The following is a 57,671-nucleotide window of genomic DNA, read 5'->3' on the forward strand; positions in this document are numbered from 1 at the left end:
GCGCAGAACGGGCCGCTAGCACACCAGATCACGTCTTGCCCACTACGGGCCCCGAGTCGTCAGGGGCGGGCGCGGCGGGGCAACCGCCCCTGACGACTCGGGGCCCGTAGTGGGCAAGACGTGATCTGGTGTGCTAGCGGCCCGTTCTGCGCAACGGCTCGAATTCGCGTAGAGCTTGCGGTTGCTTGCCGGTGGTAATCTGCTCGGCCAACAGCCGACCGGTCACCGGTCCGTGCGCCAGTCCCCACATGCCGTGTCCGCCGGCCACGAAGACGCCCGGTGACACCGCACCGATGACCGGACGGCCGTCGGCGGCGATCGGTCGCGCGCCCACCCACACGTTGCTGCGTTCGGCCCATCGCACGCCACCCAGCAGCGGACCGGCCGAGGCCACAATGGCCGCCACCCGTTGGTGGCATGACCGGGGCGTGCGGGTGGCGAAATTCCATGGTGCCCGAAACGCGCATCGCGCCGTGATGCGGCGTAGCCGCGACTCGCACGCTCGGCAGGTAGATGGGCCAGGGCATCGGGCGCTCGACCGGCACGGTGAACGAGTAACCGCGACCGGCCCGCACCGGTACGCCCAGCCGGCGGCCGGCCAGTTGCGGCAACTGTGCGCCGGTAGCGATCACGGCGGCCTCGGTAATCAGCGGTGTGCCGCGGCGCGGCCGCACCGCAATACCGTTGGCCGCGTTGGCAATTTCGGCTACTTCCAGCGTGCGCAGCGTCGCCCCGCGGTTCACCACCGCGCGACCCAGAGCCGCCACGAAGCGGGCCGGGTCGATGAAACGCTGTCCGTTGACGCTGAGCCCGACCCGGACCGCCCGGGACGCCAGCGGCACTTGCTCCCGCAGCGCCGCACCCGTCAATACGGTGATATCCGTTGTCTGGCCGGCCTTTCCGAGTTCCTGCAGGTCTTCCCGGAATTGTTGTGCCGCTGCGGTGGAGTCGAATACCGCGGTGATGGGTGCATCGGTCACCGGTGCGTCGACCCCGTTGGCGATGAGGACGTCGAAAGCTTCGATGCAGTCCTCGTTGAGGATTGCGTTGGCCCGCAGCGCGCGCCGCCACGATGATCGCCGGCAGTGACCGGCGAACCGCACCAGGAACATCCCCAGGCCCATGTCTGCGGTCAACGGAATGTGCAGTGGTGCCGTCGAGTCGATCAGCGAACGTAATCCGTAGCGCAGCACTGCCGGCGAGTTGAGCGGCAGCGCCAATCCCGGCGCAATCCACCCGGCGTTGCCGCCGGAAGCGCCGGCGCCCACGCCGTCGCGATCCACCACCGTGACATCGACGCCCCGCTCCTGAAGGAACCATGCCGTCGACAATCCGACGATCCCGGCACCGACGACAACCACCGAACGAGGCCCACCGTCCATCCGCTCGACGCCGGCCATCACACACCTCCATGTACTGAACTCTTGCTTGGTATTTCCCACGCTCCCCGAATGGGCGCCGCGGCGCTTGGCGTAGCCGGCCAATCACCCGAGGAGCCATGGTGGTTCTGCGACAACACCCCTCAACGAGGTGCGGCCCTCGGACCGACACCGCGACAGCTCCTTGCGGACGGCCGCGATCGGCCGGCGGGTGCGCGGTCGACAACCGCCCAGACGCCGGCCAGCACAACGGCTGTCACGGCGGAAATCATCAGCCACGCCGACAATCCGGCTGCCACCGCATCGTCCAGCGCAGTCCTGACTGGCAGGCCGACGTGGTAACTGTTCTCATCAACCCAGATGTCAACGGAATCACCGGCTTTCACGCCCCGCGGCGCATCCACCGGACCGCCGTGCTCGACTCCCCCGACAACCCAGCGGGCCGGCACGCTGACCGTCTGCGGATCGGCAAGCTCTCGATGGGCGGCCCTGTCACTGGTGACCACCGCGGTGACCGACTGACGGGTTTGCGCCTGCTCGGCGTAGAAGCGGCTACGGGATTCGTGCTCTTTGGTGCCCACAGCGACAACGATCGGCAGGCCGGCCAGCACCACCACCGCGACCCAAATCGCAAGCAGCACCTGGAATCCGCGGGCGGTAGGCATGCGGGATAGCCACGCCACAAGCGGGTGCGGCCGGCGCAGGGTGTAGATGTCCATCGAGGCGTCGTCGCCTGATGTGCGGCCGGTGAGCCGGCGCCGGTCGGAACACGGGGTGGTCATCGGACATTCCTATCGACGGGTTTGGCCGGAGGTTGACAACCTCCAGGGTGGCGTCGCCAGGCGCCGCACTGTTTGCCGAAGTCCGACAACCCGGCCGTCGCGCGTTGTCGGGTTGCTACAGCGGCTCGTCCGCGTCGGTGGCCGCGAGCTCGATCGTCATAGCCAGCCGCTTCTTGGCGTCGTCCAGCGACAAAGTGGTGATCTCGGCCATCTTCCGCAGCCGGTAACGCACGGTGTTCTCGTGCACCCCCAGACGCTCACCGGCCCGCGCCGGGTCGCCCTGCTCCTCCAGCCAGGCCCGCAGCGTGGGCGCGTACTCGGTGGCGTTGGCAAGGTCGTGGCGGCGCAGCTCGGCCACCGGCCCACGGTCCGGCAACCGCCCGGACCTGGCCGCGGTGCGCAGTCGTTGCAGCAGGATGTCGTCCCAGGTCTGGTCGTATGCCGGTGGGGCGGCGCTGCCCGCGGACAGCTGGTGCAGCGCCAGACACTCGTCGGCCTCTTGGCGCGCCGCGACGAGGTCGGCCACCTCCGCCGGTCCGCTGATGCCGGCCCACACCCGCATTCGCTCGGGCAGGGCCGCCCGTACATCGCTGACCCAGCGCCGCGCCGTTGCCGGCTGATCGCCGGGCAGCACGGTGTAGACGGTGTTGCCCGCCAACGCGCTGCGGCCCGGCCGTGACCAACCGAACCCCGTGGTGGCCCGCTCGAAAGCCAACAGCAGCGCGGCATCACGGTCGGCACCGACGAACGCCCGCAACGCAATCACCCGCAGCGGACCGCGTGGCAATCCCAGCCTGCTGGCGACGGTGGCGGCGTCAATGGTGCCCTCCAGCAGCTGAATCACCAGTTCGGATTCGACCTGGCGCTCCAAGTCGGCGCTGGCCCGCGACCGCAGCAGATGCAGGGCCACGGTATGCGCGCCGTCGGTCAACGCGGTGCGCTCGGCGCCGCTCAGCGGAGCCGAGCACGCCACCCATACCGATCCCAGGATTTCGCGTCCGCAACGGACAGCGACCACCATGCGCCCGGTCAGGCCGTGGTCGTGGTCCGCGGCAACGTAGAGCGGATCGTCGGACGTGGCCAGGTGAGCCATAACTCCGTGCTCGTCGAGCCACCGGCGCAGTTGCTCCGGTGTCTGGCGACCCAGGATCGTCGCCACCCGCGCCGGGTCGGCGTGGTGCTGCAACCGTGAGTAGGCCAGGACCCGCAGTAGCCGATCTTCGATGGTCACGGCTCCGCCGGTGGCCTCGGCCAGGCTGTCGGCCAGCGCGAACAAGTCGGTGGGACCACGACCGGATTCCGTCTCGCGCCCCTCCAGCACCAGCCCGTAGACCACCGCGGCGACCTCGCTCCAGGACACCGACGGGTCCAGCACCATGACCGCGCCCGCCTCGACGTCACCCTCCAATGTCATGGGCTGTTCGCCGTCACGGGTCAACACCACCACAGCCCGGGCCGACGCCGCCCATTGAACCGCTTCGCCGACGGGCTCGCGCCGATCGCCAGCAACACATCTCCGACCACCGGACGGGCCGCGGCTGCTTCGTGGATCACCACACTGCGCAGTTCCGTCGACCTGGGCAACGACGACCACCGTAGCCGGACCCCGTAACCACCCAACACATTCACCAAGCGGTCCAACGTGATCACGAGCCGCCCCTAAATCCGGACTGTTCACCCAGCGTAATTCGGAATCGAGCGGATCCCGAAAATGGCCTGCACATAGGATTTCGGCCATGGCGGCCGACCAACAGGAACAGACATACGACCAGACATTCGACCAGACATACGACGTAGTGGTGCTCGGGGCGGGTCCGGTGGGCCAGAATGTCGCGGACCGCACCCGGGCGGCCGGCCTGGACGTCGCGGTGGTCGAACGTGAGCTCGTTGGGGGCGAGTGTTCGTATTGGGCCTGCGTGCCCAGCAAGTCGCTGCTGCGTCCGGTCCGCGCGGTCTCTGACGCGCGCCGGGTCGAGGGGGCGCGCGAGGCGGTCACCGGCTCGATAGACCCGGCCGGTGTCTTCGGCCGCCGCGACCGCTACGTGAACGACTGGGACGACACCGGCCAGGTCGACTGGGTGGCCGGTATCGGAGCGACGCTGGTCCGTGGGCATGGACGGTTGGACGGTCCGCGACGAGTTGTGGTCACGACACCCAGCGGCAGGGAGGTGGTGCTGGCCGTCCGGCACGCGGTCGTCATCTGCACCGGAAGCCGGACCGCGATCCCCGACTTGCCCGGCCTAGCCGAAGCTCGACCCTGGACCAACCGCGAAGCCAACGACAGTAGCGATGTCCCGAACCGGCTCGCCGTTGTCGGGGCCGGCGGCGTCGGTGTCGAAATGGCAACGGCCTGGCAAGGATTGGGCTCGAAGGTGACCTTACTGGCCAGAGGCTCGCGCCTACTGCCGCGGATGGAGCCTTTTGTGGGAGAGCTGGTCGGCCGCGGTCTAGCGGAGGCTGGTGTGGACGTGCGCACGGGTGTGACAGTCCGCGAACTCAGCCGGGCATACCCCTACTGCCCGCTGGCGCTCGCGTTGACCGACGGCACCGAGCTCGAGGTCGACGAAATCCTTTTTGCCACCGGCCGAAAGCCCCTCACCGACCATATCGGCTTGGAAACAGTCGGATTAACCCCCGGCAGCTGGCTCGATGTCGACGACACCTGCTGCGTGCGCGCCGTCGACGATGGTTGGCTCTACGCGGCCGGCGACGTCAATCACCGTGCGCTGCTGACCCATCAGGGAAAATACCAAGCGCGCATTGCCGGTGCGGCCATCGGCGCCCGTGCCGCGGGCACGCCGCTGGACACCGCGCCGTGGGGCGTTCATGCGACCACCGCAGACCATCACGCCGTGCCGCAGGCCCTCTTCACCGACCCCGAAGTCGCCGCGGTCGGCCTCACGGAGGAACAGGCGGTGCAGGCCGGGCACCGGGTCAAGGCCATCGACGTCGAAATCGGGGACGTCGTCATGGGAGCAAAGCTCTATGCCGACGGGTACACGGGCCGGGTACGCATGGTGGTTGACGTCGATCGCGGCCACCTGCTCGGCGTGACCATGGTCGGCCCGGGTGTCACCGAGCTGCTGCACTCGGCCACCATCGCCGTCGCCGCCCAGGTGCCCATCGACCGGTTGTGGCACGCCGTGCCGTGCTTCCCGACCGTCAGCGAATTATGGCTGCGGCTTCTCGAGGCCTACCGCGATTCGTTTTTCGTGGTCGTTTAGCAGCCCGGTGAGTCAGCCGTCCGGCTCGTCGTCGCTGTCGATGATCCGCCGGTTACCCAACGTGCTGTCGACCCAGCGCAGCATCGGAAGCTGTGGGAATTGCGGAAATTCCCAGCGACGCGCGGGCAGGTCGGTGACGTCGCCCAGAGATCGGACCACTGCCTGGGTCAGGCCCATGATGGCCGCCATCACCGGCAGCAGCGGCTGCAGCGGCTTGGCCGCCGAGCGGACCGTACTGATCCGGCGGGCCAGGATCAGGCGCTCGATGCTGTGATACAGCCAAGCGCCGACGCCCAGCGCATAAATCGACAGCGCCGAGGCGACAATGGCCCAGCCGTAGGCAGCGCAGATCACCGCGCCCAGCACCACCGCCGCGGCCATCCAGGCGGCGATCACGACACGCAATTCGAGTCTGCTCATGAACACGATCCTTGGTTTTCCGGCAGGCGTTCCGCATCTCCAGGCACCGCCCGGCGGACCGCGTGAGCGGCGGCGCGGATCTGCGGCGTCACCAGCATGACTTGTCCCAGCACTCCGTTGACGAAGCCGGGCGACTCGTCGGTGGACAGTTCCTTAGCCAGCTCGACGGCCTCGTCGACGGCTACCGGTTCGGGGACGTCGTCGGCATGCAGCAATTCCCACACCGAGACCCGCAGAATGGCGCGATCCACCGCGGGCAGCCGATCCAGCGTCCAGCCCTGCAGATGTGCGGCGATCAGGTCGTCGATGTGGGCGGCATCCTCACTGACGCCGCGCGCCACCGCGGCCGTGTAGGGATGCAACGGCGCGACTTCCGGCTTGGCTGCCGCCAGTGCGGTGCGGGACTCGACCACCTCGACCGGGCTCATGCCCCGCGCCTCGGCCTCGAACAACAGGTCCACCGCGCGTTTGCGGGCCTGATGGCGTCCTTTAACCGGCTTGCCCGGTTTTCCCTCGGGCATGCTCAGGCGTTGACCCTGCCCAGGTAGCTGCCGTCGCGCGAATCGACCTTCAGCTTGTCCCCGGTGTTGATGAACAGCGGCACCTGGATCTGGGCGCCGGTCTCCAGCGTTGCCGGTTTGGTGCCGGCGCTGGACCGGTCGCCCTGCAGGCCCGGCTCGGTGTGGGTGACTTCGAGTTCGACGGTTACCGGCAGCTCGATGTACAGCGGTGCCCCGTTGTGGAAGGCCACCTGCACCGGCATGCCCTCCAGCAGAAACCGCGCGGCGTCGCCGACCAGGGACTCCGGCAGCGGGTGCTGCTCGTAGTCCTGGCTGTCCATGAACACGAAGTCCGAGCCGTCGCGGTACAGGTAGGTGGTGTCGCGGCGGTCCACGGTGGCGGTCTCCACCTTCACCCCGGCGTTGTAGGTCTTGTCGACGACCTTGCCCGACAGCACGTTCTTCAGCTTGGTGCGCACGAACGCCGGTCCCTTGCCCGGCTTGACGTGCTGAAACTCGACGATCTGCCACAGCTGCCCATCGATCGCCAGGACAAGTCCGTTCTTGAAGTCAGCGGTGGTCGCCACGGTCTGCTAAATCTCCTACAAAATGGCCAGTTCCTTGGGGAACCGGGTCAACAACTCCGGGGTCTGTCCGGCGCTTTCTGAGGCGCCTGGCGTCTTAGAGGGCACTACCAATGTGTCCTCAATGCGGACACCGCCGCGGCCGGGTAGATAGACGCCGGGCTCCACGGTCACCACGGAGCCCGCAAGTAGTGTACCGGCGGATGTCGCCCCGATGCCCGGCGCTTCGTGTATCTGCAGGCCAACGCCGTGTCCCAGACCGTGGCCGAAATTGTCGCCGTAGCCCGCGTCGGTGATCAACTGGCGCGCGGCGGCGTCGACCTCACGCAGCTCGGCACCCGGGCGCAACGCGTCGCGACCGGCCTGCTGCGCCTGGGAGACCAGCTGGTAGAGCTCCAGCTGCCAGTCGGCCGCCTTGCCCAGCACGAAGGTGCGGGTCATGTCGGAGTGATAGCCGGCGACCAGCGCGCCGAAGTCGATCTTGACGAAGTCACCCGTGGCCAGCACCGCGTCGGTGGGCCGGTGGTGCGGGATGGCCGAATTCGGTCCGGCCGCCACGATCGTCTCGAACGACACCGCGTCGGCGCCGTGATCGAACATCAGCCCTTCCAGGTCGCGGGCCACCTCCCGCTCGGTGCGTCCCGGGCGCAGACCGCCGCGCCGCACCAGGTCGGTCAGCGCGGCGTCGGCCGCTTCGCAGGCCAGCCGCAGCAATGCGAGCTCACCGGCATCCTTGACCTCCCGCAGCGTCTCCACTGTCCCGGAAGCCCGGACCAGCTCGGTGCCGGTGTCCTGCAGGCCGGCCGTCAGGGCATCCAAACCGTCCACCGTGACCACATGGCTCTCGAAACCCAGCCTGCCGACGCCGCATTCGGCCGCCCGGCAGCTCAGGTGACGGCCGAGCGCCCGCTCGATGACCACCTCGAGGTCGGGGGCCTGCTGGGCGGCCTGAGTACGGTACCTGCCGTCGGTGGCCAACACCGCTTCGCGTTCGTCGGCGAACACCAGCAACGCGCCGTTGGAGCCGCTGAAACCGGATAGATATCGGACATTTACCAGGTCGGTGACCAGCATCGCATCCAGTCCGGCGGCACCGATTTTAGCTTTCAGGTCGTGTCGACGCTGGGAATGTGTCACGACCGTTGACGCTACAGCTACGCTGAACTCCCATGACTAACTGGATGCTGCGCGGACTGGTGTTCGCCGCCGCGATGGTCGTTCTACGTCTTTTTCAGGGGGCGCTGATCAACGCCTGGCAGACTCAGGCCGGATTGATCAGCCTGGTGCTTCTGGCGTTGTACATCATCGCCGTCGTGGTATGGGGACTCACCGACGGAAACGCCGACGCCAAGGCCAATCCCGACCCCGACCGCCGCGAAGACCTGGCCATGACCTGGCTGCTGGCCGGCCTGGCAGCCGGGGTCCTCAGCGGTGCGGTGACCTGGCTCATCGCCGTTTTCTACAACGGCGTCTACACCGGCGGGCTGATCAACGAACTGACGACGTTTGCGGCCTTCACCGCGCTCATCGTGTTCCTGTTCGCGATCACCGGGGTGGCCGTCGCCCGCTGGCGTATCGACCGCAACGCTCCCCCACCCCCCGCGCACGACGGATCCAGGGGTCGTGGCGACACCGACGTATTCTCCGCGGTGCGCGCCGACGAGACACCGACCGGGGAGATCCAGGCCCCCCGGGCGGAGGCGCAGGCCACCGCACCCACCGCCGTTGCCACCGTCGAACGCGAAGCACCCACCGAGACGATCGCCACCGCAGAGCATGAGTCTCCGACCGAGGTGATCCGCACCGGCGAGTCCGAGGCCCCCACCGAGACGATCCCCACCAGCGACTCCGAGGCACGCACCGAGGCGATCCGCCTGGAAAACGACGAGACCAACCCCGTTCCCAAGCCCGATCACAAGCCCAAGCAGGATTAGCGTTCGGCGGTGTTCGCCAGGTAGCGCAGGGCGAGCAGGTAGCCCTGGACACCAAGGCCGACGATCACTCCGGTGGCGACCGGGCTGAGGTAGGAGTGCCGCCGGAACTCCTCGCGGGCATGGACATTGGAGATATGCACCTCGATCAGGGGTGCGCTCAATTCCGCGCAGGCGTCGCGCAACGCCACCGAGGTGTGTGTCAGCCCGCCGGCGTTGAGAATCACCGGTTCCGCGGCGTCGGCGGCCCGATGAATCCATTCCAACAGTTGAGCTTCGCTATCGCTTTGCCGCACAACGGCTTTGAGTCCGAGTTCGGCGGCTTCCCGCTCGATCAGAGCCGCCAGTTCAGCGTGGGTGGTGCTGCCGTAGACGGCGGGCTCGCGTTGGCCCAGCCGGCCCAGGTTCGGGCCGTTGATCACGTTCACCGTCACACTCATGCGGCACAGACTCCGGCGTAGGCGGTCACCAGCAGTCCCGGGTCCGGCGCCACCAACCGCCCCGGCCTGGCCAGTCCGTCCAGGACCACGAACCGAAGCACGCCGGCCCGAGTTTTCTTGTCGCCCGACATGATCTCCAGCAACTGCGGCAGCGCGTCCGGGTCGTAGCTGACCGGCAGGCCCAGCGACGACAGGATCGTGCGATGGCGCTGCGCGGTGGTCTCATCCAGCCGTCCGGCAAGTCTGGCGAGCTCGGCCGCGAACACCAACCCGACCGACACCGCGGCGCCATGCCGCCACCGATAGCGCTCGCGCCGCTCGATCGCGTGGCCCAAAGTGTGGCCGTAGTTGAGGATTTCGCGCAGCTCGGATTCCTTCTCGTCGGCGGCCACGACCTCGGCCTTGACGACGACCGCCCGGCGGATCAGCTCCGGCAGCACATCGCCTTTCGGGTTCAGGGCAGCCTCTGGGTCGGCTTCGATGAGATCCAGGATCACCGGGTCGGCGATGAACCCGGCCTTGACGACTTCGGCCATCCCGCAGGCGATTTCGTTGTGCGGCAAGGTCTGCAGCGTCGCCAGGTCGGCGAGCACGGCGAGCGGCTGGTGAAACGCCCCGACCAGGTTCTTGCCCGCATCGGTGTTGATGCCCGTCTTGCCGCCGATGGCCGCGTCGACCATGCCCAGCAGCGTGGTGGGCAGGTGCACGATCGACACACCGCGCAACCAGGTGGCCGCCGCGAAGCCGGCGACGTCGGTGGCGGCTCCCCCGCCGAGGCTGACCAGAGCGTCTTTACGGCCGAGTCCGATGCGGCCCAACACTTCCCAGATGAATCCGACGACGGGCAGGTCCTTGCCGGCCTCGGCGTCGGGTATTTCGATGCGGTGTGCGTCGATGCCCTTGACGGCCAGGCGGTTGCGGATGGTCTCGGCGGTGTCGGCCAGCACGGGTTGATGCAGGATGGCGACCTTGTGCCGGCCGGCCAGCAACTCGTCCAGTTGTGTCAGCACGCCGGTGCCGATCACCACCGGGTAGGGCGGGTCGACGGCGACGTGCACCGTTGCGGGCGCGCCGGTTTCGGTCATGTGGCCGCCTGACTGGGTGTCTGACTGGGCGTCGGCAGCTGCGACATGATGTAGCGCACCACCGCCCCGGGGTTGCGACGGTCGGTGTCGACCCGGATGGTGGCGACGCGCCGGTACAGCGGCACCCGGTTGGCCATCAGCGACCGGTACCGCTCGGCCCGGTCGGGCCCGGCCAGCAGCGGCCGCACGGTGTTGCCGCCGGTGCGCCGCACCCCTTCGGCGGCGCTGATCTCCAGGTAGACGACGGTGTGGCCGGCCAGGGCCGCGCACACGCCCGGGCTGGTGACCGCGCCGCCGCCCAGCGACAACACCCCGTCGTGGTCGGCCAATGCCGCGCGCACCACGTCTTCCTCGATACGCCGGAACTCCTGCTCCCCGTCGGTGGCGAAGATGTCGGCGATGCTGCGCCCGGTCTGCTGCTCGATGGCCGCGTCGGTGTCGAGCAGACCGACCCCGAGGGCTTTGGCCAGCCGCCGGCCGATGGTGGACTTGCCGGATCCCGGCAGTCCCACGAGTACCGCAATTGGTGCCATCTGATTGCCTACCCCGGCTATCCCGACACCCGAGCGGCCGGTGTTTGGCGGTCGGCGACGGCGCGCTGGTAGGCCTCGATGTTGCGGCGGGTTTCGGTCAGCGAATCGCCGCCGAATTTCTCCAGGGCCGCGCGCGCCAGCACCAGCGCCACCATCGCCTCGGCCACCACTCCGGCGGCCGGTACCGCGCACACGTCGGAGCGCTGGTGGATGGCGACGGCCTCGTCGCCGGTGGCCAGGTCGACGGTGGCCAGCGCCCGCGGCACGGTGGAGATGGGCTTCATCGCGGCGCGCACCCGCAGCGGCTGGCCGTTGGTCATCCCGCCTTCGAGCCCACCGGCCCGGTTGGTGGAGCGGACCACACCGTCGGACCCGGGGTACATCTCGTCGTGGGCGCTGCTGCCGCGACGGCGCGCGGTCTCGAACCCGTCACCGATCTCCACACCCTTGATCGCCTGTATGCCCATCACGGCGGCGGCAAGTTGGCTGTCCAGTCGGTTGTCGCCGCTGGTGAACGATCCCATCCCCACCGGCAGGCCCAGCGCCACGACCTCCACCACGCCGCCCAGGGTATCGCCGTCTTTCTTGGCTGCTTCGATCTCGGCGATCATGGCTTGCTCGGCCGCCTTGCCGAACGCGCGGACCGGGCTGGCATCGATCGCGGCCAGGTCTTCGGCCCGGGGCGGCGGGCCGTCGTAAGGCGCCGACGGGCCGATCGAAATCACATGGGACAACACGTCGACACCCAGCGCCTGTTTGAGGAACTGCCGCGCGACGGTTCCGGCGGCCACGCGGGCGGCGGTCTCGCGGGCGCTGGCACGCTCGAGCACCGGACGAGCGTCGTCGAACCCGTACTTGAGCATGCCGGCGTAGTCGGCGTGGCCGGGACGGGGACGGGTGAGCGGCGCGTTGCGGGCCGCATCCTGCAGTTGTGCCGGGTCGACCGGATCGGCGGCCATCACGGTTTCCCACTTCGGCCATTCGGTGTTGCCGATCTCGATGGCGATGGGCCCGCCCAGCGTGCTGCCGTGGCGCACGCCGGACAACACGGTCACCGCGTCCCGTTCGAAGGTCATCCGCGCGCCGCGGCCGTAGCCCAACCGGCGGCGGGCCAGCTGATCGGCGATCTCGGTCGAGGTGACGTCCACTCCGGCGACCATGCCATCGACCACGGCCACCAACGCCCGGCCATGGGACTCGCCCGCGGTGATCCAGCGCAACACCCGAACATCTTCCCATGTGGACGCCCTGTGCTCGCTGACCGGCTGGAGGCCGTATGTCGCCGACAAGCGCCACCCGTGTTGTGCGCACCTGCCGTGCCGACGCCTTGTCCGTCGGTTCCGACGACTAGCGGACTGCGCCGGGCGATGCGGTCACCAGCCCGACCTCGAGGCAGCCGGCCAACAAACGATGGTCATAGGTCACAAACGCGCTCAGCTCCCGCTTGATCTGCGTGGCCGCTGCGAGGTGAATCGCGTCGAGCGAGCGCAGGGTGGCCGGGCCGATCGTTTCGGCGAGATTCATCACCGGCGCGGTGAGCGGAAGAATGTCGAGCCCGTCCAGAAGGTAGCGTGCACGTTCGACGTGGGCCGGGTCCCCGTACCGGGCAACGACTCTCATCAACTCGACCCGTCCGAGCGCGCTCGTCGCCGCGAATTCGCCCTGTTCTCGTTGCGAAGTCAGCCAGCTGCGCAGATCGGCCGTCTCCGGTTCAGCGATGAGCAATTTGGTCAGAGCCGACGTGTCCAGGTAAATCACTGCTCGTCGCGCATCTCGTCGAGAACATCGGAGAGAGTGCGCTTGCGATCCGGCGCCGGTGTTGCTGTCACCTCGAAAAGGTTCTGCGGGCGTGGGGCCGCAATCACGGCGCCTGATTCGATCAGGGCTTCGCGAGAACGCTCTGCCGCCCGCACCGGAACAAGTCGGGCGACGAGCCGCCCGTTATTGGTGATGCCGAGTTCCTCGCCAGCTTCAACCCGGGCGAGATACCGCGATGCGTGCTGCCGGAGCTCTCGGACGCCAATCACTTCCACGGCTACCTATGGTAGCACTCAATGTGCTACATCGCGGTCGGGCGCACGCAACCCCGGCTCACATCACCACCAGTGCCAGTGCGCCGGCGGTGGCCAGACACATCGACGGGCCGTGCGGCAAGGTGGCGGCGCTGTCGGCGCCGCCGATAATCCGGGCAACCAGGCCGCACACCGCCGTGAGCAGCGGCGCCGCCAGCGCCGCCAGAAACCACACGTCGGCACCGAAGCAGCCGGTCAACCCGCCCACGCCGACCGCCAGCTTGATGTCACCGGCGCCCATCGCCGCCGGAGTGACCAGGTGCACCAGCAGGTACACCCCGGCCAACGCGGCCGCGCCGGCCAGCGCCGGCACGCCTCGGCCCGCAACCAGCGCGCCGAGCAGGATCACCGCGGCCCCGGGCACGGTCAACGCGTTAGGTAACCGCCGCTCCCGGACGTCGTAGCCGCACAGCACTGCCATCCACAGCGCAACCGCCGCCGCCAGCGTGCCCATCCACATCTCGGGGCACGCTAACCCAGTTCCGCCAATGCGCAAGTCATCGCCTCACGGGGCGCGGGCATCCCGGTGAATTGCTCCACCTGAGCGAACGCCTGATGCAGCAGCATCTGCAGCCCGCTGATGGCCCGGCCGCCGGCAGCCGTCACCGCGGCGGCCAGCGGTGTGGGCCACGGGTGATAGATGGCGTCCAGCAGCACGGGGATGCCGGCCAACGTCTGCGAGTACCGCCCTGCCACGTCGGCCGGCAATGTATTGACCAGCACGTGCGCGGCGGCGACCTGGTCGGGCAATCCGGCATCGTCGAGGGCGCAGAACCGGCTCGTCACGCCGGCCCGCGTTCCCAGGTCGACCAATCGGGCCGCTTTCCCCGGATTGCGCGCCACCACGGTGATGCCGGTGACGCCGAGTTGGGCCAGCCCGACGACCGCGGCCGGAGCGGTGCCGCCGGACCCCAGCACCACCGCGTCTCCGGAAGCCGCGCCGAGAGCGCCGGTCACCCCGTCGATGTCGGTGTTGTCGGCCCGCCACCCTCGCGGCGTGCGCACCAGCGTGTTGGCCGAACCAACCTGCTCAGCGCGGGCGGTTCGCTCTTCGGCGAACCGCAGGGCGGCGAACTTGCCCGGCATGGTCACCGATACGCCCACCCACTCCGGGCCGAACCCGCCGACGACGACGGGCAATTGCTCGGCCGTGCACTCGATGCGCTCATAGGTCCAGTCGTCCAGGCCCAGCGCCCGATAGGCGGCCAGATGCAATTGCGGGGACTTCGAATGCGCGATCGGCTTGCCGAGAACCCCGGCCTTCCTGGCTTTTCTAGCGGGTGCTGTCGAGGACACCGTTGTGTTTAGCCAGCTCGATGTTGGCCAGATGCTGCTGATAATCCCGGGTGAACAGCGTCGTGCCCTGAGAGTCGATGGTGACGAAATACAGCCAGTCCCCGGGCGCCGGATGTTCGGCCGCGTGCAGCGCGTCCACTCCGGGCGAGCAGATCGCGGTCGCCGGCAGCCCCTCGGCCATGTAGGTGTTCCACGGCGTGCGCAGCGCGCGGTCGGCGTCGCTGGTGGCCACTTCCCGGCGATCCAGCGAGTAATTCACGGTGGAGTCGAACTCCAGCGTGCGGTGTTCGTGCAGGCGGTTGTAGATGACCTGCGCCACCTTCGGGAAATCCTGGACGCTGGATTCCTGCTGCACCAGCGACGCCACCACCAGGATGTCGTAGGGTGACAGGCCCAGCGACGTGGCGGTGTCCACCAAACCCGCCTTGGCGTATTCCACGGCGCCCGCGCTGATCAGCGACGACAAGATGGCGCCCGCCGAGGCCGACGGATCGACATTGAAGGTGCCCGGCGCAATGAGCCCCTCGATGCGTCGATGGTCATCGCCAAGCTCGATCACCGGCTCAACCGCCCACGGCGGCACCGAGAGCATCGCCGGAGTGTTCTTGGTTGCCGCGGCGCGCAGGTCGGCCACCGCAACGCAGTGTTTGTTCCCGTCAAGATCCACACACGTCGCCCGCGAGATCAACGTGAGGATTCCGGGCGTCACCACGTTGGTCTTCATGTCGGTGGTGTCGTCGAGCTGACGTCCCTCCGGGATGACCAGCCTGCCCACCCGGCTCTTCGGGTCGGCCAGCCGGGCAACCGCGTTGGCCGCCGGAATCTCGGTGCGCATCCGGTAATAGCCGGGCTGAATCGACGAAATCGCCTCGTTGCCGTGCGCGGCGTCGACGAACGCCCGAACCGTTTTCACCACGCCGTGCTTGTACAGCGTCTCCCCGACCGCCGTGGTCGAGTCGCCCGCCTCGATCTGAATCACCAGGTCGTGCTTGCCGGATCCGGTGTAGTCGTTACCGGCACCCAGCATCAGGTGCCAGAGCTTGCCGCCGAAAACCACGGCCGTCACCACGACCGCGACCAGCAGGGTGAAGGCCAATCCGCCCAGGATGCGCCGCCGTCGTCTGCGGCTGTGGCTGCGCTTGCGCCGGTCTGCTCTGCTCATCCGGTGCCGGTGCGGCCCCACCGCCACCGGCTCGGCCCGCTGACGATCGACGTCCTCAGCCATCGGCCACGTTCCCGGTTACCGGTCCGGGCGCGGTACTGCGGCGTTGATCCAGCCACGCCTGCAGGATTGCCACGGCAGCGGCCTGGTCGATCACCGCACGTTGTTCTTTGGCCCGGAGGCCCGCCTGGCGCAGTGATCGCTGGGCGCTCACCGTGGTCAGCCGCTCGTCGGCAAGCCGCACCGGTGTCGGGACGATGCGCTGTGCCAGCGCATCGGCCAGATCGATCGCATCCTGGGCGGCCGGGCCGATGCGGTCGGCCAGCGTGCGCGGCAGTCCGACCACCACCTCGACGGCCCGCAGTTCGGTGGCCAGCGAAACCAGCCGGCGCAGGTGCTTGCCGGAGCGGTCGCGGCGCACTGTTTCCACGGGAGTGGCCAAGATGCCGTCGGGGTCGCTGCACGCCACGCCGATCCGCACGCTTCCCACATCAATGCCGAGGCGTCGTCCCGGTCCGGGGTCTGAGTCGCCGGGCCGGTCGGGCTGGCGCTGAAGTGGGGCGCTCACTCAACCGACCCGCGCTATCGCGGCGCGGACCGCGTCGAGCGCGGCGTCGATGCCGGCCGGTTTCTTTCCGGAGCCCTGGGCCAGGTCGGCCTTGCCGCCGCCGCGGCCGTCGACGGCCACCGCCAGCTGTTTGATCAGCTCGTTGGCGCGGATCCCCAGGTCCTGGGCGGCCGGATTGGCCGCGACGGCATAGGGCACGCTGTCGTTCTCGCCTTCGGCGATCAGCGCGATCACCGCCGGATCACTGCCCAGCCGGCCGCGGATATCGTCTACCAGGGAACGCAAATCGGCCGATGTGATGCCGCCCGACATGCGCTGTGCCACCACCCGGACGTTACCGATGCGTTCGGCGCCGGCGGCGGCGTTGACCGCAGCCGCCCGCGCATTCGCCAGCCGGACGCGTTCCAGCTCCTTCTCGGCGGCCTTGAGCCGATCCACCAGGTTGGCCACCCGCGTGGGGACTTCGTCGGAGGGCACCTTCAGCGACGAAGCGAGCCCCGCCATCAGGGCGCGCTCCTTGGCCAGGTGACGGAAGGAGTCCAGCCCGACGTAGGCCTCCACCCGGCGCACCCCGGAGCCGATCGACGATTCGCCCAAAATGGTCACCGGCCCGATCTGCGCCGAGCTCTCCACGTGGGTGCCCCCGCACAGCTCCAGCGAGAACGGCCCACCGATTTCGACGACCCGGACTTCGTCGGGGTAGCTTTCGCCGAAGAGCGCCATCGCACCCATCGCCTTGGCTTTGTCGAGGTGCTCTGTGAAGGTGTGCACTTCGAAATCGGCCTGCACCGCTTCGTTGGTTACCTCTTCGATTTGGGTCCGCTGGTCTTCGGTGAGCGGCCCCTGCCAGTTGAAATCGAACCGCAGATAGCCCGGTCGGTTCAGCGAGCCGGCCTGAACCGCGTTGGGCCCCAGTACTTGCCGCAATGCGGCGTGCACCATGTGGGTCCCCGAGTGACCTTGCGTGGCGCCTCTGCGCCAGCCCGAGTCCACCGCGGCGATAACGGTGTCGCCCTCGACGAATTCTCCGGACTCGACGTTGATCCGGTGCACCCAAAGGGTTTTGGCGATCTTCTGCACGTCGGTGACCGCCGCTCGGGCGCTGGCGCCCGATCCGGTTCCACTGATGGTTCCCTCGTCAGCGATCTGTCCGCCGGACTCGGCGTACAGCGGGGTGCGGTCCAAGACCAATTCCACCCGGTCTGCGTCCACAGCGTCACCGTGGGCCACCACCGGAACCCGTTTGCCGTCGACGAAGATGCCCAAAATCCTTGCCTCCGAAGCCAGCTCGTCGAATCCGGTGAATTCGGTGGGTCCGGCGTCGACCAGCTCGCGGTAGGCGGTGAGGTCGGTGTGCGCGTGTTTGCGCGCGGCGGCGTCGGCCTTGGCTCGGCGGCGCTGCTCTGCCATCAGCTCGCGGAATCCGGCCTCGTCGACCTTGAGCCCGGATTCGGCGGCCATTTCCAGGGTGAGCTCGATCGGGAACCCGTAGGTGTCGTGCAAGGTGAACGCGTCCGAACCGGAAACCACCGTGGCGCCCTTGGCTTTGGTGGTGCCGGCGACCTCGTCGAACAGCCTGGAACCCGACGCCAGCGTGCGGTTGAACGCCGTCTCCTCGGCGACGGCGATGCGGTTGATCCGGTCGAAGTCGCTGACCAGCTCGGGATACGACGGACCCATCGCGTCGCGCACGGTGGCCATCAGGTCGCCGACGATCGGGGTGTCGATGTTGAGCAGCTTGGCCGACCGGATGACACGGCGCAGCAGCCGGCGCAACACATAGCCGCGACCGTCGTTGCCGGGGCTTACGCCGTCGCCGATCAGGATCGCCGCGGTGCGGCTGTGGTCGGCGATGATGCGGTAGCGCACGTCGTCGGCGTGATTTCCGGCGTCGTAGGGGCGCGCGGCGACCAAGGCCACAGTGTCCACGACCGGTCGCAACAGGTCGGTCTCGTAGACGTTGTGCACGTCTTGCAGAACCAGCGCGACCCGCTCGACCCCCATGCCGGTGTCGATGTTCTTGCGGGGCAGCGGGCCCAGGATCTCGTAGTCCTCTTTGGTGGTTCCCTCACCGCGCTCGTTCTGCATGAAGACGAGGTTCCACACCTCGAGGTAACGGTCTTCGTTGACGATCGGCCCGCCTTCGGGGCCGTAGTCGGGGCCGCGGTCGTAGTAGATCTCCGAGGACGGCCCGCACGGCCCGGGAATACCCATCGACCAGTAGTTGTCGGCCATGCCGCGGCGCTGGATCCGCTCGGGCGGCAGACCGGCAACTTCCCGCCACAGGCCGGCGGCCTCGTCGTCGTCGAAATAGACCGTGGCCCAAAGCTTTTCCGGGTCCAGCCCGTATCCGCCGGCGGCGACAGCGTTGGTCAGCAGCGACCAGGCCAGTTCGATCGCCCCGCGCTTGAAGTAGTCGCCGAACGAGAAATTGCCGGCCATCTGGAAGAAGGTGTTGTGCCGGGTGGTGATGCCCACCTCGTCGATGTCGGGGGTGCGGATGCATTTCTGGATGCTGGTGGCCGTCGCATACGGCGGTGTGCGCTGTCCCAGGAAGTAGGGCACGAATTGGACCATGCCGGCGTTGACGAACAACAGGTTGGGGTCGTCGAGGATCACCGATGCGCTGGGCACCTCGGTGTGACCGGCCTTCACGAAATGATCGAGGAACCGTTTCCTGATCTCGTGTGTCTGCACTGTCGTCGCTTCCCTAAGTTTCCTCGGTCAGATTCAATACCAGCCTATTCGCCGGTCTATTAGACGGCTTTCCAAAGAACGCTTTGTGCCCGGCTTAGCCTTCCACAAACTCAAACGCACCGAGCGCCGCGGATTGTCCCGGTTCAGGTCGACCAGAACGACGCTTTGCCAGGTGCCCAGCAGCGGCTCGCCGCCCGAGACCGGCACTGTCACCGACGGGGCGACCAGGGCCGGCAGCACGTGGTCGGCGCCGTGCCCGGCAGAGCCGTGCGCGTGCCGATAGCGGTCGTCGCGCGGCAGCAGTCTTTCCAGGGTGTCGACTAGGTCATCGTCGGAGCCGGCGCCGGTCTCGATGATCGCCACCCCGGCCGTCGCATGCGGGACGAACACGTTGCACAGCCCGTCACCGTGTGACGCGCAGAAGCCACGCACCGCGTCGGTGAGATCGACAATGCGGCGACGCGCGGTGTCGACATCGAGCACATCGGTATCCACCCGCCTAGCCTACCGGGACGGATTTCACGGCCCGGCGATCCAAGTGCCGATCCAGGAGGGGCCCAAGAATTTATTGCCACGGCTGTTCGGTAGGAGGAAGGTATTCGGTGAGACCGGTGGCGCCACCGGGGCGCCGCCCCGACATAGAGGGGCCGATCGTGTACGCACGCTCTACCACCATCCAGGCACAACCCTTGTCGGTCGACATTGGAATCGCGCACGTTCGCGATGTCGTGATGCCCGCTCTGCAGGCGATCAACGGATATGTCGGGTTGTCGCTGCTGGTTGACCGACAGTCCGGTACCTGCATCGCCACCAGCGCCTGGGAGACCCTGGAGGCAATGCGCGCCAGCGCCGAGCGGGTGGCTCCCGTGCGGGATCGGGCCGCGATGATGTTCTCCGGCAACGCCCGGGTCGAGGAATGGAATATCGCCATGCTGCACCGCGACCACCACTCGCATCCCGGGGCATGCGTGCGGGCCACCTGGCTCAAGGTGGTGCCGGATCAGATCGAGCGATCGCTGGACTTTTACGGGATGCATGTGTTGCCCGAAATGGAGGGTTTGGACGGGTTCTGCAGTGCCAGCCTGATGGTTGACCATCCCGCATGCCGGCGCGCGGTGTCATGCACCACGTTCGACACGATGGACGCGATGGCCCGTAACCGCGACCAGGCGACCGAGTTGCGCAGCAGGCGGGTCCGCGAATTGGGCGCCGAGGTGCTTGACGTGGCCGAGTTCGAGTTGGCGATCGCGCACTTGCGCGTACCTGAGCTGGTCTAACCCGGCTTCGAGTGTGCGCCGGTGGCGACGAGCATGCGCCGGTGGCGTCGAGTGTGCGCCGGTGGCGTCGAGTGTGCGCTCACGGTGGCCCCAAGTGCCCGTCGGCCGCCGTAGCTACACTCTGGAAACCCTAGGCGCACACTCGAAGTCGCGCCGTCCAGGCCCGAAGCGGACGCCCGGCTGCAGAGGACAGCCGCGCGGTCGTCAGGGCAGGGCGTCACCCGGAAAGCCTCGGCACGGGTGTACCTCGCAGCTGAATACGCCCGCGGCCACGCCCGGGTCGTCGTTCATGATCGCCGCGGTGTCGTCCACCGTCGCCGCGAACACCCCGATGCCGCAGACGTCGCAACCGTCGGTGACCGGCAGGACTACCGCCAGCACACCCTCGTCGCGCAGTGCGAAGTTGCGGCGCCCGTGCTCCCAGACGATGGCCGGCGCCGCCTCAATCACCGAACTTTGGTCCCCGCTTGAGGATGACGACGCTGTAGCGCCTGGCGGTTGGCAACAGTTGGTTCATCTCGTCGTCGGTAAAAGGTCTTCATGCCCGTCCCCGTTTCTTGCGGATGATCGCCCGTAGCCGGTCCAGTCGGCCGGCCATGTCACGTTCGCCGCCGCGACCGGTGGGCCGATAGTAGTTCACGCCCACCAGCTCGTCCGGCGGATACTGTTGAGCCACAACACCATCCGGGTCGTCGTGGGCGTACTTGTAGCCCTGCGCGTTGCCCAGCGCCGCGGCACCGGAGTAGTGCCCGTCGCGCAGATGAGCCGGGACCAGGCCGGCTTTGCCGGCCTTGATGTCGGCCATCGCCGCGGCCAAGGCCGTGGTGACCGCGTTGGACTTCGGCGCGGTGGCCAAGTGCACAGTGGCGTGGGCCAGCGTCAGCTGGGCCTCCGGCATGCCGATCAGCGCCACGGTCTGGGCGGCGGCGACCGCGGTCTGCAGCGCGGTCGGGTCGGCCATGCCGATGTCCTCGCTGGCCAGAATCATCAGCCGCCGCGCGATGAACCGGGGGTCCTCACCGGCGACGAGCATGCGGGCCAGATAGTGCAGCGCGGCGTCGACGTCGGAGCCACGCACCGATTTGATGAAGGCACTGACGACGTCGTAGTGCTGGTCACCGTCGCGGTCGTAGCGGACCGCGGCCCGGTCCAGGGATTGCTCGATCGCCTCGACGGTGACCTGGTCGGCGACTTCAGCAGCCACCTCCAGCGCGGTCAGCGCCCGGCGCGCATCCCCGGCGGCCAATTGCACCAGCAGCTCGACGGCCTCGGGTGTGACCACCACGCGCCCGCCGAACCCACGGGGATCCTCGATCGCGCGCTGCACGACGATCCGAATGTCGTCGGGGGTCAGCGGCCTCAGCTGCAGGATCAACGACCGCGACAGCAGCGGGGCCACCACCGCGAAGGAGGGATTCTCGGTAGTCGCGGCCACCAACAACACCACCCGGTTCTCCACCGCCGACAGCAGCGCATCCTGCTGGGTCTTGGAAAACCGGTGCACCTCGTCGATGAACAGCACCGTTTGTTCGCCGGCAAGAAGCCCCCGCCGTGCCTCGTCGATGACAGCCCGGACTTCCTTGACCCCGGCCGACAACGCCGACAGGGCTTCAAACCGGCGTCCGGTGGCCTGCGAGACCAGCGCGGCCAGCGTCGTCTTGCCGCTTCCGGGCGGACCGTAGAGGATCACTGACGCCACGCCCGACCCCTCGACCAGGCGGCGCAACGGCGACCCCGCCGCCAGCAGGTGGTTCTGCCCGACCACTTCATCGAGCGACCCCGGACGCATCCGCACCGCCAGCGGCGCGCCGGCTGATACGTCGAGGCCATGACCGGTCGGCTTCGGCGCGCCGGGCAGGTCGAACAGACCGTCGGACACGCTTCAGACATACCACGCGAGCACTGAGGGAGCCGAGGCGTCGCACGCGCCGGGGTCGCCACCCGGAAAAAGGAGCACCACCAACCCGCGCGCCTCCGGCCCACATTTGCTAAGTTCCGGTTTGCTAATTCCACACGCATGCCAGGCGAGAGCGAACGACCAGCCACTTAGGACAGCGATGAGCCAGCCGCCAGAACACCCAGGCACTCCGGCCGACCCCCAGGGCGGCGATAACAGCACCGCGGGCTACCCGCCGCCTCCCCCGCCGCCGGGTTACGGGACCACGCCGCCGCCGGGTTACGGCGCGCCGCCGCCTCCCCCGCCCGGTTACGGGAGACAGGAGTAGCCGCCCGGCTACGGCCCGCCGCCGGGCGGCTACTCGGCTCCCGGCTACAGCGCTCCGCCCCCGCCTCCCGGATACCGCCCGCCGGGAGCACCTGCGCCGGGCTACCCCCCTCAGCCGGGTTTCGGGGGACCGCCGAAGTCGGGCTTCAGCGTTGGCGAAGCGATCAGTTGGGCGTGGAACAAGTTCACCAAGAACGTCGCGGCGTTGGTCGTGCCGCTGGTCATCTACGGCCTGGCGATGGTCGCGGTGATCGGTATCCCGCTGGCGATCGCCTTCGCGACCGCGGAGACCACGACGACCACCGTTGTCGACTACGACTACAGCTACCACAGCACGTCCGCACAGTTTTCCGCGATCGGCTGGATCCTCACGATCATCGGCTACATCGCGGTGTTCTTCGTGGCCGTCTATATGCACGCCGGACTTACCACCGGCTGCCTTGACATTGCCGACGGCAAGCCGGTGAGCATCGGAACGTTCTTCAAACCCCGCAATGTGGGCACAGTGCTGCTGACCGCATTGTTGCTGGCCATCGGGGCGATGATCGTGTCATGCACTATTGTCGGGCCGCTCGTCTTGGCTTTCTTCGCCCAATTCGCCGTTGCGTTCGTCGTCGACAAATCCCTGTCGCCGATCGACTCCATCAAGGCCAGCATCGCGACCGTTCGCGGCGAACTCGGAAACAGCGCGCTGTCCTGGCTGGTGCAGTATGCGGCCGTGCTGATCGGCGAACTCGCATGCGTGGTCGGCATGGTCGTCGGCGTTCCGGTCGCCGCGCTGGTCCAGGTCTACACCTACCGCAAGCTGACGGGTGGCCAGGTGGTGCCGGTCGAGCAGTCGGCGCCCCCGGGCGGGTTTCCGCCGGGACCGCCGCCGGGGCAGCAGTACGCATAAGCCCAGCCGGAACCAGCGGGTTCGGCGCAGCGAACGCTGTGTAGGCGAGGGCAGTCCCTGATGTTGCGGCAGTAATGGCGCCCGCCGACGTGACGTGGGGAACGGGTCGACCAGTGGCCGATGCCGACCACCTCCTCGACGGTTACCGCACCGCGCGAGCCCAGCAAGCTCTCTTCGACCTGCGTGACGGTCCCGGAACCGGCTACGACGAGTTCGTCGACGCCGACGGGAAGGTGCGGCCAGCCTGGACGGAGCTGGCCGACGCCGTCGCCGAGCGCGGTAGAGCGGGCCTGGACCGGCTGCGCACGGTCGTGCACAGCCTGATCGACCACGACGGCATCACCTACACCGGTGCCGATTCCACGCGCGACGAGCACAGCGCCCACGGCCTGGAGCCCGGACCTTGGCGACTGGACACGCTGCCGCTGGTGGTGTCAGCCGAGGACTGGGCCGTCCTGGAGGGCGGCCTGGTGCAGCGGTCCCGCCTGCTCAATGCCGTGCTGGCGGACCTCTACGGAGCCCGCAGCCTGCTCACCGAGGGGGTGTTGCCCGCCGAGTTGGTATTCGCCCATCCCGGTTATGTGCGCAGGGCCAACGGGATCACCGTCCCGGGGCACCAACTTTTCCTGCACGCCTGCGACCTCAGCCGGATGCCCGACGGCAGCTATCAGGTCAACGCCGACTGGACGCAGGCGCCCTCGGGCGCAGGTTATGCGCTGGCCGACCGGCGGGTGATCGCCCACGCGATCCCGGACCTGTACGAAAGGATCGCGCCGCGGCCCACGACACCGTTTGCCCAAGCGTTGCGGCTGGCGTTGATCGACGCGGCTCCCGACGTCGCCCAAGACCCGGTGGTGGTGGTGCTCAGCCCCGGCATCTATTCCGAGACGGCCTTCGATCAGGCGTATCTGGCGACGCTGTTGGGTTTCCCGCTGGTGGAAAGTGCGGACCTGGTGGTGCGCGACGGCAAGCTGTGGATGCGCTCGCTGGGCACCCTCAAACGCGTCGACGTGGTGTTGCGCCGCGTCGACGCCGACTACGCCGACCCGCTGGATCTGCGCGCCGATTCCCGGCTCGGCGTGGTCGGTCTGGTGGAGGCCCAGCACCGCGGCACCGTGACCGTGGTCAATACGCTGGGCAGCGGCATCCTGGAAAACCCCGGCCTGCTGCGGTTTCTGCCCGAGCTGGCCCGGCGCTTACTGGGCGAAGAACCATTGCTGCCGACCGCTCCGGTCTACTGGGGCGGCATCGCCAGTGAACGCTCACACCTGCTGGCCAATCTCTCGTCGCTGCTGGTCAGATCCACAGTCGACAGGAAAACCCTTGCCGGGCCGGCGCTTTCGTCTCGGCAGCTGGCCGACCTGGCGGCGCGTGTCGAGGCGATGCCGTGGCAGTGGGTCGGCCAGGAGTTGCCGATGTTCTCCTCGGCGCCCACCGACCACGCCGGGATGCTGACCTCGGCCGGCGTCGGCATGCGGTTGTTCACGGTCGCCCAACGCGCCGGTTATGCGCCGATGATCGGCGGCCTGGGCTACGTACTGGCGCCCGGCTCGGCCGCATACATGCTGAAATCCGTTGCGGCAAAGGACGTTTGGGTGCGCCCCACGGAGCGGGCGATTGCCGAGGCGGTGACGGTCACCACGTTGCCGCCGTCGCTCATGCCACCGGCCAAGACGGGCGCGGGCACCCGTGCGGTCAGCTCCCCGCGGGTGCTGTCGGACCTGTTCTGGATGGGGCGTTACGGCGAGCGCGCCGAGAACATGGCGCGGTTGCTGATCGTGGCCCGCGAGCGCTATCACGTCTTCCGTCACCAACAGCACACCGAGGAAAGCGAGTGCGTGCCGGTGCTCATGGCCGCGCTCGGCCAGATCACCGGCACCGACACCGGAGCCGCTCACGACCACGCCGAGATGATCGCCGTCGCCCCCTCCATGCTGTGGTCGATTACCGTGGACCTGGAGCGGCCGGGATCCCTGGTCCAGTCGGTGGAAGGGCTGACGTTGTGTGCCAGGGCGGTGCGCGACCAGCTGTCCAACGACACCTGGATGGTGCTGGCCGGCGTGGAGCGCGCCGTCGCGTTGCGGTCGGACCCGCCGCAGTCACTCGCCGAGGCCGACGCCCTGCTCGCCGAGGCTCAGGCGCAGACCTTGGCCGGGATGCTGACGCTGTCCGGGGTGGCCGCCGAGTCGATGGTGCGCGACGCGGGCTGGACGATGATGGACATCGGCAAGCGGATCGAGCGGGGCCTGTGGCTGACCGCACTGCTGGCAGACACCCTGACCACGGTTCGCGGCGTGGCCGCCGAGCAAACCATCATCGAGTCGACGCTGGAGGCCTGTGAGTCCTCGGTCAGCTACCGGCGCCGGACCGTGGGCAAGGTCAGCGTCGCCGCGGTGACCGACCTGATGCTGTTCGACCCGCAGAACCCGCGGTCGCTGGTGTATCAGCTGGAGCGGCTGCGGGCCGACCTCAAGGACCTTCCCGGCTCGTCGGGGTCGTCGCGTCCCGAGCGGATGGTCGACGAGATCAACACCCGGCTGCGCCGCTCGGATCCTGGCGAGCTGGAGGGCGTGGTCGACGGGCGCCGCGCGGAGCTGGCCGACCTGCTGACCGCGATACATGCCGCGCTGCGCGACGTCGCCGACGTGATCACCGCAACACAGTTGAAGCTGCCCGGGGGCATGCAGCCGCTGTGGGGGCCCGAGGAACGGCGGACGATGCCGGCCTAACCCGGCCCGGCCGACATCACCTCGTCGATGACGCTATGGATGAACCGCATCTTGTCCAGGACGACGGCCGGCAGCACGAAGGGGTACAGGTCGTCGCGGCCCATCGACCGGTTCACCATGTTCAGCGACCACGACAACGGCAGCCACATGTCGATGATGGCGGGAAAAGCGCTGGGGCCCAATGCCGGCCGGTCGAAGGTTGCCGACGCCGGGGCAAAACCGCACCAGGCCGCGGTGTCCAGGGCATCGCGGATGTGCAGGTAGTGGGCAAACGTCTCGGCCCAATCCTCGGCGGGGTGCATGGCCGCATACGACGACACATAGCTGTCCTGCCAACCCGGCGGTGCGCCGTCGCGGTAATGCCGGTCCAGCGCCTGCTGGTAGTCGGCGTCCGGGTCGCCGAACAACTCGGTGAACCGCGCTCGGTAGTCGCCGGACGGGTCGATCAGCCGGTAGAAGTAGTAGTGCCCGATCTCGTGGCGGAAGTGGCCGAGCAGGGTCCGGTACGGCTCGTCCATCTCTACCCGCAGCTGTTCGCGGTGGACGTCGTCGCCCTCGGCCAGGTCCAGTGTGATGACGCCGTCGGCGTGTCCGGTGATCACCTGCTCGTGCGCACTGGACAACAGCCGAAACGCCAGCCCGTGGTCCGGATCCTCGTCGCGTCCGACGATCGGCAGCTTCAGCTCGTGCAGCTCCGCCAGCAGCCGCCGTTTGGCGGCCTCCGCGCGGGCGAACCCGGCCAGACCCACGGTGTCGTTGTCATTGGGCCGCTCGATGGTCAGCGCGCACGACGCGCACAGCCCCTCTTCGTGGTCGACGGGAATGAGCCAATTGCATTGGGCCAGATGAAGATTCGTGCACAGTTGATACTCGTCTGCGGGCACCGCCCCGGTGTGCCCGGTGGCGCCGCGCTCGGCGATCACCAGCAGTGCCATCTGGTCGAGAGAAAAACCCAGCGCACTGCCGCAGGACAGGCACACGGAGTTCTCGAAGGTCAGGCGCTGGCCGCAGCGCGGACAGTGGAAGTCACGCATCGAGCGCATCACCGCCGAACGGCACGACGTCGACGCCGACGTCGATCACGGTGTGCTCGGAGTTGGTGTAGATGATGCCGCGCAACGGCGGCACGTCCGCGTAATCACGGCCACGGCCGACCACGATGTAACGCTCGTCGATCAGTTGGTCGTTGGTGGGATCGAGGCCCAGCCATTCGAACTGACCCGGCTGTTGGGGCGTCCACACCGCGGTCCAGGCATGGGTAGCGTCAGTACCGATCATCCGATCCTTTCCCGGCGGCGGGTCGGTAGCCAGATAACCGGACACGTAACAGGCTGCCAGCCCGTTGGCGCGCAGGCAGGCGATCGCCAGTCTGGCGAAGTCTTGGCATACCCCTTCCCGGGCGGCTAGCACCTGGTCGACTTTGGTGGAGACGGTGGTCGACCCGGAACGGTAGGTGAAGTCGGTATAGATCCGCGTCGTCAGCTCGCGCAGTACCTCGACCAACGGGCGGCCCGGAACGAAGCTGGGAGCGGCGTACTTTCGCACCTCGTCGGTGATCTCCGGCGGGTCCAAGTCCAGCGCGAAGTCGACTGCCAGCGCACCCCGCGGCGCACCCGGCCGGGCGGCCTCCCACGGCTGCAGCGCCGGACCGCTGGTGTAGAGCCCGAAGGCCGGCGGCGCCACGTCGACGATGGAGTCGCCGGTAATGGTCAGGGACCGGTGCGGTTGGGTGACATGAAAATACGAACTGATGTTGCCGTAGGTGTCCCGGCTGGTGGAGCTGTCGGCGGGGGCGGGATCGATGGTCAGCTGGTGTGCGACACAGCGCTGGCGCGACGAGCTGCGCGGGGTGAGAAACCCGCGGCCGTAGGAGCTGGTCACCACGTCGGAGTAGCGGTATTCGGTGCGGTGCGTGACTCGATAACGCTTGACGGCCGGCGAGTCGAACCGCGCGTCAGAAGGCCCATCAAACGGCAGGGACAATAGTTCGCTCCTGACTTCTCGACGCCCAACCCGCGGCCCCACGCCGGCCGCGGGACGAATCCCGCACCACCGGCACCCTATCGCCGAACACCAGCACGCCGTCCCGAAGGAGCCGGCAGACCTTACCTTCGCGGGCTGGGGAGGTCGATCAGCTCCTGTAGGTCGTCGGCGCAGGCGCAGACGATGTCGGCGAGTACCACCTGATTCTTGTCGCGGGCCCCGGCTTCCAGTTCCCCTGCGCGGTCTCTGGCGGCGGTCGCGTGTGCGCTGGCCGCCGCGGGTTCGTTGTCGGCAAGGGCCATGCCTGCGGCGAGCTCGGTCAGGGCGATGTGCAGCGGACGCGGGACTTGCCCCTGGTGAAGCCGGGTGACCGCACGAGATAGCTGCAGCACGCCGCTGACCAGCATCGCCAATCGCGCCGACTGTTGTTCGATGACGAGCGAGGTGTTGCGCGCAGTCCAGCGGCGCGGAGCTCTGGTGGCCACGACCGCGGTGGTGCGGGCCTCGCCCAGCCTGCTGAGCTGGTCATGCAGCCGGTCGAACGCTGACATCGGCCAGTCCGCAGCGGCGCTGGAAGGATCATCCAGCACGTCGGCCACCTCGACCAGCGTGTCGTGCAGGGCCGCCAACACATCGGCGCGGGCATCGCACAGGATCTGCACCGGGTCGGGCGGAAACAACAGCACGGCGAACACCAGAGCCAGGCCACCGCCGATGACCGCGTCGAACAGCCGCTCGGCTACTACACCGGCGGTATCGGCGAATACCAGCACCAGCACCGACGACACCGCGGTCTGGTTGACGAACATCAGGCCTTGGGCAATGAAGCCGCGTCCGCTCAGCACCGCGACGCACAGCGCGACGAAGACTGCCACCGTCATAGTGGTCGGTCCGGTGCCCAGAAGCGCGTGCACCCCGGCTCCCAGCACGATCCCCAGAGCCACCCCGATGATCATCTGCGCCGCGCGTCGGGCCCGCAGAACATTGGTCGCCGACATGCACACCACGGCCGAGATCGGCGCGAAGAACGGCTGCCGGTGGTGCAGCAGGTCATGGGTCAAATACCAGGCCAAGCCGGCGGCCACCGAGGTCTGGGTGATCGGCCACACCACGGCACGCAGCCGCTGCACTGCCGCGGGGCCGCCGTCAGCCACCAGGGCAAGCCGCGAAGTCCTCATCAGGCTTGCTTACCGCAGGGCGGAACGCGCCCTACAGCCGCGTAGGCCAACGCTAGGCCCGGTCAACCGGTTTGGGCTTGGCGTCAATTCCGGATTCCTTGCGCTGCTGGGCGGTGATCGGGGCGGGCGCGTTGGTCAGCGGGTCGACGCCGCCGCCGGTCTTGGGGAACGCGATCACCTCACGGATCGAGTCGGCCCCGGTCAGCAGCGCCGTGATCCGGTCCCAACCGAACGCGATCCCGCCATGTGGCGGGGCACCAAACATGAAGGCTTCCAACAGGAAACCGAACTTCTCTTCCGCCTCCGCCTTGTCCAGACCCATCACCGCGAACACCCGCTCCTGGACGTCGCGGCGGTGGATACGCACCGAGCCGCCGCCGATCTCGTGGCCGTTGCAGACGATGTCGTAGGCGTCGGCCAGCACGCTGCCCGGATCGGAGTCGATGCGGTCCTCGAACTCGGGCTTGGGCGCGGTGAACGCGTGGTGCACCGCCGTCCACGCCCCCGAGCCGACCGCGACGTCACCGGCGGCCGTGGCCTCGTCGGCGGGCTCGAACAGTGGCGGATCGACCACCCAGACGAACGCCCAGGCATCGGGGTCGATGAGGTCGAGCCGGTGGGCGATCTCGCTGCGCGCCGCCCCCAGCAGGGCCCGCGACGACTTCGGCGGTCCCGCCGAGAAGAAGATGCAGTCGCCGGGTTGGGCGCCGACATGGCCGGCCAGACCGTCGCGTTCACTATCGGACAGGTTCTTGGCCACCGGGCCACCCAGCGTGCCGTCCTCGCCGACCAGCACGTAGGCCAGCCCGCGGTGCCCGCGCTGTTTGGCCCACTCCTGCCAGCCGTCCAGCGTCCGGCGCGGCTGCGACGCCCCACCGGGCATCACCACGGCGCCGACGTACGGCGCCTGGAAAACGCGAAATGTGGTGTCTTTGAAGAACTCCGTACACTCGACAAGCTCGACACCGAACCGCATGTCGGGTTTGTCGGATCCGAAGCGCCGCATGGCGTCGGCGTAGCTGATCCGCGGGATCGGCGTCGGAATCCGGTAGCCGATCAACTCCCATAGCGCCGTCAGGATCTCCTCGGAAATCGCGATGACGTCTTCGGCGTCAACGAAACTCAGCTCCATGTCGAGCTGGGTGAATTCGGGTTGGCGGTCGGCGCGGAAATCCTCGTCCCGGTAGCAGCGGGCGATCTGGTAGTAGCGCTCCATCCCGGCCACCATCAGCAACTGCTTGAACAGCTGCGGGCTCTGCGGCAAAGCGTAGAACGAGCCGGGGTGCAACCGGGCCGGCACCAGGAAGTCGCGCGCCCCTTCGGGGGTGGAGCGGGTGATCGTCGGGGTTTCGATCTCGACGAAGTCGTGCCGCGCCAGCACGTCGCGGGCTGCGGCATTGACTTTGGAGCGCAATCGAATTGCCGACGCCGGGCCGTCGCGGCGCAGGTCGAGGTAGCGGTATTTCAACCGCAGCTCCTCCCCCGCGGGCTCGTCGAGCTGGAACGGCAGCGGCGCGCATTCGCCGAGCACCGTCAGTGAGTTCGCGTTGACTTCGACATCGCCGGTAGCGATCTCGGGGTTGGCGTTGCCTTCCGGGCGGATATCGACGACACCGGAGACCGCGACGCAGAACTCGGCCCGCAGCCGGTGCGCCTGAGCCAGCACTTGAGTGTCCTGGGGGTCGCGGAAGACGACCTGCGCCACGCCGGAGGCGTCGCGCAGATCGATGAAGATGACCCCGCCGTGGTCGCGGCGCCGAGCCACCCAGCCGGCCAACGTCACCTGCTGCCCGGCGTCGCGATCCCGTAGTGAACCAGCGCCGTGGCTGCGCAGCACAAGACTCCCTTTCACGCGGTCGGAATGACTGCCCAGTCTAAATGGCCGCCGCCGTGGCCCGACGAACCCGGTACTTTTGGCTCATCGCATCCAACATCGCTGTGGTCGGTCCCGGCGCCGTCGGCACGACGGTCGCCGCGCTCCTGCACGCGGCCGGGCACCGGGTGCTGCTGTGCGGCCACACCCCTCGGGACGGCATCGAACTGCGGCCCGATGGCGCGGAACCCATCGTGGTGCCCGGCCCGGTACACACCGACCCTGCCGACATCGGCGGCCCGGTCGAGGTGGTGATCCTGGCGGTCAAAGCCACCCAGAACGAGGATGCACACGGCTGGCTGGCCCGCCTCTGCGACCAGCGCACCGTGGTGGCCGTGCTGCAGAACGGGGTGGAACAGGTCGAGCAGGTGCAGCCGCACTGCCGGTCGTCGACCGTCGTGCCCGGCAGCGTGTGGTTTTCCGCCGAGACCCAACCGCAAGGCTGGGTGCGGTTGCGCGGCGAGGCCGCGCTGGTGCTGCCGACCGGGGCGACGGCGGAAGCCCTGGCCGAACTGCTGCGTGGCGCGGGCGCCCGGGTGGACTGCGACCCCGATTTCACCACCGTGCTGTGGCGCAAGCTGGTGCTCAACGCGCTGGCCGGATTGATGGCGCTGTCCGGGCGGCGGTCCGGAATGTTCCGCCGCGACGACGTTGCCGCGTTGTCCCGCCGCTATGTCGCCGAATGCCTGGCGGTCGCGCGCGCCGAGGGTGCCCGGCTCGGCGACGACGCGGTCGAGGAGATGGTGAATCTGTTCCGGTCGGCTCCCGAAGACATGGGCACCTCGATCCTGGCCGACCGCGAAGCGCACCGACGTCTGGAGTGGGACCTGCGCAACGGCGTGATCGTCCGCAAGGCCCGGGCTCACGGGCTGGCGACCCCGATCAGCGATGTGCTGGTGCCGCTGTTGGCCGCGGCCAGCGACGGCCCGGGTTGACCGATCGGTCATCGTGAAGCGCCGCGCGTAGGTTTCGGTTATCGTCCGAGTCAAAGAAGCGATTGTCTTTGTCGCGGTGAAAGCTGGTACATAGCGGTGGGTTTCGGGCACCATCGAAGTTCGATTACATCGTGCGGACGGTGCCCAAGTCCGCACTGACATCAGCTATGCGAACGGGAGTTTCCACATGACGGATCGCAAGGTCGGACTCAAGCCGGTCGGCGCCGGGATCGCCATTGCAGCGATGGGTGTCGCGGCCGCTGCCGTCCTCAGTCACGACGAGAACGACCGCACACACGCGACAACCCACGAGGTCTTGTTTCAAGAGACGCACGCGTCGATCCGCTCGGCGTGCTTCCCGATTGTCGCCGACAACATCCCCGACTGAGAGACCAATCAACGGCCGACATGGCTGTGGCTAATGTCTAACCCGTGTTTCCCTGCGAGCGCGTCGGGCTGACCTTTCTCGACCCGGATTCCGATGAGGCGCCCTACCTGTTCCGCAACAGCGTCGACCTGAGCATCACCCCGGAGCAGCTGTTCGAGGTGCTCGTCGACGCGGACGCCTGGCCGCGCTGGGCGTCGGCGATCAAGAAGGTGACCTGGACCAGTCCGCAGCCCTTTCACGTCGGCACCACCCGCACCGTCGACATGCACGGGGGTATGGAAGCCAATGAAGAATTTCTGGTCTGGGAACCGGGGCGCCGCATGGCATTTCGGTTCAACGAATGCTCGAACCAGGCGGTCGCCGCGTTCGCCGAGGATTACCGCGTCGAGGTCATCCCCGGTGGCTGCCGGCTCACCTGGACCATGGCACAAAAGCCCGCCGGCCCGGCGGTCCTGGGCATGTTCTTGTTCCGGCCGCTGCTGAACCTGGCGCTGCGCCGGTTTCTTGCCAACCTGCGCAGGTACACCGACGCGCGGTTCGCCACCGGGAGGCAGGGTTAGGCTGGTTCGACCCGGTAGGCGGTCGGGATTGGGGAGCACGCGATGACCTTCAACGAGGGTATGCAGATCGACACCAGCACCGCGTCGTCGTCGGGCGGTTTCCCGGGCGGGCGGATGGCCATCGGCGGTGGCATCGGCGGGTTGCTGATCGTGGTGGTCGCCCTGTTCCTGGGAGTCGATCCGGGCGGCATCATGAGCCAGCAACCGGTCGACAACCGCGAGGCCGTGGCACCCGGCTTCGACTTGAGCCGGTGCAAGACCGGCGCCGATGCCAACAAATACGTGCAGTGCCGGGTGGTGGCCACCGGCAATTCCCTGGACGCGGTATGGAAGCAGTTGATGCCCAACCGCTACACCCGCCCGCATCTGCGGCTGTTCAGTGGTCAGGTCAGCACCGGTTGCGGACCCGCCAGCAGCGACGTGGGGCCATTCTACTGTCCGGTGGACAAGACCGCGTACTTCGACACCGACTTCTTCCAGGTGCTGGTCACCCAATTCGGTTCCAGCGGTGGACCATTCGCCGAAGAATACGTCGTGGCCCACGAATACGGCCATCACGTGCAAAACCTGCTGGGGGTGCTCGGCCGCGCCCAGCAGGGCGCCCAGGGCGCCGGCGGCAACGGGGTGCGCACCGAGTTGCAGGCCGACTGCTACGCCGGCGTCTGGGCGTACTACGCGTCGACCGTCAAACAACAGAGCACCGGAGTTCCCTACCTGCAGCCGTTGAGCGACAAGGACATTCAAGACGCACTCTCGGCCGCGGCGTCGGTCGGCGATGACCGCATCCAGCAGCAGGTGAACGGACGCACCAACCCCGAGACGTGGACACACGGCTCGTCGGCGCAGCGGCAGAAGTGGTTCACCATCGGCTATCAGACCGGCGACCCCAACAAGTGCGACACCTTCACTGCCACCGACCTGGGATAGAGCCGGGTTGATCAGCCACCCGATCACGGTAGGGACGGCGGAGTTCAACGCCGACCAGCACCGCTACTACGACTGGATGCGCCGCAATGCCCCGGTCTACCGCGGGCGGCTGGCCCTGCGGCCACCCGACCGGGATGTCTATTTCATCTCCCGTTACCAAGACTGCGTGGACGTGGTCACCGACCCGCGGATCCGGCGCGTCGTGGAGGGCGCCGAACACCTCCCGTTGCCCGAAGCCATCCGCATGCTCACCACTGGCACCATGGTGTACCAGGACGATCCCGCGCACCTGCGGCTGCGCAAGCTGGTCAGCCGGCCGTTTACCCCACGCGCCATCGCGCGCCTTGGCGATCGGGTACAGACCGTCACCCGTGTTGTGCTCGACGGGTTCAAGGCAGGACAGCGGATCGACGTGCAACGCGACTATGCGTTGCCGATCCCGACCACGGTGATCAGTGAGATGGTCGGCATACCCGCTCAGGATCGGTCCGCCTGCTACGACTACATCGACTCGCTGTTCGAGATGATGTTGGCCGGCGGCACCGAGGGCGCAGCGCAGCGGATGGACGAGTTCGTCGACTATCTGCGGGATCTGGTCCAACAGCGTCGCGGCGACCCGGCGCAAGACATCATCACCACGATGATTGAGGCCAGCGAGGACGGCGACCGGCTATCGGACGACGAGATCATCGCGATGGTGTTCCTGCTCATCACCGGCGACTATCAAACGACCCCAAACGTGATCACCAACGGAATAGCCGCCCTGCTCACCCACCGCGAACAGCTGAGCCTGCTACAGCGACGACCCGAGCTCATCGGCAGCGCCGTCGAAGAGGTCCTGCGGTACACCGGCACTGTCGGCAGCACCGAGGCGACCACGTTCGCCGCTGAGGACATCGTCGTGCACGGCGTCACCATTCCGCGCGGAGCGATGGTGGTGCCGCTGCTGACATCTGCCAACCGCGACCCCGCCGAGTTCGACGATCCCGACCGCTTCGATATCACCCGCACGCCCAACAACCACCTGGCCTTCAGCCGTGGTAGTCACTTCTGTCTGGGCTCACACCTGGCGCGGATGGAAGCCCGCATCGCGATCGCCGGTTTGATCACCCGGTTTCCTGGCCTGACCTTGGGTGTAACCCCGGAGGAGCTGCGCCTCGAACCGATCCCGCTGCTCAATCGACACGCCGAGCTTCCCGTCACGCTGGGATAACACTCACCCGTCAGGCGACAGGCGACGTGTCCCCCATCTGGGGGACACGTTTCTTACCCAGCAAGGGGATACACATTGGCTAAATGTGTAACGACAATCGGAGATGTTGATAGATACGGATCATTGATCAAGAAAGGAGATTGATCGTGTCCCACGAGCTCTTGTTCAATGCCGATGAGACGACCTACGCGTTGATCTCGTTCATCGTCGACTGACGATGACCATCGGTTGGATCCACTAGCCGACACGGCCAGCGGGAGTTTGATCGGCAGGTCCCGGATAATTCCCGCTGGCCCGGCGGCGCACGACAGGACAGCAGGTACATCGCATGCCCAGCAGCGGCCAACCGGGTTCCGGCGGCCCGATAACCTCCGACGGCAGCGTGGTCGAGATCTACCGCCGGGTGTCAGGGGACGCCGAGGTGCAGGTCATTGCCGCAATGCTCAACCCGGCAAGCTCGGTGTTGGACCTGGGATCCGGTGTCGGCCGAATCGCTAATCCGCTGTCCGAACTCGGCCATCAACTCACCGCGGTGGACGACTCCGCCGACATGCTTGCCCATGTCCGGCCTGGGCGGACGGTCCAGGCCCGCATCGAGCACCTGCGGCTTGCCGAGAAATTCGACGCCGTCCTGCTGGCCAGCAGCTTGATCAACTATCCGGGTGTCGAATTCCGCAGGCGCCTCCTGGCGACCATCGCCCACCACCTCAAGCCGGACGGCAAGGCCATCATCCAGTGGCGACCATTAGAGTGGTTCGCACAGCGACCACCGGGTAGTTACCAGCGGTCCGATGGTCAGATACTGCAGACCATGACGATCCTCAGCAACCAGGACGGGACTGTCGTCGGAGAGTTCACCCTGGACTACGACGGAAAGAGTCTGACCCAAGCGTTCGAAGCCCATCACCTGGCAGCCGACGACCTCGAAGCCTTGCTCAAAGAGGTGGGGATGCGACTAGACACCGCTGACCCGGACTCGTCGGAATGGCTGGTGGCGACACCACAACGTAGAACGAACTAGTCCCGCATCCTCAGGGTCAACGGAAGGCGCCTTTCGGTGCACGTCAGCCCGTCCCGGCGGCCTAGACTGCTGATTCCGATGGCTTCGGGTCGAATCTCGTGCGCGGGCAGAATCTGATGACATCGATGACGGCGGAAAGCTTTTACCCGGCCGCCGGCCGCAGGCCGCAGGCCGCAGAAGTAGGGAAGCTAACTCATGGTGACGTGCGAGAACGGCCACCAAAACCCCGACGACTGCCTTTTCTGCGTGGAGTGCGGAGCCCCGATCGTGCCCGCTATGGTGCTCTGCCCAGCGGGCCACCTTACTTTGGCGAATCAGCCCTTCTGTGGAGATTGCGGTGCCCCGATCACAGGTGCGGGACCGTCAGTCGCGGCCGGCATTATTTATGCGAACCTTCAGGAGGAATCCGGCATCGGGCCGTGGTTTCGGAAGGTGTGGGGGTCTCGGAAGAACGCCAAGGTCAGACGCATAGCCATCGTCGTTGGGAGTTTTCTTCTTGTGGGCGCCATTGTCGCGCTTGCATTTTCGGTGATCGACTCCGGCCACGAGCACGCCGGCACCAGCACTGCACCGGGGGCCGCACCGGGATCGACGGCGCCGGTCACGCACCTGGTCACCGCAACCGTGGCCGTCGGCTCCCTCCCGAATGGAGTAGCGGTCGATTCTGGCACCCGCACCGTCTACGCCGTCAACCACACGGTCCGCGGCACGGTGTCGGTGATCGACGGAACGACGCACACGGTCACAGCCACCGTGCCCGTCGGCGGCAGTCCGGTCGGGACAGCGGTGGATCCAGGCACCCACACTGTCTACGTCACCAACAACGACGACGACACGGTGTCGGTGATCGACGGGAATACGCACACCGTCACCGCCACCGTGCGGGTGGGTAACGGCCCGTTCGGGGTGGCGGTGGATCCGGAGACCCACACCGCCTACGTCACCAACGCCTTCGACACTTCCGTGTCGGTGATCAACGGGAATACGCACACCGTCACCGCCACCGTGCGGGTGGGTAACGGCCCGTTCGGGGTGGCGGTGGACCCGGACACCCACACCGCCTACGTCACCAACAGCGGCGACGGCACCGTGTCGGTAATCGGCGGGTCCGCATACACCGTCACCGCCACCGTGGCTGTCGGCAAGCGACCGTACGGGGTGGCGGTGGATCCCGGCACGCACGAGGTTTACACCGCCAACTCGGACGGCCATACGGTGTCGGTGATCGACGGGAGGACGAACACGGTCATCGCCACCGTGCCCGTCGGCACGAAACCGTGGGAGATTGCGGTGGATCCGGGCACGCACAGCGTCTATGTCACGAACTACGACAAGGACGCAACACTGTGGGTAATCGACGGGAAGGCGAACACGGTCGCGGTCACCCTGGCCGTCGGCAAGTACCCGTGGGGGGTCGCGGTGGATCCGGACATCCACACCGGATATGTCACAAGCTACCTGGACGGAACGATGTCGGTGATTGAGGCCAGATAGACAACATGTTTGACATCGACAGCGGCGATGAGGTCAACAATGACTTTTGATAGTCCTCCGCGCACCGACCACCGGCGCAGAGTCGAAAGTCACCTCAGCTGCGGCACCGAAGTCCCGACGAGCGTTACCCGCCGGCCAGCAAGTCCCGCAACTCGGCCCGCCCCCGCTCGTCAAGCGGCAGCAACGGCGCACGCGGACCCCCGACCGGGAAACCCAGCAGCTCGAGACCGGCCTTCACCGTGGTCGGCAGGCCCCCGGCGACGATGAACTGCAGCAGCGGCTTCAGGTCGTCGTAGAGCAGCTGGGCTTTCTCGAGGTCGTCGCGGCGCACTGCCTCGTAGAGGTCGATGCAGGGCTGCGGCCGCAGGTTGGGGGCGGCCGTACACCATCCGGCCGCCCCGGCCCGCAACGCGTCCAGCACCAGCGGGTTGCTGCCGTTGCAGAAAGGAAGCTGGCCGTCACTGAGTTGGGCGATGCGGTGCATCCGGGACAGATCGCCGGTGGATTCCTTGACCATGGTGAGGTTTTCGATGTTGTCGAACATGGTGACCAGGAGTTCGGGGCTCATGTCGACGCCGCTGGTGGCCGGATTGTTGTAGGCCATGATCGAGATGCCGATCGCGTCGCCGATGCTGCGGTAGTGCTGGGCGATCTCGCGTTCGGTGAGCTTCCAGTAGGACACCGGCAGGATCATCACCGCGTCGGCGCCAGCCCTCTCGGCGCACCGGGCACGCCGAATGGTCTCGGCAGTGGTCACATCCGAGACGCCGACAATCACCGGCACCCGCCGATCGACGGCCGAAATGGTGGTGTCGACCACGACGTCGAATTCCGACTCGTCGAGGTAGGCCAGTTCACCGGCGCTGCCCAGCGGGGCAATGGCGTGCACGCCGGAGCTGACCAGGCGATCGACCAGAGCCGCGAGCCGGGCGGTGTCGATCCCGCCGGTTGACTCGGGCGCGAACGGCGTCACCGGGTAGGCGATGATCCCGTGGATCTTGGGCATGGCTGGTTGGGCCACAGCGAAGCTCCTCCGATTCGGTTGGCGGATAACGAGTCAGCTACTCAGTGCATCGGGATGGCGCGCCAGGGCGCGGCGGGCATAGTAGCCGAAGTTGGCCCGGCTGCGCGCCGGTGTCGGCGTCCAGTCGTGGGCCTCTCGGGCCAGCTGCTCGGGCAGCTCGGCGATGGTTCCGGCGGCCATGGCGGCCAGCTGTAGTTTGACGGCACGCTCGATCAGCACCGCCAGTGAGCACGCCTCCTCGATGCTGGCCGCGGCCACCACCTGTCCGTGATGGGCCAGCAACACCGCCTTCTTGGAACCCAGTGCGGCGGTGATAGTTTCGCCCTCCTCGTTGCCGACGGGAAACGGAGGCGATATGTCCTACGAAACCTTGTTCCGCGAGGAAGAAGACCCGCGTTCGTCACGTTGGTTCACCGTCGACTACCGCCGGCACACCGGCCGGCAACGGCGTCACGTGTGTGCCCCCTTCCACGGGGCCGGCCCGGCCCAACCGACACCGGCGCCCACACCCGCGGCGAAAGCCACAGCGCCTGACGCCGGAACGGTGTTTTCCGTTGAGGATCGAGGATGCGATGAGAGCGAACATGTTCCACGCCACCGTGTCAAAGGCCGCTTGCCCGATATTGATCACCAGATTGTTGTTGAAGAAATCGTCTAACGGGCTGGTCGCCGGGGATGAGACGGCCGGCGGCGCGGCAAGCGATTGCACCGCGGCGGGCAGGGTGGACACCAGCCCACCAAAGCCTGGCTGCGCGCTGCAGACGGGCACGTCACAGCACATCCAGGTCGCCGGGGCTCGCCGCCGGGTACGCCTGACGGCGCGGCGGCGATTCGGCCGGGTGACCGACGGCACTACATGCGGCTTGCGCTCAACGGATTGTCTTGTGCCACAAGGCCAGACCAGCCCGGTCACCACGGCCGCGTCGAGCAGGAGACTCCGCTGCCACCGTTCTGCGACACCACCACCTGACCGTTGACCGCGATCTCGCAGTGGAACTCCGGGTTGACCCGCAGCCCGCCACTGGCGGTGACGATCGCCCACTGGTTCGGGTTTGCCAGCGTGGTCGTATAGACCAGCGGCTCGCCGCCGGTGATCGGGGCGTGCACGGTGGTCATGTACTTCGACGAGTCGGCGTTGAACGCCGCCTGGCTGGGCGGGTCGGCGTTCATGTACTGGATGTTGGCCATCAGATCACTGGTGGTGGTGACGGTGTAGGTCACCTGATGCCCGGCCGGGTCCGCGTGGGAGACCGCCGGAGCTGCCGCAATCCCCGCGACCATCGCCAAGGCTGCTGCGGCCATTGCCGCACAGCCTGCCGCTGCGACCGCGCTTACCGTCTTTCGCACGTCCGTCATATCGAAAACGCTACCGGATTCGTTACGGACGGTAGGGATTTGCGATCTCGCCGGAAGCCGCAGCCGCGGCGGCAAAAGGTCCTTAGTATCCAACTGTGACCACAGCGTTCGTGTTCTCCGGCGGCGCGAGCCTCGGCGCCATCCAGGTCGGCATGCTGCAGGCCCTGGCGGATGAAGGCGTCAGGCCGGACCTGATCATCGGCACCTCCGTCGGCGCGCTCAATGGCGCGTGGATCGCCGCGCGGCCCGATGCCGACGGCATTCGGGAGCTGGCAAAGGTGTGGCTGTCGCTCAGCCGCAAAGAGGTATTCCCCACCCACCCGGTCGCCGGGCTGCTGGGCTTCCTCGGCCGCCGTCAGCACTTGGTGCCCAGCGCGGGTCTGCGGCGCATCCTCACCCGGGAACTCGGTTTCACCAGGCTCGAGGATGCTCCGATCCCGTTCCACGTCGTGGCCACCGACGTGATCTCAGGCATCGACGTCCTGCTCTCTTCCGGAGACGCGGTCGACGCGATCGCTGCCAGCGCGGCCATCCCGGGCATCTTCCCGCCGGTCAACATCGACGGGCGCGATCTGATGGACGGCGGCGTGGTGAACAACACGCCGGTATCGCATGCGATCGCCCTTGGCGCCGACCAGGTCTGGGTGTTGCCGACCGGCTACTCATGTGCCCTGCCCACGTCGCCACCGTCGGCGGTGACGATGGTTTTGCACGCGATATCGCTTGCCGTCAATCATCGCCTCGCCCTCGACGTCGAGCGCTTCGAACAGACCGCCGACCTGCGCGTCATCCGCCCGCTATGTCCGGTCTCCATTTCCGGAGTCGACTTCTCGCATGCGGCAACGCTTATCGAGCGGTCGCATGAGGCAACCCGCCAGTGGTTAGCAGCCAGCCCCATGTCCACCGGCCAGGCCGCACTGCTCGAACCACACCAGCATTAGCCGGGACCGCCGTGCAAAGTAACTTGACAAGTGTCAGGTTAAGTCCCCCAATCGTCTTGGCGGACAACATTTTTAACCGATCGTCGGATTGCCCATTCGGTTCGCGGCCGGCAGCGTTGACTCAGCGTGCAGTTAGTCGGGCAGGAAATCGCAGGGTCCGGCTCTCGAGGAGAAGGTGCGAAACGCATTTGTGGTCACCACGGCGGCATCGTCTTCGGAATCACGATGTTGGCGATGTTGTCCAGCGATGCGCTCACCATTGAGCAGGTCGGCTCCACCGTTGGCGTTGGGCTCGTCATCGACACCCTCGTCGTCCGCACCTTTGCGGTCCGCGGTATCGCCGGGTTGCTGGGTCGGTGGTTCTGGTGGTCGCCGCCGGCGTTCCTGCTCGGACCGCTGCGGCGGCGCACCTCGCACCAGCCCGGGCCGCCTCAAAACAGGGTTGACTGAACGGTTTCGGGCAGTATCGCCGCTTGGGCTGCGGGCGAGGACTCGCGGTGCTGACCGCCCAGGCGGTACTTCGCGATCAACGGTGCCGCCCGTTTTCGCAGCATCTCGCGATAGCTCGGCGGCAGGTAGGCGCCGCGACGGTAGAGCTCGCGGTAGTTGTCGGTGAGTTCGGGATGCGCCCGGCCGAGCCAGGACAGGAACCATTCGCGTGTCGAACCGCGCAGGTGCAGACCGAAAACCGTTACTCCGGTGGCGCCGGCGGCGGCGATCAGGCCAAGCAGCCCGTCGAGGTGATCGACGGAGTCGGTGAGATGCGGTAGCACCGGCGCGACCATCACATGACAGTCCAAGCCCGCCTCGCGGATTGCGGTGATGAGCCCCAGACGCGCCTGAGGTGTCGGAGTGCCCGGCTCGACGGCGCGGTGCAGCTGCGGATCGGCGACTGCCAGCGATACCGCCACCGACACCGGCACTCGTCGCGCCGCCTCGACCAGTAGCGGAAGGTCCCGTCGCAGCAGCGTTCCCTTGGTCAGGATCGACAGCGGCGTACCGGATTCGGCAAGCGCGCCGATGATGCCCGGCATCAGCGCGTAACGGCCCTCCGCGCGCTGGTAGGGGTCGGTGTTGGTGCCTAGCGCAACGGTCTCGCGCTGCCACGACGGCCGGCGCAGTTCGCGGCGCAGAACCTCGACGACGTTCGTCTTCACCACCACCTGGGTGTCGAAGTCGGTGCCGGGGTCGAAGTCGAGGTACTCGTGGGTCGGACGGGCGAAACAGTAGCGGCAGGCGTGCGAGCAGCCGCGGTAGCCGTTGACGGTGTAGCGAAACGGCAGGGCCGCCGCGTTGGGCACCCTGTTCAAGGCGGACTTGCACAGCACCTCATGGAACGTCATGCCCTCGAAATGCGGTGATCGCACGCTTCGGACGAAGCCGATCCGCCGCAGCCCGGGCAACGCTCCGTCGTCCACCGGCGCCCCGTTGACCGCTACCGCCTGATTGGACCAGCGCATGAATCCATTCGAACAGCAGTTCGATGCCGAGTCAAGCTGGTGCGGCGCTAGAACGGCGGCGGTTCCTCGTCGGGTGGGGCGGGGCCGTCGTACCAGGCGTATTCGGTGTTCCCGGTTTGACGGATTTGGCGGTGGTGGCGGCGTTCGGCGGCCACCCGGTAGGCGCGATCTTGGGCCCGGGTGCGGCGGCGTTTGGGCATCATCGCTGCCCGGTCGGCGCAGTAGTCGGGGTCTGGTGTGTGGGCTTCGGGCGCGGGCATGCCGCCCACGGCGTGGCACAGGCTGGGGAACAACAACGCGCTGCCGGGGGTGGTGATATAGGTGTGCCCCGAGGGTGAAGTCAGGATCAGGGTGCCGTCGAGCAACTGCTTTTCCCGCCAGCCCCAAAAAGTTTTGGTCAAATGGTGTGTGCGGCAATAACACTTGAGATTTGCCGCGTGCGTGGGGCCGCCCTGGGTGTGGGGAATCGTGTGGTCGATATCGCAGCGCGGCGCCGGCTGGTCGCAACCCGGCCAACGACACGTCAAGTCCCGGCACCGCACGAAATCGGCCAGTGCTTTGGAGGGGACATGGCCAGGTTCGGGCGGGGCGTCGGCGGGGTGGATCAGCGGTATCAGCTTGGCCGATTGGGCCAACTCGGCGACGAGTTCGGCGGTGATGAGCCCGTCGGCATCCACCAACCATCCCGGCGTGCACCCGCTGCGGTCAACGCTGGCCCGCTCGGCGATCACATGGATCACCACCGGGCTCGGCGCGGGGCGCTTTCCGGCCGCACAGTCGGCTCGCCCGCACCGACAGCCCAGCCGGTCCGCCCCGGCGGCCAGCGCTCCCAACGCATCCGCGCGGCGCTGCTCACGGTTGCGCGGATCATGCTCACACACCGTGCCCGCCAGCGCGCTCAAGCGCTGATCCAAGGCACGGGCATCCGGGGTCATCACGGTGCCGCGAATCTCGGAGATCCCCCCTTCGCACTCGTCGATGCAGACCTCCCGGTCAGCCTGATGCTGTTGGCGCCGCCGCACGGCATCGGCATCGGCCCGGCCGACAATCCGGTCGACTTGGCCGGCCAGGCGGCCCCGCGTCATCGATGGCCAGCGCAGCACCTTGACGGCCAGCTCGGCGTCCACCGCAGCCAGCACCTGGCGATCCTCGATCAGATTGCTGCGATAGACGATGGTCTGAAACATCCGGTAGTCGATGTCACCGGCTTTGAACAGTTGTGCCACCTGCGGCAGCCGCTCCCGCATGGCCCGCGCGTAGCGCAGCCGGCTGGCCGCCAGCCCCTGGCTGATCCGCAACGCCGCGCCCACCTCGGCGGCTACCGCCGTCTCCGTGTCAACCGCCCAGTCCTCGGTCTCCGAGCAGCGTGCGAGCCGATACGCGAACAGCTCCCCGATGGCGGCCAGCTGCGCGGCGGCGGCCCGGTTTTCGAACCGCGCCGCCGCTCCGATGCGCTCCAGCAGCGCCACCGACTCGGCCGTCGTCGAGGGGTGGCGCCGCTCGAATAGCTCATCAAACCGGGCAATCACCTCAGGTGGCGAACCATGTTCGAACATACTTTCGATTATAGCAGCGGCGTACGACGCCGATGGCGTTCCTCAGCGGCAAAAGACGCTCGAAACTTACCGCGCCAATCGCGAAATCACCTCGGCGACAACAGCATCCATCGGCACCGAGACCTGGTCGCCGGTCGTGAGGTCCTTCACCCCCACCGCGGCCGCCTCGATGTCACGATCGCCGACGACCAGCGCGATCCGCGCACCGGACCGGTCGGCCGCGCGCATCGCGCCTTTGAGCCCGCGGACACCGTAGGCCAGATCGACACGCACCCCGGAGGCACGCAACTGCGCGGCCAGCACCGCCAGTTTCAGCTTGGCCTGCTCGCTGAGCGGCACGCCGAACACGTCGCACCGGGTCGTCTCGCCCACGCTCTTTCCTTCGGCGCGCAGGGCAAGCAGCGTCCGGTCGACCCCCAAGCCGAACCCGATACCCGACAGGTCCTGCCCGCCAAGCTGGCGCATCAGGCCGTCGTAGCGGCCGCCGCCACCGATACCGGATTGCGCCCCCAACCCGTCGTGGACGAACTCGAACGTCGTCTTGGTGTAGTAATCCAGCCCGCGCACCATGCGCGCATTGATCACATAAGGCACCCCGAGCGCGTCCAAGTGCGACAGCACGGTGTCGAAGTGCTGCTTGGCGGTACCGGACAGGTGATCGAGCAGCACCGGCGCCTCGGCCGTCAACGCCCGCACCGCCGGGCGCTTGTCGTCGAGCACCCGCAACGGGTTCAGCTGCGCCCGGCGCCGGGTTTCCTCGTCGAGGTCGAGCCCGAACAGGAACTCCTGCAACAGTTCCCGGTACTGCGGCCGACAGGTCTCATCGCCCAGCGAGGTGATTTCCAGCCGGAACCCCTGCAGGCCCAGCGACCGGAAGCCGGCGTCGGCCACGGCGATCACCTCGGCGTCCAGCGCCGGGTCGTCGACGCCGATCGCCTCCACGCCGACCTGCTGCAGCTGACGATACCGGCCGGCCTGAGGCCGCTCGTAGCGGAAAAACGGCCCGGCGTAACTCAGCTTCACCGGCAGCGCGCCGCGGTCCAGTCCGTGTTCGATCACCGCCCGCACCACTCCGGCGGTGCCTTCCGGCCGCAGCGTCACCGACCGGTCGCCGCGGTCGGCGAAGGTGTACATTTCCTTGGTCACCACGTCGGTGGACTCACCCACCCCACGGGCAAACAGCGCCGTGTCCTCGAAGATCGGCAGCTCGATATACCCGTAGCCGGCCCGGCGGGCGGCACCGAGCAGGCCGTCGCGCACCGCGACGAACTGTGCGGAGTCCGGTGGATAGTAGTCGGGCACTCCCTTGGGGGCCGAGAATTCGGTCACGGGCTCAGGCCTTCGAGGAACGGGTTGAAGCGCCGCTCGGCGCCGATGGTGGTGGCGTTGCCGTGGCCGGGCAGCACCACGGTCTTGTCGTCGAGCACCAGCAGCTTGTCGACGATGGAGCGCAGCAGGTCGCGGCCGCTGCCGCCGAACAGGTCGGAACGCCCGATCGAACGCTCGAACAGCGTGTCGCCGCTGAACACGACGTCCCGGTCGTCTTTGCTGGCCTGCAACACCCGGAAGCACACCGATCCGCGGGTGTGCCCAGGCGTGTGATCGACGTTGACGGAAACGTTGCCGAGGTCGATCTTGTCGCCGTCACGGTCCAGTTCGACGACTTGCTTGGGCTCCCGGAAGAACGCCCCGGCGACCAGCTGCGCCATCCGCGGCCCCAGGCCGTAGATCGGGTCGGTGAGCATGAACCGGTCCTCGGGGTGGATGTAGGTGGGGCAGCCGAAGGTGTCGGAGACCTTCTGGGCGGACCACATGTGGTCGATGTGCCCATGGGTGATCAGCACCGCGGCGGGGGTCAGCCGGTTCTTGTCCAGGATGCGACGCAGCGGGCCCAGCGCACGCTGGCCCGGGTCCACGATGACGGCGTCAGTTCCGGGCCGCTCGGCCAGCACGTAGCAGTTGCATGCCAGCACCCCGGCGGGGAATCCGGTGATCAACACGGTCACCAGTCTCCCATCCCTGGCGTCATGGAAAGATATCGGCCGTGCCGACCAATCAGCAGCGCCGTGCCACCGCCAAGCGCAAACTCGAACGCCAGCTGGAGCGCCGTGCCAAGCAGGCCAAGCGGCGCCGTATCGCGACGATCGTCGGGGCTTTCGTTGTCGCGGTAGCCGTGGTCGCCGCGGTGGTGTACGTCGTCTTCGTCAACAAGGACGACCACAAGGGGACCACGTCAGCCAGTCCCAGCAGCTCCGCGTCCGGCTCGCCCTCGGCGTCCGGTCTGCCGCCGGTGCAGCTTGGCAATGCCGTGCCGATGCCGGCGTTCAAGGCGCCGGCCAATCTGGGCGCCAATTGCCAGTACCCGCCGTCGCCCGACAAGGCCGCCAAAGAGGCCAAGCCGCCGCGCACCGGCAAGGTGCCCACCGAGCCGGCTCAAATCAGCGCCAGCATGATGACCAGCCAAGGCAAGGTCGGCCTGATGCTGGCCAACAACGAGTCACCGTGCACCGTCAACAGCTTCGCCAGCCTGGCCCAGCAGGGCTTCTTCAAAGACACCAAATGCCATCGGCTGACCACGTCGCCGTCGCTGTCGGTGCTGCAGTGTGGTGATCCCAAGGGTGACGGCACCGGCGGGCCGGGCTATCAGTTCGCCAACGAATACCCGACCAACCAGTACCCGCCGAACGACCCCAAGCTCAAGGAGCCGGTCATCTACCCGCGGGGCACCCTGGCCATGGCCAACGCGGGACCCGACACCAACAGCAGCCAATTCTTCATGGTGTATCGCGACTCGGCGCTGCCGCCCGAGTACACCGTTTTCGGCACCATCCAGGCCGACGGACTGGCCACCCTGGACAAGATCGCCGAGGCCGGTGTCGCCGGCGGCGGTGAGGACGGCCCGCCCGCCCTCGACGTCGTCATCAAGTCGTTGCTGCTCGACTAGCGATAACCCCGGAGCAGCCCGGCCCATCTGCTGGCTGTCGCGCCGGCTCGAACAGGCGCTTGCCGAGACTGCGCTGAGCGCTTGATATTTGCGCGATCTAGCACCGTGGACGCAGGTTCGGCGCCGTGAGCGCAGACTCGGCACCCGAATTGCGTGGGTCCTGGACGCTTCTAAGCAGCGGAAGTCACCCGGTACACGTCGTAGACGCCTTCGACATTGCGGACAACGTTGAGCAGATGGCCGAGATGCTTGGGATCACCCATCTCGAAGGTGAACCGGCTGATCGCCACCCGGTCACCCGAAGTCGTGACCGACGCGGACAGGATGTTGACCTTCTCGTCGGCGAGCACTCGGGTGATGTCCGACAGCAGCCGGTGCCGGTCGAGCGCCTCGACCTGGATGGCGACCAGGAACACCGACGTCGGCGACGGCGCCCAGAGCACTTCGATGATGCGCTCGGCCTGCTGCTGCAACGACGTGGCATTGGTGCAGTCGGTGCGGTGCACGCTGACGCCGCCGCCGCGGGTGACGAACCCCATGATCTGGTCTCCCGGCACCGGGGTGCAGCACTTGGCCAGCTTCGTCAGCACACCCGGGGCACCGGGCACCGACACCCCGACGTCGTCGCTGCTGCGCTGGCGGCGCGGCATCGTGGTGGGCGTGGACCGCTCGGCAAGCTCCTCCTCGGCCTGGTCGATCCCGCCGAGCTCGGCCAGCAGCCGCTGCACGACGTGCTTGGCCGATACACGGCCCTCACCGATCGCGGTGTAGAGCGCCGACACGTCCGCGTAGTGCAGTTCGCGGGCCACGGCCGCCATGGACTCGCCATTGACCAAGCGCTGCAACGGAAGTCCGCCGCGGCGCACCTCGCGCGTCATCGCCTCTTTGCCGGCCTCCAGCGCCTCCTCACGCCGCTCCTTGGCGAACCATTGGCGGATCTTCGTCTTGGCGCGCGGTGACACCACGAACTGCTGCCAGTCTCGCGACGGCCCGGCATTGGGCGCCTTGGACGTGAAAACCTCTACCACTTCGCCGTTTTCCAGCTTGCGTTCCAGCGCCACCAGCCGGCCGTTGACCCGGGCGCCGATGCAGCGGTGGCCAACCTCGGTGTGCACCGCGTAGGCGAAGTCCACCGGTGTGGACCCGGTGGGCAAGGTGATCACGTCGCCCTTGGGGGTGAACACGAAGATCTCTTGTACCGCAAGGTCGTAACGCAACGACTCCAGGAATTCGCCGGGGTCGGCGGCCTCCCGTTGCCAGTCGAGCAGCTGACGCATCCAGGCCATGTCGTCGATCTCGGCGGCGGCATGCGGATGCGGAACACCGTTGCGGCCCTTGGCTTCCTTGTAGCGCCAGTGCGCGGCAATACCGTATTCGGCGGTGCGGTGCATGTCACGGGTGCGGATCTGCACCTCCAGCGGCTTACCCTCGGGCCCGACGACAGTGGTGTGCAACGACTGGTACACCCCGTATCTGGGCTGGGCGATATAGTCCTTGAAACGTCCGGCCATCGGCTGCCACAACGAATGCACCACGCCCACAGCGGCATAACAGTCCCGGATCTCGTCGCACAGGATGCGAATGCCAACCAGATCGTGGATGTCGTCGAAGTCGCGGCCCTTGACGATCATCTTCTGGTAAATCGACCAGTAATGTTTCGGCCTACCTTCAACGGTCGCCTTGATTTTCGAGGCGCCCAGGGTGTTGATGATCTCGGTGCGGACCTTGGCCAGGTAGGTGTCTCGCGACGGGGCGCGGCCGGCGACCAGCCGCACGATCTCCTCGTATTTCTTGGGATGCAGGATCGCGAACGAGAGGTCTTCCAATTCCCACTTCACGCTGGCCATACCCAGCCGATGTGCAAGCGGCGCAATGACTTCCAACGTTTCGCGGGCCTTGCGGGCCTGCTTCTCCGGCGGCAGGAAGCGCATGGTGCGCATGTTGTGCAGCCGGTCGGCCACCTTGATCACCAGCACGCGCGGATCGCGCGCCATCGCGATGATCATCTTGCGGATGGTCTCACCTTCGGCGGCGCTGCCGAGCACGACGCGGTCCAGTTTGGTCACCCCGTCGACGAGATGGCCCACCTCTTCGCCGAAATCCTCGGACAGTGCTTCGAGGGTGTAGCCGGTGTCTTCGACGGTGTCGTGCAGCAGTGCGGCCACCAGGGTGGTGGTGTCCATACCCAGCTCGGCGAGAATGTTGGCGACGGCCAGCGGGTGGGTGATGTAGGGATCTCCGGAGTGCCGGAACTGGCCGGCATGTCGTTGATCGGCGACCTCGTAGGCCCGTTGCAGCATCGACAGGTCGGCCTTGGGGTAGATCTCCCGGTGCACCGCCACCAGCGGCTCGAGCACCGGGTTGATGGCGCCGCTGCGAGCGGTCATCCGCCGTGCCAGCCGGGCCCGGACCCGACGAGAAGCGCTGCTGCTGGTCTTGAGGGTCTCGACCGGCGACGACTCAGGCGTTTCGACGACCGGCGGCGCTTCGATCGGCGACGCAACAGCTTGCGCTGCGTTTTGGTCATCCGCCACAGTCGTCACCTCCGACCTCGAGGATATCCCCTGAATCGTGGTAGAGGGCCTGTCCTCGGGCCGCTGAGCTAGACCTGGCTCAAGCTGTGCACCGGCAACGGTGCGATCGCCGCACGCCCACCCAGCGCCGTGAGTTCGACGACCACGGCCACCCCGGTCACCATGGCACCGGTGCGCTCGAGCAACCGTGTTGCCGCGCTGAGGGTTCCGCCGGTAGCCAGCACGTCGTCGATGAGCACGACGTTGCGGCCCCGCAACTCCAGGCTGTCGGCGGGAATCTCCATGCTGGCCGCGCCGTATTCCCGGTCATACTCCTCGGTGAGCACCGGCGGCGGCAGCTTGCCGCTCTTGCGGATCGACAACACGCCGGTGCCCAGCCGCGCGGCGAGGGCCGCCGCGACCACGGAACCACGCGATTCGATGCCGGCGACCAAATCCGCACCGGCGGCGACATCAGCCAGCGCGTCGATCACCGCGCCCATCGCCTCGCGGTCCGCGAACAGCGCGGTGAGGTCCTTGAACTGGATTCCGGGCGTCGGAAAATCCGCGACATCACGGGTCAGCGACGCGATCACGTCGGCGACGGGAGCGCTCCCCCTGACAGTCATCACTGCAGCCTCATTGCACTAGCGCCCATCGGTCCATATTCCAGCCCGCACCCCAGCGGGTCGGATTTCTGCTCACGGCATACATCTTTTTCGACATCAACAACGTGCGCTGCTGCCGACACAATGGCAACGTCGGCATCTCAGCCCACAGTACCGGCGCCGCCTCGGCGAGCAACCTGACACGCTCGGCGGGGTCGGCGGAAACCGCCAGCGCCCCGATGATGTTGTCGATCTGCGGATTGGCGTAGCCCGACAGGTTGTTCCCGTTGCCGCTGTGCAGGTCATAGGCGTCCATCGCCGACGATCCGGTGGACCCGCTGCCGGTTGCCCCACCCGTGCTGGCCAGCAGCACATCGATTTTCCCGTCCCGCAGGGCCTGTGGACCCGACGTGTCCAACGTCACATCGGCAACGGTGATCCCGGCCGGCGCGCAGGACTTGGCGATGGCCCCGACGATGGCCGCCAACCGCGCATTGGGACCGCGGTAACCGATCCGCACGGACAGTGGCGAGCCCCCCAGCGCATCGCGGGCGGCGGCGGGATCACCCTTGATGAACTGACTAGCCTCGGCCGCGCCGTCGGCCTCGGCAACGGCATCCTCGGTGGCCGGGGACAGACGTGAGTTGGCGATCGCAACCCCGGCATCCCGGGCGATCGCCTCGCGCGGCGTACACAGGGCGACGGCACGACGCGCGCGGACGTCGGCCAGCGGCCCCCGCGGCGCGAAGATCAGTTGTTCTATCCCGTCGGACGGCGAATCGACGCGCTGATAGTTGTCCGGAGTGGCCAGCGCCCCTGACGATCCGGCCGCCACGTCCACCACGTCGACGTTGCGGTTGTTGACCCGATCCTGGATATCGGCTCCCTGCGGCCAGACGGTGACCCGCTTGGTGATCGCCTTGGCGCCCCACCAACGGTCATTGGTGACAAGCACCACCGCGCCACCATCGAGGACGGATTCGATCTTGTACGGACCCGATGACGGGAAGTGCTTCGAAATCTCGTCGGGTTTGAGGCCGCGCTTGAGGTCCCACGTCGTATTCCACAGTCGCGCAATCTGTTCCACCACAGACACCTTGTTGGTGAGCAGCGCCGCGGTGACATCGACGTTGAGCTGCTCGGCGATCACGTGCGACGGCATCAGCGACGTGGCGCCGAACAGCTGGGTGTAGTCGACGACTCCCCGATCCGGGATGAACGACACCCGGGCCTTCTTTTGCCCCGGCGTGCACTCGATATTGGCAATGTCGATGTAGCCGGCCTGCGTAGCCGCGTCGAAACCGGGAAAGCGCCCGGATTGGGCGGCCCAGCTCAATACCAGGTCGTCGCAGGTGACCGGCTTACCGTCGGAATAGACGGCGTTGTCGGCGATCTGATAGTCGAGCACCAGCGGCGAGCCGCCCACCACCGAGATGGTGCCGAAGTCGTGGTCGGCGACCACCTGACCGTCGGGCCCGTGATAGCCGAAGCCGGTGAGCACCCGGGCAAACGCCTGCGCTCCGGCAGAGGCGGCGCCGATGACGGTGTTGGTGTTGTAGGTCGGCAGCGCACCGTCGACGACGTAATCGATCTGACCGGCAGCACTCCCCGAACAGGCGGTCAGCGTGGCGGCCACCGCCACCGTCGCAGCGGTACCAGCGGTCATCCCGACGGCGTTGCCGCGCAAGGCTTTCCGCAATGCGGACCACTGGCGGAAATTGCCTCCGCCGCGGCGGCGCCAGGTGGCCATGACTCCTACCGCCGACCGGCGTTTCGCTTGCCGGTCGGACGTTGCTTGGTGCCGGTGGGCCGCACCGGCCGGGCACCCGGTGCCGGCTTGGTCGATGCCGCCGGCTTGCTGTCCGCCTGCTGTGGACGCCCGGATGCCTGTGGTGGCGCCTCGACAGCGGCGGATTCCGTCAGTTCCGCGGCGGTGTCCTCGCCTTGCTCGGCAGCCGCCGGCGAGGCGGCACCGCGGCGTTTGAGCACCCGGCGCGTATGAGTGCGTACCAGGTCGGTGCGTTCCCGCAAGGTGACCAGCAACGGCGTTGCGAAGAAGATCGACGAGTAGGTCCCGACGATGATGCCGATCAGCTGTACCAGTGCCAGGTCCTTCAGCGTGCCCACGCCCAGCAGCCACACCGCCACCACCATCAGCGCCACCACCGGCAGCACCGAGATCAGGCTGGTGTTGATCGACCGCATGAAGGTCTGGTTGACCGCGAGGTTGGCCTGCTCGGCGAAGGTGCGCCGGGTGGTGTGCTGGAAGCCGTTGGTGTTTTCTTCGACCTTGTCGAACACGATGACGGTGTCATAGATCGAGAACCCGAGAATCGTCAGCAGCCCGATGACGGTTGCCGGGGTGACTTCGAAGCCCACTAGCGCATAGACGCCGGCGGTGACCGTCAGGTCGAAGACCATGGCCGCTATGGCGGAGATGGTCATGTACCGCTCGTAGCGCACGGTGATGTAGATGGCGACCAGCACCAGGAACACCACCAGCGCTATCACCGCCTTCTTGGTGATCTGGTCGCCCCACGTCTCGGATACCGCCGCATCGCTGATGGCCTTCTTGCTGGGTTTGCCGTCGGCGCCTTGGGGGTGGAACGCGTCGAACAGGGCGTCGCGCAGCTTTTCCGTCTGGGCGTTGGACAAGGTCTTGGAGCGGATCTGCACCGTCGCCGAGGCTCCCTTGCCGACGGTCACCACCGATTCGGGATCGCTGCCCAGGGTCTTGTGGAACACCTCTTCGACCTCGGTCACTTTCACGTCGCCACGGGGGAACGACACCGTCGTGCCGCCCTTGAAATCGATCCCGAAAGTGAACCCGCGCACGATGATGCTCAAGATGGCGATCGCGACGATCGCGCCGCTGACGCCGTACCAGAGCTTGCGGCGTCCCACCACCTCGAACGCGCCCGTGCCGGTGTAGAGCCGGGACAAAAAGCTGTGCTGCACTCCGCCGGTGGCCCGGTCGGGGTCCAAGCCGCTGAGCTCTACCGCACCTTGGGCCGCGTCGCCGGTTTCGGTTTCGGTCTTGGTCTTGGTCTTGGACGCCATCGCGTTATCCCCGTCCCGTCTTGGCGGCACCCGCTTGAGCCCGGCGCTCGCGCGCGACCTGCTGCACCGCTCCCAGTCCGTTGTATGCCGGCTTGGCCAGCGTCGAAGACTTGGAGGCCAGGTACACCAGCGGCCAGGTGACCAGGAACACCACCACCAGGTCCAAGATCGTGGTGAGGCCCAGGGTGAATGCGAATCCCTTCACCTGTCCGATCGCCAGGAAGTACAGCACGGCAGCGGCAAGGAAGGTGACCGCGTTGCCCGACACGATCGTCTTGCGGGCCCGGGCCCAACCGCGCGGAACCGCCGATCGGAACGAACGGCCTTCGCGGATCTCGTCTTTGATGCGTTCGAAGAACACCACGAACGAGTCGGCGGTGGTACCGATACCGATGATCAGACCCGCGATACCCGCCAGGTCGAGCGTGTAGTTGATATAGCGGCCGAGCAGCACCAGGATCGCGAAAACCATTGCACCCGAGGACACCAGCGACAGCGCCGTCAGCACGCCCAGCACCCGGTAGTACAGCAGCGAATAGACCAGCACCAACACCAGACCGATTCCGCCGGCGATCAGGCCCGCTCGCAGCGACGTCAAACCCAGTGTCGCCGAAACCGTTTGGGCCTCCGAGGATTCGAAGGACAGCGGCAGCGACCCGTATTTCAGGACGTTGGCGAGCTGGCGCGCGGTTGCCGCGGTGAACGGCGGATCTCCCCCGCTGATCTGGGTCCGGCCGCCGGGTATCGGTTCGAGAATCTGCGGCGCGCTGACGACCTGCGAGTCCAGGGTGAAGGCGGTCTGTTTGCCCAGGTGGGCCGCGGTGTAGCGGGCCCACTCGTCGGCCGCCCCACTCTTGAATTGCAGATCGACGACGTAGCCGACGCCTCGCTGGTCCATCCCGAAGCTGGCGTCTTGAATCTGGTCGCCGCTGATGATCGACGGCTCCAACAGATAAGCGGTCTTGTGGTCGGTCGAGCAGGTCACCAGCGGCAGCTTGGGGTCGTCATTGCCGGCCAGGATGTCCTCTTTGTCGCAGCGGGTGGCCTCGAATTGCAGGGCGACCATCTGGATGTAGGGGCTGGTGCTCTGCCGCCACTTCTTCTCCTGCGCGATGCGCTCGGCCAGGTCCTTGCGCGGATCCGGGGGTGCCGGCTGCTCACCGGGCGGCAGGTCGGCGGGCGGGGCCCCGCCGGCGGTCGGCGGAGCGGGGCTGCCGCTCGGACTGGGGGCGGGAGCCGGTGACGGCGGCGGCTCCTGTGGGTAGGGCCGCGGTTGCGCCGGGGCGCCCGATGGCGGCGCAGCCGGGGCACCCGATGGCGGCGCAGCCGGCGGCTGGGGCTGGCCGGGTTGCGGGGTTCCCGCCGGCGGCTGGGGCTTGGGCTCTTCCTGAGCGGGCTGCGCCGGCATCGAGTTGAGCACCGGGCGGATGTAGAGCCGGGCGGTCTGGCCGAGGTTGCGGGCCTCGTTGCCGTCGTTTCCGGGCACGGTGATGACCAGGTTGTCGCCGTCCACGACGACCTCGGAGCCCGACACGCCAAGACCATTGACCCGGGCGCTGATGATCTGCTGAGCCTGGTTCAACGCCTGTCGACTCGGCGCCGAGCCGTCGGGGGTACGCGCGGTCAACGTGACGCGGGTGCCGCCCTGTAGGTCGATGCCCAGTTTCGGGGCGGCCTTCTTGTCGCCGGTGAGGAACACCAGCAGGTAAACGCCGATGAGTAACACCAGGAACACGGACAGGTAGCGGGCAGGATGCACCGGCGCCGAAGACGATGCCACGTTCCGTATGTCTCCTTGAAAGTCGGTTCTTACCCCCAACAGAGCCTACGTGGCGCTACGGGGCACGTCGCGCAACCGGGCTTGTCGGTCTGGTCGGCAGTCCGGCCGGGAATCCTCAGGACTCCTTGGTCGCTCGGCTCTCGTCGCCGGCCGGTACCTGCTCGTCGTCGTCCGGTTGGGCCGGTTCCTCGTCCAGGTCCTCGTCGGTGTCTTCGTCCAGGTCCTCGTCGGTGTCCGGCAGGATCCGGTCGCGGATTGCCAGCTTCATCCACGTGGTCACCACGCCAGGGGCAATCTCGAGGTCGACGGTGTCGTCGGTGATGCCCACGACGGTGGCTTCCAGCCCGGACGTGGTGTGCACCCGGTCCCCCGGCTCCAGCGACTCGTGCAGGTCGATGGTGGCTTGCATGGCGCGCCGCTGACGCCGCGACGCGAAATACATGAACCCGCCCATGATGAGCAGGAACGGCAGGAATAAGACCAAACTCTCCATCAACACGCCTGTCTTTCGTATCCGGTATCCCTCGACATTTCGAGGGCGGCGCCGAACTCGACTCGGAAGCTCGCGCGCCTCGTAACCGTCCAGTCTGCCATTCCCGCAGGTCGCGAACGGACCGGGCTGGCAGGGCCGCACCGCCGCGGCAAACCGATAGGCTTTACCCGCGACGTGACCGCCGCGCCGCGGGGAGAGGAGGATGCGTGGCCAGCCTCGAGCAGACACGCCACCTGGTCACCGAAATCCCGGGTCCCGCATCGCTGGAACTGAACAGACGGCGGGTCGCGGCGGTGTCCAGTGGCGTAGGGGTCATGCTGCCGGTGTTCGTCGTCCGCGCCGGCGGGGGAATCCTCGAGGACGCCGACGGCAACCGGCTCATCGACCTGGGTTCCGGGATCGCGGTCACCACGATCGGCAATTCCGCTCCCCAGGTCGTGGACGCGGTGCGCGAGCAGGTGGCCGAGTTCACCCACACCTGCTTCATGGTGACGCCTTACGAGCAGTACGTGGCGGTCGCCGAACAACTCAACCGGATCACCCCGGGCTCCGGCGAGAAGCGCTCGGCGTTGTTCAACTCCGGCGCCGAGGGAGTCGAGAACGCCATCAAGATCGCCCGCGCCTACACCCGCAAGCCCGCGGTGGTCGCGTTCGACCATGCGTATCACGGCCGCACCAACATGACGATGGCGCTAACCGCCAAGTCCATGCCCTACAAGAGCGGCTTCGGCCCGTTCGCTCCGGAGATCTACCGGGCACCGCTGTCCTACCCCTACCGCGACGGGCTGCTCGACAAGGAGCTGGCCACCGACGGTGAACTGGCCGCCGCCCGGACGATCAGCGTCATCGACAAGCAGGTGGGCGCCAGCAACTTGGCCGCCGTCATCATCGAGCCCATCCAGGGCGAGGGCGGTTTCATCGTTCCCGCCGACGGGTTCCTGCCCGCGTTGCTGGACTGGTGCCGCGCCAACGACGTGGTCTTCGTCGCCGACGAGGTGCAAACCGGCTTTGCCCGCACCGGCGCGATGTTCGCCTGCGAGCACGAGGGCCCCGACGGCCTGGAGCCGGACCTGATCGTCACCGCCAAGGGTATCGCCGACGGCCTGCCGCTGTCCGCGGTGACCGGTCGGGCCGAGATCATGGATGCACCGCACGCCAGCGGTGTGGGCGGCACGTTCGGCGGCAACCCGGTCGCGTGTGCGGCCGCGCTGGCCACCATCGAAACCATTGAACGCGACGGCCTGGTCGAGCGGGCCCGGCAGATCGAGCAGCTGATCATGGACCGGTTGTTGCGGCTGCAGGCGGCCGACGACCGGGTCGGCGACGTGCGCGGCCGCGGCGCCATGATCGCCGTCGAACTGGTGAAGTCCGGAACCGCCGAGCCCGACGCGGAGCTGACCGAGAAACTGGCCGCCGCAGCCCACCGCGCCGGGGTGATCGTGTTGACCTGCGGCATGTTCGGCAACATCATCCGGCTGCTGCCGCCGCTGACCATCACCGATGAGCTACTGGCCGAAGGCCTCGACATCATGTGCGGGATCCTGGGCGACCTCTGACCAGAAGCCGAGCAGGGTTCGCGCGATCAGCTCGGCGTCCAGCAGCAGCGGCGCCACCCTCGCGCTGCCGGACGGCACGCCGGCGCGGGCGTTGGGCATGGTGGCGCAGGCAGCCTCGGTCTGCTGCAGCGGCCAGCCTTCGTCGTCGTCGCGGGCGGCCAGCATCAGGGTGGGCGCGGCGACCCGCGGCAGATAGTCGCTCAGGTCGGGCCGCTTCAGCATCATCGAGCGCATCGCGTGCAACATGCCGGAGCGGTCGGCGCGACGGAATGCATCGATAACCTCCTGAGCCCCAGCAGAGCATCGGAAAGCGCCCCGCACAGAAACCGCGTCGGCCCCGACTACCGATACAGCGCCACCAACGGCCAGGCCTTGGTCCAGCGGAACCGGGCGCTCAGCGCCGGCACCGGGGTGCCGATGGTGGTCAAGGTGCGAATCCGCCGCGGTTGGGTGGCGGCCAGCAGGATGCCGACGTGTCCGCCCCACGCGTTGCCGACCCAGTCGACCGGTTCGGCGATGGCGAGCCCGTCGAGGACCTCGCCCGCGGCGCTGGTGCATTCGTCGAACGTGAAGTCGCGGCGCAGCGGTTCGCTGCGTCCGTGCGACGGCCCGTGGACGGTGACCACGGCGCGGTGCGGCGCCAGCATGTCCAGAGCGTCCGTCAGCGGCGTCCATGATCGGGAATCCAGGAGCCGAAACTTCGGCAACCGTAGAATCCTCCTCGGGTATGGCGGCGTCAACGGAATTGCCTGCGGACCGGCAGGCAGTGGGTCAGTTGTTGGTGCGATTGACCCGGCAATTTCGCCGCGAGCTGGCCCGACCCCGCGCGGCGCGCGGCTACGGCGATGTGCGTGATCCGCACCTGCAGATCTTCGGCAATATCGGCACCGGCGGTGTCCGGCTCACCGAACTGGCCGCCCGCGCACAGCTCAGTCTCGCGGCGACCTCGGAGCTGGTGAACGATCTGTGCGCGTTGGGATACCTTTCCAGGCGGGCCGATCCGGGCGACG

General features: G+C 67.5%; 49 protein-coding genes and 8 pseudogenes (1 of these 57 only partly in view). 17 read left to right on the top strand and 40 right to left on the bottom strand.

Translation table 11 applies throughout. The features are described from left to right. Positions 1-133 precede the first annotated feature (133 nt). From CDN38_RS02530 to CDN38_RS02540, 3 genes and pseudogenes are all read right to left on the bottom strand, one after another. Positions 134-1,400 (bottom strand): annotated as a pseudogene (locus tag CDN38_RS02530) (NAD(P)/FAD-dependent oxidoreductase). 122 nt (positions 1,401-1,522) lie between these two features. Further along, on the bottom strand, positions 1,523-2,161 hold the full coding sequence (locus CDN38_RS02535) for an Rv1733c family protein (protein ID WP_075513399.1): 639 nt from the start codon (positions 2,159-2,161) through the stop codon (positions 1,523-1,525). A 115-nt stretch (positions 2,162-2,276) separates the two neighbouring features. Next, positions 2,277-3,811, bottom strand: a pseudogene (locus CDN38_RS02540) (PucR family transcriptional regulator). 86 nt (positions 3,812-3,897) lie between these two features. Here CDN38_RS02540 and CDN38_RS02545 point away from each other — a divergent pair. Beyond that, a complete protein-coding gene (locus CDN38_RS02545; protein WP_075513400.1) occupies positions 3,898-5,385 on the top strand; it encodes a dihydrolipoyl dehydrogenase family protein in 1,488 nt (495 codons plus the stop codon). Between the two features lie 12 nt (positions 5,386-5,397). Here CDN38_RS02545 and CDN38_RS02550 read toward each other — a convergent pair whose 3' ends face one another. From CDN38_RS02550 to CDN38_RS02565, 4 genes are read right to left on the bottom strand one after another with little or no spacing between them, the layout of a single operon-like run. Next, complete coding sequence (locus CDN38_RS02550; protein ID WP_075513401.1) at positions 5,398-5,805, bottom strand: antitermination protein NusB; 408 nt, start codon at positions 5,803-5,805, stop codon at positions 5,398-5,400. Beyond that, complete coding sequence (nusB, locus tag CDN38_RS02555) at positions 5,802-6,326, bottom strand: transcription antitermination factor NusB (RefSeq protein ID WP_075513402.1); 525 nt, start codon at positions 6,324-6,326, stop codon at positions 5,802-5,804. Before nusB ends, CDN38_RS02550 begins: the two co-directional genes overlap by 4 nt. 2 nt (positions 6,327-6,328) lie before the next feature. Continuing rightward, a complete protein-coding gene (gene efp, locus CDN38_RS02560; RefSeq protein WP_063470123.1) occupies positions 6,329-6,892 on the bottom strand; it encodes an elongation factor P in 564 nt (187 codons plus the stop codon). A gap of 15 nt (positions 6,893-6,907) precedes the next feature. Further along, a complete protein-coding gene (locus tag CDN38_RS02565; RefSeq protein WP_075513403.1) occupies positions 6,908-8,026 on the bottom strand; it encodes a M24 family metallopeptidase in 1,119 nt (372 codons plus the stop codon). 32 nt (positions 8,027-8,058) lie between these two features. On the opposite strand from CDN38_RS02565, the gene CDN38_RS02570 reads away from it, so the two are divergent. Further along, positions 8,059-8,823, top strand: a complete 765-nt coding sequence (locus CDN38_RS02570) for a B-4DMT family transporter (RefSeq protein WP_099318765.1) — start codon at positions 8,059-8,061, stop codon at positions 8,821-8,823. Here the strand turns inward: CDN38_RS02570 and aroQ are convergent. The 12 genes and pseudogenes from aroQ to CDN38_RS02630 form a co-directional block, all read right to left on the bottom strand. Then, on the bottom strand, positions 8,820-9,260 hold the full coding sequence (gene aroQ / locus CDN38_RS02575) for a type II 3-dehydroquinate dehydratase (RefSeq protein ID WP_075513405.1): 441 nt from the start codon (positions 9,258-9,260) through the stop codon (positions 8,820-8,822). The two genes, CDN38_RS02570 and aroQ, sit on opposite strands and share 4 nt — an antisense overlap. Further along, entirely contained in the window at positions 9,257-10,345 is a 1,089-nt protein-coding gene (aroB, locus tag CDN38_RS02580) for a 3-dehydroquinate synthase (protein ID WP_075513406.1), read from the bottom strand. The genes aroQ and aroB overlap by 4 nt, the downstream gene beginning before the upstream one ends. Continuing rightward, a complete protein-coding gene (locus tag CDN38_RS02585) occupies positions 10,342-10,878 on the bottom strand; it encodes a shikimate kinase (RefSeq protein ID WP_075513407.1) in 537 nt (178 codons plus the stop codon). The genes aroB and CDN38_RS02585 overlap by 4 nt, the downstream gene beginning before the upstream one ends. Positions 10,879-10,895: 17 nt before the next feature. After that, entirely contained in the window at positions 10,896-12,101 is a 1,206-nt protein-coding gene (aroC, locus tag CDN38_RS02590) for a chorismate synthase (RefSeq protein ID WP_075513408.1), read from the bottom strand. Positions 12,102-12,225: 124 nt separating this feature from the next. Next, the gene (locus tag CDN38_RS02595; RefSeq protein WP_075513409.1) at positions 12,226-12,636 is read right to left on the bottom strand and encodes a type II toxin-antitoxin system VapC family toxin; all 411 of its coding nucleotides are present in this window, start codon (positions 12,634-12,636) and stop codon (positions 12,226-12,228) included. Further along, positions 12,633-12,911: a type II toxin-antitoxin system Phd/YefM family antitoxin gene (locus tag CDN38_RS02600; RefSeq protein WP_075513410.1), complete on the bottom strand. Its 279-nt coding sequence runs from the start codon at positions 12,909-12,911 to the stop codon at positions 12,633-12,635. The genes CDN38_RS02595 and CDN38_RS02600 overlap by 4 nt, the downstream gene beginning before the upstream one ends. A gap of 58 nt (positions 12,912-12,969) precedes the next feature. Then, positions 12,970-13,404, bottom strand: coding sequence for a prepilin peptidase (locus tag CDN38_RS02605; RefSeq protein ID WP_075513416.1), 435 nt, complete (start codon positions 13,402-13,404; stop codon positions 12,970-12,972). 17 nt (positions 13,405-13,421) lie between these two features. Beyond that, positions 13,422-14,246, bottom strand: a complete 825-nt coding sequence (locus CDN38_RS02610; protein WP_075513411.1) for a shikimate dehydrogenase — start codon at positions 14,244-14,246, stop codon at positions 13,422-13,424. Beyond that, entirely contained in the window at positions 14,224-15,471 is a 1,248-nt protein-coding gene (gene mltG, locus CDN38_RS02615) for an endolytic transglycosylase MltG (RefSeq protein WP_075513412.1), read from the bottom strand. Before mltG ends, CDN38_RS02610 begins: the two co-directional genes overlap by 23 nt. Continuing rightward, on the bottom strand, positions 15,464-15,976 hold the full coding sequence (gene ruvX / locus CDN38_RS02620) for a Holliday junction resolvase RuvX (protein WP_075513413.1): 513 nt from the start codon (positions 15,974-15,976) through the stop codon (positions 15,464-15,466). The genes mltG and ruvX overlap by 8 nt, the downstream gene beginning before the upstream one ends. Continuing rightward, complete coding sequence (gene alaS, locus CDN38_RS02625; RefSeq protein WP_075513414.1) at positions 15,977-18,673, bottom strand: alanine--tRNA ligase; 2,697 nt, start codon at positions 18,671-18,673, stop codon at positions 15,977-15,979. A gap of 108 nt (positions 18,674-18,781) precedes the next feature. Further along, positions 18,782-19,156, bottom strand: a pseudogene (locus tag CDN38_RS02630) (secondary thiamine-phosphate synthase enzyme YjbQ); the annotation flags it as partial. A gap of 170 nt (positions 19,157-19,326) precedes the next feature. Here CDN38_RS02630 and CDN38_RS02635 point away from each other — a divergent pair. Continuing rightward, positions 19,327-19,950 (top strand): hypothetical protein, encoded by a 624-nt coding sequence (locus tag CDN38_RS02635; protein WP_075513417.1) that lies wholly within the window; start codon positions 19,327-19,329, stop codon positions 19,948-19,950. A 204-nt stretch (positions 19,951-20,154) separates the two neighbouring features. Here CDN38_RS02635 and CDN38_RS02640 read toward each other — a convergent pair. Both CDN38_RS02640 and CDN38_RS02645 read right to left on the bottom strand, forming a co-directional pair. Then, positions 20,155-20,467 (bottom strand): annotated as a pseudogene (locus CDN38_RS02640) (hypothetical protein). A gap of 21 nt (positions 20,468-20,488) precedes the next feature. Beyond that, positions 20,489-21,829, bottom strand: a complete 1,341-nt coding sequence (locus CDN38_RS02645; protein WP_075513415.1) for a replication-associated recombination protein A — start codon at positions 21,827-21,829, stop codon at positions 20,489-20,491. Positions 21,830-22,007: 178 nt separating this feature from the next. Between CDN38_RS02645 and CDN38_RS02650 the strand changes: the two are divergent. Together CDN38_RS02650 and CDN38_RS02655 are read left to right on the top strand one after the other, a co-directional pair. Then, positions 22,008-23,069: pseudogene (locus CDN38_RS02650) on the top strand (hypothetical protein). Between the two features lie 74 nt (positions 23,070-23,143). Next, positions 23,144-25,798, top strand: coding sequence for a circularly permuted type 2 ATP-grasp protein (locus tag CDN38_RS02655; protein ID WP_075511479.1), 2,655 nt, complete (start codon positions 23,144-23,146; stop codon positions 25,796-25,798). Here the strand turns inward: CDN38_RS02655 and CDN38_RS02660 are convergent. From CDN38_RS02660 to aspS, 4 genes are all read right to left on the bottom strand, one after another. After that, entirely contained in the window at positions 25,795-26,832 is a 1,038-nt protein-coding gene (locus CDN38_RS02660; protein ID WP_075511487.1) for a zinc-binding metallopeptidase family protein, read from the bottom strand. The two genes, CDN38_RS02655 and CDN38_RS02660, sit on opposite strands and share 4 nt — an antisense overlap. Further along, a complete protein-coding gene (locus CDN38_RS02665) occupies positions 26,825-27,781 on the bottom strand; it encodes a transglutaminase family protein (protein WP_420865957.1) in 957 nt (318 codons plus the stop codon). The genes CDN38_RS02660 and CDN38_RS02665 overlap by 8 nt, the downstream gene beginning before the upstream one ends. Before the next feature lie 122 nt (positions 27,782-27,903). Then, the gene (locus CDN38_RS02670; protein ID WP_075511478.1) at positions 27,904-28,959 is read right to left on the bottom strand and encodes an FUSC family protein; all 1,056 of its coding nucleotides are present in this window, start codon (positions 28,957-28,959) and stop codon (positions 27,904-27,906) included. Positions 28,960-29,011: 52 nt separating this feature from the next. Further along, on the bottom strand, positions 29,012-30,796 hold the full coding sequence (gene aspS / locus CDN38_RS02675) for an aspartate--tRNA ligase (protein WP_075511477.1): 1,785 nt from the start codon (positions 30,794-30,796) through the stop codon (positions 29,012-29,014). A 41-nt stretch (positions 30,797-30,837) separates the two neighbouring features. Here aspS and CDN38_RS02680 point away from each other — a divergent pair, with 41 nt between their 5' ends. The 7 genes and pseudogenes from CDN38_RS02680 (at position 30,838) to CDN38_RS02710 (ending at position 37,370) form a co-directional block, all read left to right on the top strand. Continuing rightward, the gene (locus CDN38_RS02680) at positions 30,838-31,767 is read left to right on the top strand and encodes an oxidoreductase (RefSeq protein ID WP_082277202.1); all 930 of its coding nucleotides are present in this window, start codon (positions 30,838-30,840) and stop codon (positions 31,765-31,767) included. A 187-nt stretch (positions 31,768-31,954) separates the two neighbouring features. After that, positions 31,955-32,155 (top strand): hypothetical protein, encoded by a 201-nt coding sequence (locus tag CDN38_RS02685; RefSeq protein ID WP_075511476.1) that lies wholly within the window; start codon positions 31,955-31,957, stop codon positions 32,153-32,155. A gap of 44 nt (positions 32,156-32,199) precedes the next feature. Next, positions 32,200-32,715, top strand: coding sequence for an SRPBCC family protein (locus tag CDN38_RS02690; RefSeq protein ID WP_075511475.1), 516 nt, complete (start codon positions 32,200-32,202; stop codon positions 32,713-32,715). A gap of 42 nt (positions 32,716-32,757) precedes the next feature. Next, positions 32,758-33,642 carry a KPN_02809 family neutral zinc metallopeptidase gene (ypfJ, locus tag CDN38_RS02695; protein WP_075511474.1) on the top strand — a complete coding sequence of 295 codons (885 nt, stop codon included), beginning with the start codon at positions 32,758-32,760 and terminating at the stop codon, positions 33,640-33,642. 7 nt (positions 33,643-33,649) lie between these two features. Beyond that, complete coding sequence (locus CDN38_RS02700) at positions 33,650-34,855, top strand: cytochrome P450 family protein (protein ID WP_075511473.1); 1,206 nt, start codon at positions 33,650-33,652, stop codon at positions 34,853-34,855. Between the two features lie 439 nt (positions 34,856-35,294). Next, positions 35,295-35,537, top strand: a pseudogene (locus CDN38_RS32810) (class I SAM-dependent methyltransferase); the annotation flags it as partial. An 837-nt stretch (positions 35,538-36,374) separates the two neighbouring features. Further along, positions 36,375-37,370 (top strand): YVTN family beta-propeller repeat protein, encoded by a 996-nt coding sequence (locus tag CDN38_RS02710; RefSeq protein ID WP_075511471.1) that lies wholly within the window; start codon positions 36,375-36,377, stop codon positions 37,368-37,370. A 124-nt stretch (positions 37,371-37,494) separates the two neighbouring features. Here the strand turns inward: CDN38_RS02710 and CDN38_RS02715 are convergent, their stop codons facing one another. The 3 genes and pseudogenes from CDN38_RS02715 to CDN38_RS02730 all read right to left on the bottom strand — a co-directional run bounded on the left by CDN38_RS02715 (position 37,495) and on the right by CDN38_RS02730 (position 39,750). Continuing rightward, positions 37,495-38,376: a dihydrodipicolinate synthase family protein gene (locus CDN38_RS02715; protein ID WP_180276403.1), complete on the bottom strand. Its 882-nt coding sequence runs from the start codon at positions 38,374-38,376 to the stop codon at positions 37,495-37,497. A 51-nt stretch (positions 38,377-38,427) separates the two neighbouring features. Continuing rightward, positions 38,428-38,745, bottom strand: a pseudogene (locus tag CDN38_RS02720) (class II aldolase/adducin family protein); the annotation flags it as partial. A gap of 558 nt (positions 38,746-39,303) precedes the next feature. After that, positions 39,304-39,750 (bottom strand): Rv2576c family protein, encoded by a 447-nt coding sequence (locus CDN38_RS02730; RefSeq protein WP_075511468.1) that lies wholly within the window; start codon positions 39,748-39,750, stop codon positions 39,304-39,306. 95 nt (positions 39,751-39,845) lie between these two features. On the opposite strand from CDN38_RS02730, the gene CDN38_RS02735 reads away from it, so the two are divergent. Then, positions 39,846-40,691, top strand: coding sequence for a patatin-like phospholipase family protein (locus CDN38_RS02735; protein WP_075511467.1), 846 nt, complete (start codon positions 39,846-39,848; stop codon positions 40,689-40,691). A 204-nt stretch (positions 40,692-40,895) separates the two neighbouring features. Then, positions 40,896-41,141, top strand: a pseudogene (locus CDN38_RS02740) (MMPL family transporter); the annotation flags it as partial. Here the strand turns inward: CDN38_RS02740 and CDN38_RS02745 are convergent. From CDN38_RS02745 to CDN38_RS02760, 4 genes are all read right to left on the bottom strand, one after another. Continuing rightward, the gene (locus CDN38_RS02745; RefSeq protein WP_075511465.1) at positions 41,123-42,151 is read right to left on the bottom strand and encodes an Rv2578c family radical SAM protein; all 1,029 of its coding nucleotides are present in this window, start codon (positions 42,149-42,151) and stop codon (positions 41,123-41,125) included. The pseudogene CDN38_RS02740 and the gene CDN38_RS02745 overlap by 19 nt on opposite strands. A gap of 47 nt (positions 42,152-42,198) precedes the next feature. Then, positions 42,199-43,707, bottom strand: coding sequence for an HNH endonuclease signature motif containing protein (locus CDN38_RS02750; protein ID WP_075511464.1), 1,509 nt, complete (start codon positions 43,705-43,707; stop codon positions 42,199-42,201). 66 nt (positions 43,708-43,773) lie between these two features. Continuing rightward, positions 43,774-45,036, bottom strand: a complete 1,263-nt coding sequence (gene hisS, locus CDN38_RS02755; RefSeq protein WP_075511463.1) for a histidine--tRNA ligase — start codon at positions 45,034-45,036, stop codon at positions 43,774-43,776. Next, on the bottom strand, positions 45,033-45,707 hold the full coding sequence (locus tag CDN38_RS02760; protein WP_075511485.1) for an MBL fold metallo-hydrolase: 675 nt from the start codon (positions 45,705-45,707) through the stop codon (positions 45,033-45,035). The genes hisS and CDN38_RS02760 overlap by 4 nt, the downstream gene beginning before the upstream one ends. A 44-nt stretch (positions 45,708-45,751) precedes the next feature. On the opposite strand from CDN38_RS02760, the gene CDN38_RS02765 reads away from it, so the two are divergent. After that, a complete protein-coding gene (locus CDN38_RS02765; RefSeq protein WP_075511462.1) occupies positions 45,752-46,651 on the top strand; it encodes a peptidylprolyl isomerase in 900 nt (299 codons plus the stop codon). 170 nt (positions 46,652-46,821) lie between these two features. On the opposite strand, the gene CDN38_RS02770 is transcribed toward CDN38_RS02765, so the two are convergent. From CDN38_RS02770 to yajC, 6 genes are all read right to left on the bottom strand, one after another. Further along, positions 46,822-49,185 (bottom strand): RelA/SpoT family protein, encoded by a 2,364-nt coding sequence (locus CDN38_RS02770; RefSeq protein WP_075511484.1) that lies wholly within the window; start codon positions 49,183-49,185, stop codon positions 46,822-46,824. A gap of 68 nt (positions 49,186-49,253) precedes the next feature. After that, complete coding sequence (locus CDN38_RS02775; RefSeq protein WP_075511461.1) at positions 49,254-49,793, bottom strand: adenine phosphoribosyltransferase; 540 nt, start codon at positions 49,791-49,793, stop codon at positions 49,254-49,256. 10 nt (positions 49,794-49,803) lie between these two features. Then, positions 49,804-51,438, bottom strand: coding sequence for an ABC transporter substrate-binding protein (locus CDN38_RS02780; protein WP_180276404.1), 1,635 nt, complete (start codon positions 51,436-51,438; stop codon positions 49,804-49,806). A gap of 89 nt (positions 51,439-51,527) precedes the next feature. Then, positions 51,528-52,832 (bottom strand): protein translocase subunit SecF, encoded by a 1,305-nt coding sequence (gene secF, locus CDN38_RS02785; RefSeq protein ID WP_075511459.1) that lies wholly within the window; start codon positions 52,830-52,832, stop codon positions 51,528-51,530. 4 nt (positions 52,833-52,836) lie between these two features. Beyond that, entirely contained in the window at positions 52,837-54,612 is a 1,776-nt protein-coding gene (secD, locus tag CDN38_RS02790) for a protein translocase subunit SecD (RefSeq protein ID WP_075511458.1), read from the bottom strand. Positions 54,613-54,727: 115 nt separating this feature from the next. After that, the gene (yajC, locus tag CDN38_RS02795) at positions 54,728-55,105 is read right to left on the bottom strand and encodes a preprotein translocase subunit YajC (protein ID WP_075511483.1); all 378 of its coding nucleotides are present in this window, start codon (positions 55,103-55,105) and stop codon (positions 54,728-54,730) included. A 206-nt stretch (positions 55,106-55,311) separates the two neighbouring features. Between yajC and gabT the strand changes: the two genes are divergently transcribed. Beyond that, positions 55,312-56,661: a 4-aminobutyrate--2-oxoglutarate transaminase gene (gabT, locus tag CDN38_RS02800; protein WP_075511457.1), complete on the top strand. Its 1,350-nt coding sequence runs from the start codon at positions 55,312-55,314 to the stop codon at positions 56,659-56,661. On the opposite strand, the gene CDN38_RS02805 is transcribed toward gabT, so the two are convergent. Both CDN38_RS02805 and CDN38_RS02810 read right to left on the bottom strand, forming a co-directional pair. Further along, entirely contained in the window at positions 56,611-56,895 is a 285-nt protein-coding gene (locus CDN38_RS02805) for an alpha/beta fold hydrolase family protein (protein ID WP_142361234.1), read from the bottom strand. The genes gabT and CDN38_RS02805 overlap by 51 nt on opposite strands. 107 nt (positions 56,896-57,002) lie before the next feature. Beyond that, positions 57,003-57,368 carry an alpha/beta fold hydrolase gene (locus tag CDN38_RS02810; protein WP_075511455.1) on the bottom strand — a complete coding sequence of 122 codons (366 nt, stop codon included), beginning with the start codon at positions 57,366-57,368 and terminating at the stop codon, positions 57,003-57,005. Positions 57,369-57,388: 20 nt separating this feature from the next. Between CDN38_RS02810 and CDN38_RS02815 the strand changes: the two genes are divergently transcribed. Then, positions 57,389-57,671 carry the 5' portion of a MarR family winged helix-turn-helix transcriptional regulator gene (locus tag CDN38_RS02815; protein ID WP_082277199.1) on the top strand. It continues 182 nt past the right edge of the window, so only the first 283 of its 465 coding nucleotides appear in the window; it begins with the start codon at positions 57,389-57,391; its stop codon lies off the right edge, out of view.

Origin of the sequence: Mycobacterium ostraviense (assembly GCF_002705925.1) — a bacterium.
GTDB classification, from domain to species: Bacteria; Actinomycetota; Actinomycetes; order Mycobacteriales; family Mycobacteriaceae; genus Mycobacterium; species Mycobacterium ostraviense.

Coding starts and splice junctions, on each gene's coding strand:
- CDN38_RS02535 (WP_075513399.1), bottom strand. CDS start 2,161: ATGACCACCCCGTGTTCCGACCGGCGCCGGCTCACCGGCCGCACATCA.
- CDN38_RS02545 (WP_075513400.1), top strand. CDS start 3,898: ATGGCGGCCGACCAACAGGAACAGACATACGACCAGACATTCGACCAG.
- CDN38_RS02550 (WP_075513401.1), bottom strand. CDS start 5,805: ATGAGCAGACTCGAATTGCGTGTCGTGATCGCCGCCTGGATGGCCGCG.
- nusB (WP_075513402.1), bottom strand. CDS start 6,326: ATGCCCGAGGGAAAACCGGGCAAGCCGGTTAAAGGACGCCATCAGGCC.
- CDN38_RS02570 (WP_099318765.1), top strand. CDS start 8,059: ATGACTAACTGGATGCTGCGCGGACTGGTGTTCGCCGCCGCGATGGTC.
- aroQ (WP_075513405.1), bottom strand. CDS start 9,260: ATGAGTGTGACGGTGAACGTGATCAACGGCCCGAACCTGGGCCGGCTG.
- aroB (WP_075513406.1), bottom strand. CDS start 10,345: ATGACCGAAACCGGCGCGCCCGCAACGGTGCACGTCGCCGTCGACCCG.
- CDN38_RS02585 (WP_075513407.1), bottom strand. CDS start 10,878: ATGGCACCAATTGCGGTACTCGTGGGACTGCCGGGATCCGGCAAGTCC.
- CDN38_RS02605 (WP_075513416.1), bottom strand. CDS start 13,404: ATGGGCACGCTGGCGGCGGCGGTTGCGCTGTGGATGGCAGTGCTGTGC.
- mltG (WP_075513412.1), bottom strand. CDS start 15,471: ATGGCTGAGGACGTCGATCGTCAGCGGGCCGAGCCGGTGGCGGTGGGG.
- CDN38_RS02655 (WP_075511479.1), top strand. CDS start 23,144: ATGGCGCCCGCCGACGTGACGTGGGGAACGGGTCGACCAGTGGCCGAT.
- CDN38_RS02660 (WP_075511487.1), bottom strand. CDS start 26,832: ATGCGTGACTTCCACTGTCCGCGCTGCGGCCAGCGCCTGACCTTCGAG.
- CDN38_RS02670 (WP_075511478.1), bottom strand. CDS start 28,959: ATGAGGACTTCGCGGCTTGCCCTGGTGGCTGACGGCGGCCCCGCGGCA.
- CDN38_RS02680 (WP_082277202.1), top strand. CDS start 30,838: ATGGCCGCCGCCGTGGCCCGACGAACCCGGTACTTTTGGCTCATCGCA.
- CDN38_RS02685 (WP_075511476.1), top strand. CDS start 31,955: ATGACGGATCGCAAGGTCGGACTCAAGCCGGTCGGCGCCGGGATCGCC.
- ypfJ (WP_075511474.1), top strand. CDS start 32,758: ATGACCTTCAACGAGGGTATGCAGATCGACACCAGCACCGCGTCGTCG.
- CDN38_RS02715 (WP_180276403.1), bottom strand. CDS start 38,376: ATGCCCAAGATCCACGGGATCATCGCCTACCCGGTGACGCCGTTCGCG.
- CDN38_RS02730 (WP_075511468.1), bottom strand. CDS start 39,750: ATGACGGACGTGCGAAAGACGGTAAGCGCGGTCGCAGCGGCAGGCTGT.
- CDN38_RS02745 (WP_075511465.1), bottom strand. CDS start 42,151: ATGCGCTGGTCCAATCAGGCGGTAGCGGTCAACGGGGCGCCGGTGGAC.
- CDN38_RS02750 (WP_075511464.1), bottom strand. CDS start 43,707: ATGTTCGAACATGGTTCGCCACCTGAGGTGATTGCCCGGTTTGATGAG.
- CDN38_RS02775 (WP_075511461.1), bottom strand. CDS start 49,793: ATGACTGTCAGGGGGAGCGCTCCCGTCGCCGACGTGATCGCGTCGCTG.
- CDN38_RS02780 (WP_180276404.1), bottom strand. CDS start 51,438: ATGACCGCTGGTACCGCTGCGACGGTGGCGGTGGCCGCCACGCTGACC.
- secF (WP_075511459.1), bottom strand. CDS start 52,832: ATGGCGTCCAAGACCAAGACCAAGACCGAAACCGAAACCGGCGACGCG.
- yajC (WP_075511483.1), bottom strand. CDS start 55,105: ATGGAGAGTTTGGTCTTATTCCTGCCGTTCCTGCTCATCATGGGCGGG.
- CDN38_RS02805 (WP_142361234.1), bottom strand. CDS start 56,895: ATGCGCTCGATGATGCTGAAGCGGCCCGACCTGAGCGACTATCTGCCG.